The sequence below is a fragment of the Microbacterium halotolerans genome, from assembly GCF_003569805.1.
GTDB lineage: Bacteria > Actinomycetota > Actinomycetes > Actinomycetales > Microbacteriaceae > Microbacterium > Microbacterium halotolerans.
The window spans coordinates 1,842,706-1,897,688 of sequence record NZ_KZ984051.1; the positions used below are offsets into that span (position 1 = coordinate 1,842,706).

The 54,983-nt window shown below is 66.5% G+C and carries 57 protein-coding genes and 2 pseudogenes (1 of these 59 running past the window's edge); 34 read left to right on the forward strand and 25 right to left on the reverse strand.

The genetic code is table 11. The annotated features are described in order from the left end of the window. From DZG09_RS17080 to DZG09_RS08525, 3 genes and pseudogenes are all read left to right on the forward strand, one after another. Positions 1-164: pseudogene (locus DZG09_RS17080) on the forward strand (oxidoreductase); its annotated part reaches 55 nt to the left of the window's first position; the annotation flags it as partial. Between the two features lie 121 nt (positions 165-285). Beyond that, positions 286-810 (forward strand): annotated as a pseudogene (locus DZG09_RS16990) (SDR family NAD(P)-dependent oxidoreductase); the annotation flags it as partial. A gap of 146 nt (positions 811-956) precedes the next feature. After that, a complete protein-coding gene (locus DZG09_RS08525) occupies positions 957-1,451 on the forward strand; it encodes a hemerythrin domain-containing protein (protein ID WP_240423780.1) in 495 nt (164 codons plus the stop codon). A 72-nt stretch (positions 1,452-1,523) separates the two neighbouring features. Here DZG09_RS08525 and DZG09_RS08530 read toward each other — a convergent pair whose 3' ends face one another. Both DZG09_RS08530 and DZG09_RS08535 read right to left on the reverse strand, forming a co-directional pair. Next, complete coding sequence (locus tag DZG09_RS08530; RefSeq protein WP_119697159.1) at positions 1,524-2,282, reverse strand: SDR family NAD(P)-dependent oxidoreductase; 759 nt, start codon at positions 2,280-2,282, stop codon at positions 1,524-1,526. Beyond that, on the reverse strand, positions 2,279-2,704 hold the full coding sequence (locus DZG09_RS08535) for a nitroreductase/quinone reductase family protein (RefSeq protein WP_119697160.1): 426 nt from the start codon (positions 2,702-2,704) through the stop codon (positions 2,279-2,281). The genes DZG09_RS08530 and DZG09_RS08535 overlap by 4 nt, the downstream gene beginning before the upstream one ends. 93 nt (positions 2,705-2,797) lie before the next feature. Between DZG09_RS08535 and DZG09_RS08540 the strand changes: the two genes are divergently transcribed. Further along, entirely contained in the window at positions 2,798-3,379 is a 582-nt protein-coding gene (locus DZG09_RS08540; RefSeq protein WP_205529101.1) for a TetR/AcrR family transcriptional regulator, read from the forward strand. Positions 3,380-3,549: 170 nt separating this feature from the next. Further along, positions 3,550-3,723, forward strand: coding sequence for a FitA-like ribbon-helix-helix domain-containing protein (locus DZG09_RS17085; RefSeq protein ID WP_420845901.1), 174 nt, complete (start codon positions 3,550-3,552; stop codon positions 3,721-3,723). Here the strand turns inward: DZG09_RS17085 and DZG09_RS08545 are convergent. Further along, a complete protein-coding gene (locus DZG09_RS08545) occupies positions 3,711-4,745 on the reverse strand; it encodes an alpha/beta hydrolase family protein (protein WP_240423782.1) in 1,035 nt (344 codons plus the stop codon). The genes DZG09_RS17085 and DZG09_RS08545 overlap by 13 nt on opposite strands. A gap of 30 nt (positions 4,746-4,775) precedes the next feature. On the opposite strand from DZG09_RS08545, the gene DZG09_RS08550 reads away from it, so the two are divergent. Continuing rightward, the gene (locus tag DZG09_RS08550; protein WP_119697162.1) at positions 4,776-5,366 is read left to right on the forward strand and encodes a GNAT family N-acetyltransferase; all 591 of its coding nucleotides are present in this window, start codon (positions 4,776-4,778) and stop codon (positions 5,364-5,366) included. Next, positions 5,363-6,163 (forward strand): PaaX family transcriptional regulator, encoded by an 801-nt coding sequence (locus DZG09_RS08555; protein WP_119697163.1) that lies wholly within the window; start codon positions 5,363-5,365, stop codon positions 6,161-6,163. Before DZG09_RS08550 ends, DZG09_RS08555 begins: the two co-directional genes overlap by 4 nt. A 49-nt stretch (positions 6,164-6,212) precedes the next feature. On the opposite strand, the gene DZG09_RS16995 is transcribed toward DZG09_RS08555, so the two are convergent. After that, positions 6,213-6,344 (reverse strand): hypothetical protein, encoded by a 132-nt coding sequence (locus tag DZG09_RS16995; RefSeq protein WP_276116145.1) that lies wholly within the window; start codon positions 6,342-6,344, stop codon positions 6,213-6,215. A 100-nt stretch (positions 6,345-6,444) separates the two neighbouring features. On the opposite strand from DZG09_RS16995, the gene DZG09_RS08560 reads away from it, so the two are divergent. Next, positions 6,445-7,149 (forward strand): CPBP family intramembrane glutamic endopeptidase, encoded by a 705-nt coding sequence (locus DZG09_RS08560; protein WP_119697164.1) that lies wholly within the window; start codon positions 6,445-6,447, stop codon positions 7,147-7,149. Between the two features lie 103 nt (positions 7,150-7,252). Continuing rightward, positions 7,253-8,005: a helix-turn-helix domain-containing protein gene (locus tag DZG09_RS08565; RefSeq protein ID WP_119697165.1), complete on the forward strand. Its 753-nt coding sequence runs from the start codon at positions 7,253-7,255 to the stop codon at positions 8,003-8,005. 322 nt (positions 8,006-8,327) lie between these two features. On the opposite strand, the gene DZG09_RS17090 is transcribed toward DZG09_RS08565, so the two are convergent. The 4 genes from DZG09_RS17090 to DZG09_RS08585 all read right to left on the reverse strand — a co-directional run bounded on the left by DZG09_RS17090 (position 8,328) and on the right by DZG09_RS08585 (position 11,675). Further along, positions 8,328-8,924: a copper resistance CopC family protein gene (locus tag DZG09_RS17090; RefSeq protein WP_119697166.1), complete on the reverse strand. Its 597-nt coding sequence runs from the start codon at positions 8,922-8,924 to the stop codon at positions 8,328-8,330. Next, positions 8,812-9,780, reverse strand: coding sequence for a cytochrome c oxidase assembly protein (locus tag DZG09_RS08575; RefSeq protein WP_119697167.1), 969 nt, complete (start codon positions 9,778-9,780; stop codon positions 8,812-8,814). Before DZG09_RS08575 ends, DZG09_RS17090 begins: the two co-directional genes overlap by 113 nt. Positions 9,781-10,244: 464 nt before the next feature. Further along, on the reverse strand, positions 10,245-10,685 hold the full coding sequence (locus tag DZG09_RS16760; RefSeq protein WP_205529102.1) for a hypothetical protein: 441 nt from the start codon (positions 10,683-10,685) through the stop codon (positions 10,245-10,247). A 132-nt stretch (positions 10,686-10,817) separates the two neighbouring features. Next, positions 10,818-11,675, reverse strand: a complete 858-nt coding sequence (locus DZG09_RS08585; protein WP_119697169.1) for an alpha/beta fold hydrolase — start codon at positions 11,673-11,675, stop codon at positions 10,818-10,820. On the opposite strand from DZG09_RS08585, the gene DZG09_RS17095 reads away from it, so the two are divergent. From DZG09_RS17095 to DZG09_RS08605, 3 genes are all read left to right on the forward strand, one after another. Further along, positions 11,641-12,120 (forward strand): MerR family transcriptional regulator, encoded by a 480-nt coding sequence (locus DZG09_RS17095; RefSeq protein ID WP_420845902.1) that lies wholly within the window; start codon positions 11,641-11,643, stop codon positions 12,118-12,120. The genes DZG09_RS08585 and DZG09_RS17095 overlap by 35 nt on opposite strands. A 259-nt stretch (positions 12,121-12,379) precedes the next feature. Continuing rightward, positions 12,380-12,733, forward strand: a complete 354-nt coding sequence (locus tag DZG09_RS08595) for a DUF1801 domain-containing protein (protein ID WP_119697171.1) — start codon at positions 12,380-12,382, stop codon at positions 12,731-12,733. 335 nt (positions 12,734-13,068) lie between these two features. Continuing rightward, the gene (locus tag DZG09_RS08605; RefSeq protein ID WP_119697173.1) at positions 13,069-13,476 is read left to right on the forward strand and encodes a RidA family protein; all 408 of its coding nucleotides are present in this window, start codon (positions 13,069-13,071) and stop codon (positions 13,474-13,476) included. 353 nt (positions 13,477-13,829) lie between these two features. Here DZG09_RS08605 and DZG09_RS08610 read toward each other — a convergent pair whose 3' ends face one another. The 3 genes from DZG09_RS08610 to DZG09_RS08620 form a co-directional block, all read right to left on the reverse strand. Then, entirely contained in the window at positions 13,830-20,108 is a 6,279-nt protein-coding gene (locus DZG09_RS08610) for a DUF7507 domain-containing protein (protein ID WP_162893238.1), read from the reverse strand. Between the two features lie 252 nt (positions 20,109-20,360). After that, a complete protein-coding gene (locus DZG09_RS08615) occupies positions 20,361-21,623 on the reverse strand; it encodes a helix-turn-helix transcriptional regulator (protein ID WP_162893239.1) in 1,263 nt (420 codons plus the stop codon). Between the two features lie 363 nt (positions 21,624-21,986). Further along, on the reverse strand, positions 21,987-22,424 hold the full coding sequence (locus DZG09_RS08620; RefSeq protein ID WP_162893240.1) for a hypothetical protein: 438 nt from the start codon (positions 22,422-22,424) through the stop codon (positions 21,987-21,989). Between the two features lie 508 nt (positions 22,425-22,932). On the opposite strand from DZG09_RS08620, the gene DZG09_RS08625 reads away from it, so the two are divergent. Continuing rightward, complete coding sequence (locus DZG09_RS08625) at positions 22,933-23,637, forward strand: aspartate/glutamate racemase family protein (protein WP_119697177.1); 705 nt, start codon at positions 22,933-22,935, stop codon at positions 23,635-23,637. A 148-nt stretch (positions 23,638-23,785) separates the two neighbouring features. Further along, positions 23,786-24,112, forward strand: coding sequence for a YciI family protein (locus DZG09_RS08630; RefSeq protein ID WP_119697178.1), 327 nt, complete (start codon positions 23,786-23,788; stop codon positions 24,110-24,112). A 161-nt stretch (positions 24,113-24,273) separates the two neighbouring features. Here the strand turns inward: DZG09_RS08630 and DZG09_RS08635 are convergent, their stop codons facing one another. The 3 genes from DZG09_RS08635 to DZG09_RS08645 all read right to left on the reverse strand — a co-directional run bounded on the left by DZG09_RS08635 (position 24,274) and on the right by DZG09_RS08645 (position 26,270). Continuing rightward, on the reverse strand, positions 24,274-25,158 hold the full coding sequence (locus tag DZG09_RS08635; RefSeq protein ID WP_119697179.1) for an NmrA family NAD(P)-binding protein: 885 nt from the start codon (positions 25,156-25,158) through the stop codon (positions 24,274-24,276). Further along, a complete protein-coding gene (locus DZG09_RS08640) occupies positions 25,133-25,684 on the reverse strand; it encodes a TetR/AcrR family transcriptional regulator (RefSeq protein ID WP_119697180.1) in 552 nt (183 codons plus the stop codon). The genes DZG09_RS08635 and DZG09_RS08640 overlap by 26 nt, the downstream gene beginning before the upstream one ends. Positions 25,685-25,862: 178 nt before the next feature. Beyond that, on the reverse strand, positions 25,863-26,270 hold the full coding sequence (locus DZG09_RS08645) for a VOC family protein (RefSeq protein ID WP_119697181.1): 408 nt from the start codon (positions 26,268-26,270) through the stop codon (positions 25,863-25,865). A gap of 115 nt (positions 26,271-26,385) precedes the next feature. Here DZG09_RS08645 and DZG09_RS08650 point away from each other — a divergent pair, with 115 nt between their 5' ends. Then, entirely contained in the window at positions 26,386-27,348 is a 963-nt protein-coding gene (locus tag DZG09_RS08650) for a helix-turn-helix transcriptional regulator (RefSeq protein ID WP_119697182.1), read from the forward strand. A gap of 142 nt (positions 27,349-27,490) precedes the next feature. Here DZG09_RS08650 and DZG09_RS08655 read toward each other — a convergent pair whose 3' ends face one another. Beyond that, entirely contained in the window at positions 27,491-28,369 is an 879-nt protein-coding gene (locus DZG09_RS08655; RefSeq protein WP_119697183.1) for an alpha/beta fold hydrolase, read from the reverse strand. An 87-nt stretch (positions 28,370-28,456) separates the two neighbouring features. Here DZG09_RS08655 and DZG09_RS08660 point away from each other — a divergent pair, with 87 nt between their 5' ends. Then, the gene (locus tag DZG09_RS08660) at positions 28,457-30,298 is read left to right on the forward strand and encodes an AfsR/SARP family transcriptional regulator (protein ID WP_119697184.1); all 1,842 of its coding nucleotides are present in this window, start codon (positions 28,457-28,459) and stop codon (positions 30,296-30,298) included. 68 nt (positions 30,299-30,366) lie between these two features. On the opposite strand, the gene DZG09_RS08670 is transcribed toward DZG09_RS08660, so the two are convergent. The 4 genes from DZG09_RS08670 to DZG09_RS08685 form a co-directional block, all read right to left on the reverse strand. Continuing rightward, positions 30,367-30,876, reverse strand: a complete 510-nt coding sequence (locus DZG09_RS08670; protein ID WP_119697185.1) for an SRPBCC family protein — start codon at positions 30,874-30,876, stop codon at positions 30,367-30,369. Beyond that, positions 30,877-31,206, reverse strand: a complete 330-nt coding sequence (locus tag DZG09_RS08675) for an ArsR/SmtB family transcription factor (protein WP_119697186.1) — start codon at positions 31,204-31,206, stop codon at positions 30,877-30,879. A 210-nt stretch (positions 31,207-31,416) separates the two neighbouring features. Further along, a complete protein-coding gene (locus DZG09_RS08680; RefSeq protein WP_119697187.1) occupies positions 31,417-32,289 on the reverse strand; it encodes an SDR family oxidoreductase in 873 nt (290 codons plus the stop codon). Between the two features lie 43 nt (positions 32,290-32,332). Then, entirely contained in the window at positions 32,333-32,953 is a 621-nt protein-coding gene (locus tag DZG09_RS08685; protein ID WP_119697188.1) for a TetR/AcrR family transcriptional regulator, read from the reverse strand. A gap of 83 nt (positions 32,954-33,036) precedes the next feature. On the opposite strand from DZG09_RS08685, the gene DZG09_RS08690 reads away from it, so the two are divergent. The 3 genes from DZG09_RS08690 (at position 33,037) to DZG09_RS08700 (ending at position 35,453) form a co-directional block, all read left to right on the forward strand. Continuing rightward, positions 33,037-33,603, forward strand: a complete 567-nt coding sequence (locus DZG09_RS08690; RefSeq protein WP_119697189.1) for a putative immunity protein — start codon at positions 33,037-33,039, stop codon at positions 33,601-33,603. Positions 33,604-33,634: 31 nt separating this feature from the next. Continuing rightward, complete coding sequence (locus DZG09_RS08695; protein WP_119697190.1) at positions 33,635-34,063, forward strand: cupin domain-containing protein; 429 nt, start codon at positions 33,635-33,637, stop codon at positions 34,061-34,063. A gap of 163 nt (positions 34,064-34,226) precedes the next feature. Next, entirely contained in the window at positions 34,227-35,453 is a 1,227-nt protein-coding gene (locus DZG09_RS08700; protein WP_119697191.1) for an N-acetyltransferase DgcN family protein, read from the forward strand. Between the two features lie 15 nt (positions 35,454-35,468). On the opposite strand, the gene DZG09_RS08705 is transcribed toward DZG09_RS08700, so the two are convergent. The 4 genes from DZG09_RS08705 to aceA form a co-directional block, all read right to left on the reverse strand. Then, the gene (locus DZG09_RS08705) at positions 35,469-35,957 is read right to left on the reverse strand and encodes an FBP domain-containing protein (protein ID WP_119697192.1); all 489 of its coding nucleotides are present in this window, start codon (positions 35,955-35,957) and stop codon (positions 35,469-35,471) included. 192 nt (positions 35,958-36,149) lie between these two features. Next, on the reverse strand, positions 36,150-36,764 hold the full coding sequence (locus DZG09_RS08710; protein ID WP_240423787.1) for a rhomboid family intramembrane serine protease: 615 nt from the start codon (positions 36,762-36,764) through the stop codon (positions 36,150-36,152). A gap of 218 nt (positions 36,765-36,982) precedes the next feature. Then, positions 36,983-38,641, reverse strand: coding sequence for a malate synthase A (gene aceB / locus DZG09_RS08715; RefSeq protein WP_119697194.1), 1,659 nt, complete (start codon positions 38,639-38,641; stop codon positions 36,983-36,985). A 194-nt stretch (positions 38,642-38,835) separates the two neighbouring features. Beyond that, entirely contained in the window at positions 38,836-40,131 is a 1,296-nt protein-coding gene (gene aceA, locus DZG09_RS08720) for an isocitrate lyase (protein ID WP_119697195.1), read from the reverse strand. A gap of 143 nt (positions 40,132-40,274) precedes the next feature. Here aceA and DZG09_RS08725 point away from each other — a divergent pair, with 143 nt between their 5' ends. From DZG09_RS08725 to DZG09_RS08740, 4 genes are all read left to right on the forward strand, one after another. After that, positions 40,275-41,726, forward strand: coding sequence for a helix-turn-helix domain-containing protein (locus tag DZG09_RS08725; RefSeq protein WP_119697196.1), 1,452 nt, complete (start codon positions 40,275-40,277; stop codon positions 41,724-41,726). Positions 41,727-41,809: 83 nt separating this feature from the next. Beyond that, the gene (locus tag DZG09_RS08730) at positions 41,810-42,373 is read left to right on the forward strand and encodes a dihydrofolate reductase family protein (protein WP_119697197.1); all 564 of its coding nucleotides are present in this window, start codon (positions 41,810-41,812) and stop codon (positions 42,371-42,373) included. Positions 42,374-42,459: 86 nt separating this feature from the next. Next, positions 42,460-43,326, forward strand: a complete 867-nt coding sequence (locus DZG09_RS08735; protein WP_119697198.1) for an AraC family transcriptional regulator — start codon at positions 42,460-42,462, stop codon at positions 43,324-43,326. A gap of 71 nt (positions 43,327-43,397) precedes the next feature. Further along, positions 43,398-44,969: a BCCT family transporter gene (locus DZG09_RS08740; protein ID WP_119697199.1), complete on the forward strand. Its 1,572-nt coding sequence runs from the start codon at positions 43,398-43,400 to the stop codon at positions 44,967-44,969. Positions 44,970-45,002: 33 nt separating this feature from the next. Here the strand turns inward: DZG09_RS08740 and DZG09_RS08745 are convergent, their stop codons facing one another. Next, positions 45,003-45,710, reverse strand: coding sequence for an MBL fold metallo-hydrolase (locus DZG09_RS08745; protein ID WP_119697200.1), 708 nt, complete (start codon positions 45,708-45,710; stop codon positions 45,003-45,005). Positions 45,711-45,784: 74 nt separating this feature from the next. Between DZG09_RS08745 and DZG09_RS08750 the strand changes: the two genes are divergently transcribed. The 11 genes from DZG09_RS08750 (at position 45,785) to DZG09_RS08800 (ending at position 53,398) form a co-directional block, all read left to right on the forward strand. Next, a complete protein-coding gene (locus DZG09_RS08750) occupies positions 45,785-46,309 on the forward strand; it encodes a TetR/AcrR family transcriptional regulator (RefSeq protein ID WP_119697201.1) in 525 nt (174 codons plus the stop codon). Between the two features lie 96 nt (positions 46,310-46,405). After that, complete coding sequence (gene cmtR / locus DZG09_RS08755; protein WP_119697202.1) at positions 46,406-46,759, forward strand: Cd(II)/Pb(II)-sensing metalloregulatory transcriptional regulator CmtR; 354 nt, start codon at positions 46,406-46,408, stop codon at positions 46,757-46,759. Next, positions 46,738-47,439, forward strand: a complete 702-nt coding sequence (locus DZG09_RS08760) for a cation efflux transmembrane domain-containing protein (RefSeq protein ID WP_119697467.1) — start codon at positions 46,738-46,740, stop codon at positions 47,437-47,439. Before cmtR ends, DZG09_RS08760 begins: the two co-directional genes overlap by 22 nt. A 333-nt stretch (positions 47,440-47,772) precedes the next feature. Beyond that, the gene (locus DZG09_RS08765) at positions 47,773-49,167 is read left to right on the forward strand and encodes a hemolysin family protein (RefSeq protein ID WP_119697203.1); all 1,395 of its coding nucleotides are present in this window, start codon (positions 47,773-47,775) and stop codon (positions 49,165-49,167) included. Then, positions 49,164-50,180: a hemolysin family protein gene (locus DZG09_RS08770; RefSeq protein WP_205529103.1), complete on the forward strand. Its 1,017-nt coding sequence runs from the start codon at positions 49,164-49,166 to the stop codon at positions 50,178-50,180. The genes DZG09_RS08765 and DZG09_RS08770 overlap by 4 nt, the downstream gene beginning before the upstream one ends. A 169-nt stretch (positions 50,181-50,349) precedes the next feature. Further along, positions 50,350-50,913 carry an alpha/beta fold hydrolase gene (locus DZG09_RS08775; RefSeq protein ID WP_240423789.1) on the forward strand — a complete coding sequence of 188 codons (564 nt, stop codon included), beginning with the start codon at positions 50,350-50,352 and terminating at the stop codon, positions 50,911-50,913. An 88-nt stretch (positions 50,914-51,001) separates the two neighbouring features. Continuing rightward, entirely contained in the window at positions 51,002-51,730 is a 729-nt protein-coding gene (locus DZG09_RS08780; RefSeq protein ID WP_240423791.1) for an AzlC family ABC transporter permease, read from the forward strand. Then, entirely contained in the window at positions 51,727-52,056 is a 330-nt protein-coding gene (locus DZG09_RS08785) for a branched-chain amino acid transporter permease (protein ID WP_119697206.1), read from the forward strand. The genes DZG09_RS08780 and DZG09_RS08785 overlap by 4 nt, the downstream gene beginning before the upstream one ends. A 29-nt stretch (positions 52,057-52,085) precedes the next feature. Further along, positions 52,086-52,436, forward strand: coding sequence for a DUF2200 domain-containing protein (locus tag DZG09_RS08790; RefSeq protein WP_420845892.1), 351 nt, complete (start codon positions 52,086-52,088; stop codon positions 52,434-52,436). 42 nt (positions 52,437-52,478) lie between these two features. Next, positions 52,479-52,868, forward strand: coding sequence for an SRPBCC family protein (locus DZG09_RS08795; protein ID WP_205529104.1), 390 nt, complete (start codon positions 52,479-52,481; stop codon positions 52,866-52,868). A 44-nt stretch (positions 52,869-52,912) separates the two neighbouring features. Further along, the gene (locus tag DZG09_RS08800) at positions 52,913-53,398 is read left to right on the forward strand and encodes a hypothetical protein (RefSeq protein ID WP_119697208.1); all 486 of its coding nucleotides are present in this window, start codon (positions 52,913-52,915) and stop codon (positions 53,396-53,398) included. Positions 53,399-53,466: 68 nt separating this feature from the next. Here DZG09_RS08800 and DZG09_RS08805 read toward each other — a convergent pair whose 3' ends face one another. Further along, positions 53,467-54,966 carry an MDR family MFS transporter gene (locus DZG09_RS08805; protein ID WP_119697209.1) on the reverse strand — a complete coding sequence of 500 codons (1,500 nt, stop codon included), beginning with the start codon at positions 54,964-54,966 and terminating at the stop codon, positions 53,467-53,469. Positions 54,967-54,983: the final 17 nt, after the last annotated feature.

Genomic DNA, 54,983 nt, shown 5'->3' on the forward strand with positions numbered 1-54,983 from the left:
GGGCTGCCACGGCCCGTGAGCTCGCCTTTCGCGGTCACCACGTTCTCGCCGGCGTCCGACGAGACGGGGACGCCGATGCGATCCGTGCCGAGCGAATCGAACCTGTGATGCTGGACATTGCCGTTGGCGAACACGTCGACGCACTTGCATCGCGCGTCGCCGATGATCCGCAGGGACGACCGCTGCGTGCGGTGATCAACAACGCCGGGATCGAGATCAACGCACCCATCGAGGTCCCCCCCGCTCGATACGTGGAGGGAGCAGTTCGAGGTCAATCTCTTCGGACACATTCGGGTGATCCAGGCGTTGCTTCCGGCGCTGCAGGAAAGTCGGGGCAGGGTTGTGAACATGAGCTCCGTCGGTGCGGAGCTCACTCTCCCCATCTACGGCGCGTACACCGGCTCTAAGACCGCGTTCGAGTCCGCCAGCGACGCGCTGCGCCGGGAAGTGACCTCGCAGGGCATCCAGGTCGTGATCGTCCAGTCAGGCGGCGTGAAGACCCCGATGGCCGCGAAGAGCGGGCCGCTCTCCCTCGAACTCGCCCATGGCATGAACGCGGAGCACACCCGCCTCTATGGGGACCTGATCTCCTCGACCGTGAACTTTCAGTCCGCGTTCCTGCGGCGGGCGATCACGGCTGAGAAGGCCGCGGCAAAGATCGCGAAGATCACCATCACTAAGCGTCCTCGCAACCGATATGGCCTCGGTCCGGATGCCGCCTTCACGCTGCCACTACGTGTGGCGACGTGGTGGAGTTCCGCCTCAACGTCTAGCCGAGTTCCGGTTCCATATCGCGGGAGCTGCGGTTAGCACGCGACGCCGGATTGCTCTCCGCGGGGCTGCGGCCGATCGCTGGAGGATTGCGACGCGGCTCGCTATGCTGTTCTCAGCGTCGCGTGTCGGTGGCAGTCCGTGTCAGACATGGAGGCGTGGGATCCGAAGGAGACGGACGATGAATGCGTCTCTCCCTTCGCCCTCTCGTGACTGAGGGCGAGAAGACCAGGTTGGTGACCTGGAGCAAAGAGCTGCGCAGCGTGCACGCGCGACTGCGCGAAGCGTTGGCGATCGCCCAGGAGGCGGTCTCAGGCGGCGATCCGACGCAGGCGGCGAGCCGTGATCTGCTGCTGTTCTGCCATGGATTCTGTACCGCGCTCACCGGTCATCACGTAGGTGAGGACCGAGAGCTGTTCCCCGCCATCGCTGCGGAGCATCCGGAGCTGCGCGAGGCGCTGCGGAAGCTCGAGCAGGATCATTCGATGATCGCGCACTTGCTCGCCGCGTTGCAGGCTGCGATCGATTCGGGAACGTCGCCGGTAGAGCTCTCACGGCACCTCGAGGGCCTCTCGGCGATCATGGAGAGTCACTTCAGATACGAGGAGCGTCAGCTGCTCGTCGTGCTCGAGACCCTCGGGCACGACGCCGACCCGCGCCGTGTGCTCGGGCCGCTGTGAGACGTTGGTATGTACCGCAACTCGGTCGAGTTCCGCTTCAGCCTGTGATGAGGTCCGGAGTGAGCGTCTGCGTCACAGGAACGCGCCGCCGGATACTTCGAGTCGTTCGCCGGTCACCCAGCGCATCTGCGGGGACGCGAGGGCGGACACGGCGTCGCCGATCTCGACGGGGTCAGCGACTCGCCCGAGTGCGGTGTGCTTGGCGATCTCGGTCCGCATGTCGGCACTGTCGCGCATCGCACCGCCGTTGAAATCAGTCGCCGCGGGGCCGGGGGCGACGCTGTTCACGCGGATTCCCCGCGGTCCGAGTTCGCCGGCGAGGCTGCGCGACAGCGTCTCGACCGCGGCCTTCGATGCGGCGTAGAGCCCTGTTGCCGAGCTCACATGCCGGGTGAGCGAGGTGGAGACATTGATGATGTGACCATCGCCGTCGAGGAGCGGCAGGAGCGCCTGAGTCAGGAAGAAGGTGCCACGGAGGTTGGTGCCGATCTGCTCGTCGAATTCCTCCGGCGTGACGGCTTCGACACCGCCGAACACGCCGATACCGGCATTGTTGACGAGGACGTCGAGGTGAGAGGTGTTCCACTGCTGCGCGAGCAGGTCATCGAGCGAGGCAGCGGCCAGTCGGAGACGGGTGACATCGGAGAGGTCGAGCGTGATCGAGAGCGCATCGCCGCCCGTGTCGGTGATGCGGGTCAACGTCTCCGAGATGTCGCTCCCGGGGCGATGAGCCGCGATGACTCGGTGACCGCTCCGGGCGAGGGCGAGGGCGATGCTCTGCCCGAGTCCGCGGTTGGCTCCGGTGACCAGGGCTGTGGGCGTGCGGGTCATGCGGGATGTCCTTCCAAGAACGTGATGTGCATGAGCGGGCTGCCGGTCATCCAATCGTCAAGCGGCGGAACCGGTTGGGGAATGCCAGCGGGATTGCGCGGGTGGTTGAGATCGTCGATGACCGAGGTGAGGACTCGAGCCCGGTGTTCGCGGTCGCCGACCGGACGAGCGAACGCAGCGAGATCGGCGTGGGCACCGTGCTTCAGGTGGAACGTGAACTGGGGCTGATGCAGCAGGTTGGCGTACCAGCTGCGCCGCGCGGGGGTGGTTGTGAGGTAGATCTCCTCGTCTACCCGGTAGAACCAGATCTCGATCCGGCGCGGTCTCCCCGTGCGGGCTCCGATCGTGGTGATGTCGATGGTGCGCTCGTATGCCGATGACGTCGGCGTGATCGCGAGCGCACGAGAGATGTCAGGTCTCATACTGTCCGACCGTCCTAAGTAAATGGTTATTTACTTGTACTCTAGATCGGACCCTGCATCACGTCAACCAGACGAAAGAGGGGGGAGGGGAACGTGACGCCAATACGTGACGCGGACGCGACGCGGGCGCGGATTCTGGATTCGGCGCTCGCCGAGTTCGCGGCCGTCGGGCATGCGGGGGGACGCGTGGAGCGCATCGCCAGAAGCGCCGGCACGAACGTGCGGATGATCTACGCGTACTTCGGCAGCAAGGCCGGCCTGTTCGATTCGGCTGTGCGTTTCGCGGTCGAGCGCATGGCTGCCGAGGTGCCGCCTGAGCCTGAGGCGCTGGCGCACTGGGCGGGGCGGTTGTTCGATTACCATCAGGCGGACCCGACCGCGTTGCGGGTGAGCCTGTGGGCGCAACTGGAGCGGCCGGAGGTGGCTGCGGAGCCGATGGAGACCTACCTGGCCAAGACCGCCTCCTTCGCCGAGGGACGCGACGGCATGATCTCCGCGGTTGATCTTCTCGTCATCATCTACGCGATCGCTCAGGCATGGTCGCTCACGCCCGTCGGTCTGCTCCGTGCCGACGGATCCGATCCTTCATCCCCGGATCGGATCGTCCGACACAGGCGCGCGGTCATGGCCGCAGTCGCGGCGATCGCCGCGGCGCCCGAGGACTCTTCCGCGTGACGGTCGAGGGCGGCGAGGCTCTCCTTTGGCCGCGTGGGGTGCTTCGAGTGGTCCGCAGCCGTCTGGCTGACGTGACAGCCCTGCTTGCGGAAACGCAGTCGGATGGAGATCCAATCTGATGGCGCCACCATGGTCGATAGCAGAAGCGGCGGTCGTCGACGTCATCCCTCATCGTTCGCGGCCTCGACGACGCCGTGAGGCAGCAGCTCGCCACGCAGGCGAAGGAGCGCAGCCGTTCCTTGGAGGCAGAGGCCCGCGAAATCCTGACCAAGGCCGCGCGGCGACCTCGCGGCACGGGTGGCGTCTTCTGGGGAGCTGCAACCAGGGGCCGCTACGCCGCCTGATCGAGAAATGCCGTATACGCGTCGATGACTCCCGGAGCGAAGACGGCGCGAGGCCAGAAGACCGCGGTCAGGTAGCCGACGACGCCGTTGCCGTCGACGAGCGGCCTTGCCATGGAGTGCACCGCGTCGACGTGTTCGACGGTCAGATGCGTCCCGAAGATGCTCCGATAGACCGTCTCCGTCTCTCTCATGTCGACGTTGCGGTCGTGCTCGCCCGCCAGGAGCAGGACCGGGATCTCGCGCAGGGCAGCATCCTGCAGATCAGCCGTCGCATCGACCGTGAAGTTGCGAGCGGCGAACGCCCACCGGTCGGGTGTCATCGGCGTCTCCCCGGGGGACGCGGCGAGGTGCTCGTCAAGGTATTCCTCGTACGACGCATTCCGTGCGAGGAGTTCGCGAAGGGCATCGCTCCGGGCGATCGCCAGTGCGCGTTCAGCATCCGTCGCGTCCTCGTGTTCCAGATCGGCGAGCAGGTTGTAGCGCCCCTGCGAGAGCCAGTTGATCGCCGTTCCCACGGCCACGACGCCGTCGATGTCCTCTCGTGCGGCCACGATCTTCGGGACCACCCAGCCGGCTTGACTCGCTCCCCACAGCACGACCCGCTCCGTCGGGACACCGGGCTGGGTCAAGGACCAGTCGATCGCGGCAGAGACTTCTGCGGCACGATCATCCATCGTCTGATCCAGCCAGTTGCCCGTCGAGCCGCCCACGCCCGGTTTACTCCACGAGAGCGTCGCGTAGCCGGCAGCGGCGGCCCCCTCGAACCAAGGTGAGTACAGTCCGCCCTGCGTCGCATCGACCGCGCCGTCGCCGTGGACCATGACGACCAGTCCGAGAGCGCTGCGGTCCTGCGGGGTCGTGAGCACGCCCTCAAGATGTCCCTCGTCGACGGGAATCTGCACCGCTCTCTGAGCGAACCGGTAGTCGTTTCCTGCCGCGGCGACCCCGAACGCGGTCACGAGCAGCGTGCCGACGGCACCGGTGAGTATCAGCACCCACTTTGAAACTTTCTTTCTTTGCACGTTCGTAGAGTACATGATAGTTATGGATGCATGGAGAAACTCCAGATCTCTGTCGGGTTCACCGAACAGGAGCGAGATCGCGTCGGGTTGCTGTACTGGGAGGCCTTCCGCGACAAGCTGCGCCCGGCATTCACCGACGACGAGACGGGCCTCCGCGTGGTGCGCTCCTCGATGCGCGCGGATCGCATTCTCGTCGCGCGCATCGAAGGAGAAGTGGCGGGCGTCTGCGGGTTCCATGAGCGGGGGGTCGGCGCCGTCGACCTGTCGTGGTCGTCACTGCGCACGCATGTCTCGGCATGGCGCGCCGTCCGCGCCGTTGTCGTGCTCAGCATCCTCGAGCGAAGTGAGAAGAACGGGCGCCTAGTTCTCGACGGCATCTGCGTCGACGCGACCCGCAGGGGCGCGGGCATCGGGAGTGCGCTGTTGGATGCGGCCGCCGACTACGCGCAGGAGAGCGGCGCCACGGCCGTGCATCTCTCGGTCATCGACCGCAATCCGCGTGCCGCAGCGCTGTACCGCCGACGCGGCTTCGAACCCGTCGGCGGCGGATCTCTCGGCATACTCGGATACCTCTATGGATTCGACCGCTACATCGCTATGGAAAGACCTGTCTCTCGATGACTTCGCGCGTTTCGCCTCGCACCCTGATCGAGGCGCTCCTCCCCTCCGGCCGCGAGACGGGACTGAGTAGCATCTATGACACGGCGAATCGTCTCGGCATCCAAGACCAACCGCTTCGTCTTGCGCTGCGTCGCCTCATCGCCACCGGCGAGATCACGCAGCGCGGGCGTGGACGCGCCGGAACGATCCGCCTCACTGAGGCCGGACGAGAGCGGCTCGAGCGCGACCGTCTCGGCCTGCATCTCGCCTTCGCGCAGGATGCCGGCTACGCGCCGTGGAAGGGAACGTGGCATCTCCTCTCCGTCAGCGCACCCGAGAGCGAACGTTCGGTGAGAGACAGCTTCCGACGCGTCGTGCTCGAGCTCGGTGCAGTTCCTGTTTCCACGGGCCTCTACCTCACGCCGCACGATCTCTCGCAGTTCGTGCCCTCCGGCGCCGCCCCCTACCTCCTGACGGCCACTGCGAGCACTCTGAGCCTGCACGGGCTCAACGACCCGCGCGCCATCGCCGAGTCGCTCTGGCCAGCGGAGCCGACAGTCCTGGCCTACCGCGAGCTCGCGGCGGCGATGAGAGAAGAGAGCGGTCCCGCTGATCCCCTCCTGCGGCAGCTGTTCCTTGCCGAAGCGCTTGACCAGGCGCTGCGCGACGATCCGCTCCTCCCACCGGAACTGCGGCCCGCGCACTGGCCGCCCGCAGAGGTCCGGCGTGAATGGTTGAGGAGATGGCAGGAGGCTGCATCCTCCGCTCCGGAGCTTCAGGTGTACGAGGGATGGCTGACCGCGGCACCGGATGCCTGACTGCCCCGGTTCCGGCACGCGGAAGACGGGGCGCGCTCCGTCCGCGCCCTCATCGCTCGACCGTGTGAGATGCGCCAGTGGTTCGTCGATCCCCGGTCTCCTCATCGACTTCGTCGGTGTTGTCGCTGGTGTCGGCGACGGCGTGACCGACGTGCAGACTGTCACCGTTCAGTGTGGTCACCAGACGGCCACGAAGGAAGCAACGGGTCGACGCTTGACTGTGTTCTAGGAACAGGGTGTGTGCTGTCAGAAGAGAAGGTCGAACGAAGACGGGAGAAGCTATGACCGAGGAACTGATTGACCAGTCACCCACCAAACCCGCTGCTCCCGGCTGGCCAGAGATGCTGGCGGGGGGCGTCGCATACGGCGTATCGTTCCTGCTGGTGGCAGCGCTGCTGCCACTCGTGACGGACCCTGTCGTCGCTGGAAATGTGGGACTCCTCGTCTCGGGCGCCATGGGGCTGTTCGCTCTCGCGGTCGCCGTGCTGATCCGGATTCGGGGGCTTGCGGCGTTCGGCTTCCGGCGCGCCAGGCCTCGCCATCTGATCGTCGGCGCGGTGCTCGGCGTAGCTGCGTATCTGTTAGGCACGATCGTGGCGGTCATCTACGCGTTGACAACCGGCGAGATCGAGAACGTTCAGGGCAGCTATCAATCGGCTGCCGCTGGCGGGTGGTGGTCGCTCACGCTTTCACTCGTCGCCGGGGCGGTCCTCACCCCTCTGGGTGAGGAGAGCTTCTTCCGTGGCGTCATCGCGAACGGGCTCCTTGCCAAGTACGGCGCGTGGGTCGGGGTGCTCGTGAGTGCGGCCATCTTCGCCGTGGCTCACGGTATCAACCCGATCATGTCGGTCGCCTTCGTCGTCGGCATCTTCACGGCTTTGCTGTTCCGGTGGTCGGGCTCGGTCTGGCCGGGCATCGTGCTGCATGGGGTCAACAACGCGACCGCGTTGCTCGTCCCGCTCGTCATCGGTCTCAGCGCGGCGTGACAGCGACGCCGGGCGTCCAGTTCGGAAGCAAGGCTGCGTCCGCGGCGTTGAATTGAGAGCGGAGGAACCGTGCGCATCTCCCCGTGCGCGGGAAGGGAGCATCATGGCGTGGAGTACCCGTGAGCTTGCGGAGCTTGCGGACACGACGGTGAACACTATCCGCCACTACCACCGACTCGGCCTGCTGGAGCTGCCGAGGCGCCGCTACAACGGCTACAAGCAGTATGAGGTGCGGCACCTGGTGAGCCTCCTGCGCATTCGGCGTCTCGCCGATCTCGGTGTGCCGCTGGCGCAGATCGGCGCGGTGAGCGCCGGCGACGACAACACACCGGAGGCCCTGCGCAGAATCGATGAAGAGCTTCGAGCACGCGTCGAGCGACTGGAGCAGGCCCGGGCTGACATCGCCGCAATCCTTCGCGACGACGCCCCGGCGGACGCCCCGGCGGGGTTCGCTGCTGTGGCATCTCGGCTCTCGGAGGCTGACAGCTCTATCATCCACATCTACGCGCAGCTGTACGACAAGGACGCACTTGCAGACCTGCGGAAGATGGTGGAGACGGATTCGGACGCGGTCAGCGCTGAGTTCGACGCGCTCCCTGCCGACGCCGACGAGAACTCGAAGCAACATCTCGTCGAGAGACTGGCGCCCATACTGACTCAGAATTTCCTGGACTACCCATGGTTGGGCAATCCGGTTCCGCATCTGTCGAGGAGTGAACACGTGACGGAACAGACGTTCATCGATGCCGTCGTGGAGTTGTACACAGAGGCGCAGCTGGAGGTTCTCGCGCGTGCGAGCGTCCTCGCGAAAGAGCGAGCGCAAGCCATTCGGGAAGCGCAGACATCCGGGGAGTGACAACGTCGCTTGACCATGTTCTGAGAACACGGCCTGGGCTGGGGGAGTCGAATGAGGGTGTGTCTGAAGAAAAGGCTCTCAGCTTGAACCGGTGACGGCTGCGCTTCTGGCCCGGATCATCCTCGGTGAGTCTCTCGGTATTGCACAACCGATTGCGATCGGCCTGATCGTCGTCGCTTCGTTGGGTGTGGACTGGCGTCCCGAGACCGAGGGAGGTGCTGCGGTTGGCAGCGACACTGCCCCGCGCATCAGGAGCAGCCGCCCGAAGAAGACGATCAGGATGTGCCGACTCGCCAGGGGCAGCCGCAGCTTCCTCGGCGGCTCAGGAGCTGCGACGATCACTGTACGTTGCGGCGAGCCTCTCGTCATCGGTTCCCGGCTCTGCGTCGAAGGTCTTCCGCTCCCAGTGGCCATATTCTTCGGAGATCGGGTGGCCACCGCTCGAGTCGGACGACCATGCGACGGTGCACGTCCCGGGCTGCCCGAGCGCAACGGGAGTCGTCACGACGTCCCATTCGATCGTCGAGCATGAGGTCTCGTGGAAGAGCCCATCTGGTCCTTGAATCTGCGTGTGACTGCTGCGATCGAACTCGATGAGTTCGTCACCGCACGTCAGCGTGACTTCATTCACAGCTGGGCCGGTGCAACCCGTCGCGGGATCCGCTTCGACGAGATCATCGTGCGCCGCGGAAGCATGAGCCGGAATGATCGCCGACAGCGCGACTGCGACGAGAACGTTGAACGCCAGGGACTGTGTCGAGTCATAGGAACGGAGACTTTCACAGAGGCGGGAGCTGTCGAATCGGTCAGTTCCGGCCGTGGTCCTCGTTCCGGAGCGACTCAGGGCCGCGGCCGGGATGGGCGCGAGCCTGGAGCGCGGCGAGGTGAGCGTTGTACGCGTCGAGTTCGGGGTCGCCATGCGCGTCCGCTTGGCGATCCGCGGCCCGCGCAGCGGCCGTGTCGGCACGGAACCAGCGGTGCATGATGTAAAGAAGCATCAGCAGAGTGGGGCCTTCTCCGTATGACCAGGCCAAGCCGCCGGCGAGCCCCTGGTCGGACAGCGGATCCATGCCCAGCGCGCTGGTCGACGCGGAGAAATGCTCGACCATGAGCGATGGGCTCATCATCATGAACACGCCGAAGAAGGCGTGCAGCGCCGCTTCCGCGAACAAGTCGAGCGCGCGCATCCCGTATCCCATCCGGGCTGGGACGGGATCGTCGGTGAGGGCGGGGATGGTGAACAGCATCCCCGCGACGAGGAAGCCGGTCTGCAGGAGCAGCCTCCCGCCCGGGATCGCGAGGATCGGATCGAGAAAGTCGGCGAGATAGAGCCCGTAGAACGCCAACAGGTACAGCGGAAGCGCGACGACCGGCGAGAGGGTCCAGCGCGCCCATCTGGAACGGAGGGCTCCGAGCGCGATGCGGAGTGCAACACCTGGCATGCCCGAGTGGGGCGTGGCGCGCAGCAGGAGACGACCGGGGGAGCCCAGAACGAGGAGCGGCGGGACGATCATCATCAGCGTCAGCTGCTGAAACATGAACACCGACAGAATCTGACCGGCGTACCTCTCCACACCGAGGCCCGTCGCCCCTGCGAGGACAGTGCACCCCGCGACGAACGCCGCTGTTCTCCCGATCGGCCACGGCCTGCGCTGGCGCATCAACCGGATCACTCCCCATCCGTAGAGTGCGCAGAGCACCGCTGCGGCCAACGGGAGCGCCGAGAGCAGCTCGGGTCCGATCGAAAGGTACTCCGCGAGGCGCGGCGGCGTCATGCGGTCACCTGCGACTTCTTCGTCGGCACTGCGGGCGCTCGGCCTGGACGAGAATCTCCGTGAGGAGGAAGATCAGCGCCAGAATCGTGACGACTGACCGCACGATGAGGATCCCACCTTTGACGGATCAGTTCCAGAGCGACGACCAGAGCTGCGGTGGCGATCACCCCAGGAACGAACGCATTGTGTTGGAAGGCGGCGCTGTCGCCGAACATTGAGCTCTCCATTCTGAGAGGAACGCATCGTGGGCGTCGAACTACGGGCAGAAGGAGGGCGCCCCACCGAGAGTGAGGACGACATCGGCAGTATCACCGACGAGTAGGCCGTCGCCGTCGAGGAAGCCCATGTGGATCCGTCGTAGTCGTTGCTCGGGCACGATGGTCTTCTTCTCGCGGCCAACAGGGAAGCCATACATGGACGCAGCTCAGGACTCCTCACATCCTTCGAGGAACGCGTCAGCCGACTCAGATCCGCAGGATCGTCCCGTCGGACGGTGTCAGGGAGGTGACAGGTCTCTGTGCCGTCGAGGGGCCGCAGGCTGCGGCGAGATTGCGCAGGCTCGCGACCGGAGTGTCTCGAAACGCCGGAAGGGGTGTGTCGAGAGGAAGGAGATTCTCGGCAGCGGAGGTGAACGCTGGGCAGGTGTCCGCGACCTGGTCGCGAGGCGACGCCGGTGTCGAGTCCCCGGCCGCGATGACGTATGCGACGTCGGCCGTCTCCGAACTGCTCATCGACAGTGTCACCGGTGATGCCTCGGTGGCGGTCGATCCCACGCCTTCGAGGTGCGTAGACAGCGACACTCCCAAAAGGACGAGGAGCATCAGCATCATCGTGGAAATGATCGTTGTTCTCACTGCCACCCCAGTCGGCTGCGGCTCGAGTGGGCGAGTCGGCCGCAGCAGCATCTTCCTCAGACTACCGGCTACGTGGAGACCTCCTGTACGTCGTCGGCGTGGGGAGATGAGTGAGCACGAGGATCGGCATTTCGAAGGGCGGGTCAGTCTCTCGGTGATCATCGATGACCAGTTGCGAGCCATTCATCTCCCCGAATTGATCTCGAGCCAGCGCAGGACGTCCTGGCTGAGTGCATCGGTCGCTTCGATGGGTACCAGGTGTCCGGTTGCTGGGAACCGGACCACGTCAACGGGCGCGGGGAGGGCGGCGGCGAGTTCGGAGGCCTGACCGATAGGAATCCATGGGTCGGATTCGCCCCAGCCGATGCGCGTGGGGCAGCGCACTCCCGCAAGACGATCGACGATCGGTCGTGTGTCCCCCGAGCTCAACTGAGCGATCTGGCGGTAGAACGCGTGCTGGCCCTCTGGTGAGCACCAGGGGCGGGCGAGCTCGTCAACCGACGTGCTGTCGAGAAGACGATGGGCCGCCCCCACGATGTATTCGCGGACAAGAGCTGTGTGAAGGTTCGAAGGCAATGCGGCGAAGGCTTCTTCGTGTTCGGCCACGAGCCGGAAGAAAGGGGAGCCCCACGGATCAAGTGTGACGATGTCGAGGAGATAGAGGCACGCGAACTCACAGCCCTCGAGCAGGTGCGCGCCCAGAGCGACTGCGCCTCCGATGTCGTGAGCCACGACGCTCGGTCGGTCGAGCTGCCAGTGATCGATCACTGCCGCGAGACGCTTGCGCTGCTGAACGAGATCAACCGGTGGGTCTTCTTGAGCGATCGATGATCCGTAGCCGGGCATGTCCCACAGGAAGACTCGGTGCTGGCACGCAAGCATCTGAGCCACAGGCATCCACATTGCTGCGGACCATGGCGTCCCATGGCACAGCACGACGTTGTTCGCAGAGCTCTGGTCGTCGGGGCTGAGGCGGTAGGTGGCGATCTCGGACCCATCGACGTCGATGCGGGTGGGGCTCGGGAGGGAGGGAACGGTCACGCACCCGACGTTAGAACTTCAGGTCGACCTGAAGTCAACCTGCAATGATGGAAGCGTGCGAATCGGTGAGGCAGCGGCAAGGCTCGGTGTCGCGACCCACGTGTTGCGACATTGGGAGGACGAACGTGTCGTCATTCCGCTGCGGAGCTCTTCAGGACACCGCGATTACGCGGAGGAGCACCTTCAGCGACTGCGTATCGTCAAGTCCTGTCAGAGGCTGGGGCTGAGCCTGCCGGAGATTCGCCAGATTCTTCACCGTGATGAGCCGGGGCGCGTCGCCGTGATCGATCGCAGGGTGGGGGAGATACGGCGGCTGCGTGCAGAACTGGACATGGCCGAAAGGTTCCTCGGACATGTCCGCGAATGTCGGCACGACTTCATCACACGATGCACAGAATGCTCAGCCTATGCAGGGACGAGAGGCGAAATCGGCTCTGACGCCTGAACGACTTCAGCGACGTCTTCGAGCTCGCCCCTGGCAGTCTGGGCGGTGCGCATGAGCCCCGTCATATGGACGCAATCCATGAGCAACAGGTACTCTGTGTGCGGTGGTTTGCGCCACCTATAGCACTTCCACGTGAGGACCACGTGAATCATTGCGGAGAGACCCGAGCAGCTCAGGACATGTCCGGATGGGGTGCGGCGCACAGGTGCGCCGACTTCAGAATGCCGATGCTCGACATCGGCTGACGAAAGGACATGACATGTCGAGTAAGGACGAGAAGAACCTCACCCAGGTGATCGACAAGATCGCGAAGATGGACGAGCCGCGACGTTCGGTGGTGAGGCGTGTGCACGACGTCATCGTGGCTGCGGCACCTACGCTGAAGCCGCGGATCTGGTACGGCATGCCCGCGTACGCGGTCTCGGCGAGCACGCCGGCGCTGGTGACGCTGCGCAATGATGAGCGTTTGAACCTCGCGCTCACCGAGAAGGTCGATTTTCGGCCCGCTGGCGGTGCGGATGGTGCTCTGATGCCGGCGGCGTGGTACTTCGAGACCGTGGATGAGGTCACAGAGAAACGCATCGTCGAGATCATCCGCTCGGTCGCTTCCTAGGCACCGGGCACCACGGCTCTCCCCGACGGCGACGGATCGCAACCTTGTCATCGGGGAGAGTCGGGTGGTGTTTCGTGAGTGGAAAGTTGACCCGTGTCAGGTCGGAAAGTGAGAAATACAGTTTCCAGTATGGAAACTGGCAATGAAGGTGTCCCGCCGACGCCGGAACAGGCGCTCGCCGCTCTCGCCGACACAGAGCATGTCCGAGCATCCGTGCGCTGTGGTCCTCTCGCACAGCCGAGGGCGAAAAGAAGGTTGTTCCGTGCCAGAACATCGTGGAGCTCCGGCTCAACGTGCGGAGCCGGGCAGCCGCGCTGATTTCATATACTGACGACATGCCGAGTTCAGTGCAGCTGATCCGTTCCGACAAGCTCTCCGATGTCGCTGAGTATGCCTATGCGGCTACCGCACCGAAGGACGCCCGGATGATCTTCCTGGCAGGGTCCTGCCCGTTGGACGAGAACGGTGCGACGCTCGCGGTCGGTGACTATGCCGGGCAGGCGGCGGCGTGCGTGGAGACCATGAAGGAAGCGCTCGCCGCTGCGGGTGCGCGGATCGATGACGTCATCAGTACGCGCGTGCTCGTGGCGTCGTCGACACAGGCGGATCTCGTGGCGGCATGGGAGATCGTGCGTGACGCGTTCGGATCCCACGACGTGCCGAGCACGCTGATGGGTGTGACTGTCCTCGGGTATGACGACCAACTGGTGGAGATCGAGGCCGTCGCCGCGGTGGTGGACTGAAGCAGCAGACGAGGCTGCTCGGTGCCGGAACGGGGTCGAGTACCGTGTCGGCGTATCGCAGGGCTCCGGGCACGGCTCGGCAGGGGGCGGGGCGTGAGCGGCAATCAGCTCCGCGTGAGTCGTGTGCGGGGTGAGATGCTTGATAGTTGTGCCTGAACGCCAGCGACATCAGGTCTCGGATGCCCGGCGATCAGGCTGGAGCCCGAGAAGTCGCGGCCGACGGCTCCTGAGACTGGCTGCTGAGGGCTGCTCGTAGGGGACTGGAGCAGCCCTCAGGGTCTGTTCTCCCGGAGGCGAGCACCTCCAAGGAACCAGGGCCCGCTCCGACGAATCGAAGCGGGCCCTGGTCCTACTCAGCCGAGAAGCGCGACATCGGCGGTCTCTGTCGCCCGTCTGCGGCGGAGGTGGAGGAATGTGCCTCCGGCAACCAGGAGCAGAAGACCCGTCCCCAGCACCCCGAGGCCGATCATTCCACCGGTGATCGCGAGCGGCGGGGGAACTTCCTCCGGCCACTCCGGGACAGCGCAGGCAGCCGACTCGTCGGTCAGATCGTTGTGATCGAGACCGGCGGTGTTCGCGAACCCGCCGCGGTTGCCGCTGCCTGGCTCCGGGCACACGAGGGTGGTCGCATCGGCGGCGTCGGTGTCGAGGCGAGTCTCGACGACCACGCGGTACGTGTGCACCGCTCCGGCAGAGAGGGCGACGTCCGTGGCGACGACATTCTCGTCCTCACCCTGTTCGCCGAGCCCGGTCCACGTCGCCGCGGGAGTGATGCCGGTCGGAGCCGTGGTCACCTCTGCGGAGAGCACCTCGATGCCTGCGCCGTAGCGGAGCTGGTCGGTGAGTGTGTACTCGCCGGCTGCTGCTCCGTCGTTGTCCACCGTGATCGTGTAGTTGACGGTCCAGCGTCCGTTGGAGCCCTTGACCGGGTCGCCGTCCATGGTCTTCACGATGTCGATGGACGGGACGTTCGCGCAGTCGGTGTCGACGATGGTGCCGCCGGTCTCGTCGGTCAGGGTGGCCGCGTTGTTCAGCCCCTGCTCGATGAGGTTGCCGCCCGCGGGAACTGTGCAGGCCGGCGATGCCGTCCCGTCGTCCCCGATGTCGCCGGAGTCGAACGACAACGGAACATCCGCGATCACCGTCACCCGGTAGACGTGCGGCATGTAGCCCTCGTCGTCCAGACCGATGATGTTCACGTCGGTCGCGATGCGCTGGTCGACGTCTCCGTCGAACCCGTCGTTCGTCACGATCCCCTCGGGGCCGACGACGGCCACCGCGTCCACTCCAATCTGCGGCGCGAACAGGAGTTCGTCGTCCAGGTCGTAGGCGGTCGCCTCGTCACCGGTGTTGCCGACGGTGAGATCGTAGACGACCTCCCACTGACCGTCGCCGACCGGCATGGCCGAGACGATGGCCTTGTCGAGCGTGGGCTCGCCGGGGACCACGCACTCATTGTCCGTATCCTCCAGACCGTTCCAGTCGACGGTCGCCGTGTTGTTCAACGTACCCGGCCGCGCGTCACCACCGGGAGTGGTGCAGACGTCACGGTCCGGAACATCGATTCCGGCCAGGTTCACCGCGTACCGCACGGTCACCGTGTAGGTGTGCACCACCGGCGCACCCTCTGCACCCGCGATCGCTTGCCCGGTGACGATCCGGACGTCCTGGAGACCGTCGAAGTCGGCGTTGAGCTCCTCTGCGTCCGGTGCGTCGGACGTGACGTCCTCGATACCGACGACCGTCACACCCTCACCCGGTGCGAGCTCGTCGTCGAGGTCGTAGTCCCCGGCGCCGGCACCACTGTTCGTGACCGTGATCTCGTAGGTCGCGTCGTAGAAACCGTCCTCACCATCGACCGGAGTCACCGCGCCCGAGAGAGACTTGGTGGTCTTGATCAGCGGCGTCGTCACGCACGCGATGTCCGTCTGGTCCTCGCCGTTGTGGACGAGGCCGGCCGTGTTCGCGAAGCCGCCTGGTTCGTTCGAACCGGGCTCCGGGCAGACCAGGTCGGCCGGGGTGACGACATCCTGATCCATAGAGGCGACGACCACCACCCGGAAGACATGCGTCTCATCCGCGTCGAGAGGCTGATCCGTGACGATGACGTTCTCTGCGGCACCCGCAGCGCCCTGGCCGGTCCAGTCGGAGCTCGGCTCCACACCGTCCGGCGCGTCGATGATCTCTGCCGACTCGACGTCGATTCCGGCGCCGTACCGAAGCCGGTCGCTGAGGTCGTAGTCGCCGGTCGACTGCCCGATGTTGCTCGCCGTCACGTCGTACTCGATCGTCCACGTGCCGTCACCGTTGGCGATGGGGCTGCCATCGGAGAGCACCTTGTCGAACTCGATCAGCGGCAGAGTCGGACATGCCCTGTCCTGGCCGACGATGCCATTGCTGGTCAGCGTGGTCGAGTTGCTCAGGCCACCAGGCTCGCCGCTGCCGGGAGACGCGCACTGCAGCTCGCCCGGATCGATCGTGGCCTCGTCCATCTGGACCGTGACCTCGACCTGGTACGTGTGCGACTCACCGATCTCAACGGTGACGCCCGCGGCGATCAGGTTCTCCGGGTCGGAGTCCGCAGCCCCGCGCCCAGTCCAGTCCGCGTTGACGTCGATGCCGTCCAGCGACCGGACCTCATGATCGACGATCTCGATCCCCTCGCCGAAGCTCAGACGATCGGTCACGTCGTAGTCAGCGGCCGCGCCGCCGGCGTGCGTGGCGACGATATCGTAGACGACCGTCCAGGTGCCGTCCCCGTTCGGGGTCGGACCGGCCGAGACGCTCTTGTCCACGCTGACCACACCGACCGTGACACAGGCCTCATCGTCGGCCGTGAGGTCGTTGTGCCGGATCTCCGCCGTGTTCGACAGTCCCTGGCCCTCGGCCGGAATCTCGGAGCACTCGGTGATCACCGGGGCACCCTCCGTGCCTTCGGCGAGACCGATCACGACCTCGACCTGATAGGTGTGCGTGGCGCCCGCGTCGAGCGTCACACCGGTCGCGATCACATTCTCAGGCGCATCGACGGCACCGCGACCCGTCCAGGTGGCGGACGGGGTCACGCCCGCCGGCGCTGTCGTGATGGCACCGGACACGACCTCCAGGTCGCCAGAGGCGGTCATCCGGTCCACGATGTCGTAGTCACCCTGCACGCCACCGGTGTTGGTCGCGATCAGGTCATACGTCACGGTCCAGGTGCCGTCGCCGTTGGCGGTCGGACCGGACGCGACGGACTTGTCGATGTCGATCTCCGGCGGAGTGGCACATGCCTGGTCCGGCTCGACCTCCCCGTCCGACTTCGTCAGCTCGGAGGTGTTGTTGAACGCAGTGTCGGTGTCCTCCCCCTCGCCAACGCACTCGGTCGCCGGCAGGTCGCCTGCACCGTCTTCGAACTGCAGCGGCACATCGGCCACCACCGTCAGCAGATACGTGTGCGGGGCGTAGCCGTCATCGTCGTTGCCGAGCAGTGCGACGTCGGTTGCGACATCCAGGTTCCCCTGGCCGTCCCATGCGGGGTCGGCGAGCGTCACGCCGTCGGGCGCGTCGGTCACCTCAGCGGAGACGATGTCGACCTGGTCTGTGAAGTGCAGCTCGTCCGCCAGCGAGTACGACGTCGACGCCGTCGACGTGTTCGTCACCTCGAGTGCGTACACGATCTCCCACTGACCGCCGCCGATCGGCGACGCCGAGACGATCTCCTTGGTGTGCGTCGCGTCGCCGTCGATCTCGACGCCCGCCGGGTCGCAGTTGATCGTCGGCGCGACACCGGAATCCTCCGGGATGTCGGCAGCCGCGCAGGCGGTGTTCACGACACCGTCCCCGATGCTGTCGTCAGCGATGATCTCGTATTCATGCACCTCGCTGTCGCCCGGAGCAAGCTCGTCGATCTCGAAAGCGCCCAGTTCGGGCTGCTGATCATCCGAGATCTCGATGCCCGTGAGTGCGCCCTGTCCGGTGTTCTCCACGACGACTCGGTAGCGGATCGTGTCGTCGACCGCGAACGTCGGATAGTCCTCGACCGTGTTCGCGTCGCGCCACTCACCATCCGCGTCCTGTACGTACTTCTTCAACGACGCGGAGTAGAAGTTCGCGATCGTGATCGGCGCAGACGTCCGCATCACAAGCTCCGTGTGACCATCGCGCGCCTGTGCTCGGTTGACGAGTGTGTCGCCACCCTCGACGCCATCGGTCGCGACGTTCACGGTGAACTGCTGCGTGGCGCCCGGGGCGAGCTCGCCACCGATCACCCGCACAGCCGTGGCGTCCGGCGTGAACGTGGTCGACCAGCCGACGGTGTTCCCGTCAACCGTTCCGGCCTCACCGTTGGACGCGTCGGCCGGGTCATCCGAAAGTGTGGCCGGATCTGCCGTCGTGTAGTACACCGTCGCGCCCGCAGCCGCATCGATGCCCGTCAGCGTGTAGTCACCCGAGAACTCAGTACCACGCTCATCCCCGATGAAGGGAAGGATGTCGATCGTGTCCGTGTACGCCTGCGCAAGCGGATCGAACGAGCGCAACGTCACCGTCCAGGCCCCTTCACCCACGCCGTCGCCAGTGAGGTTCGGGATGAACGGGGTGTCCGCGGACTTCCCGATCGTGGTGTAGCCCGCCGAGGAGACGGTCACCTGCGCAGTGGCCGATCGGCTCTGCCCGGCGTACGTTGCGGTTGCTGTGTTCGTGAGCACCTCCCCAGGCGTCACGGAGTCATCAGCGACAGCCTGATAGCTCAGCGGGACCTGCGTGTTCGTCGGAACGTCATCCAACGTCCACGTGAGCACCTGCCGGCCCTCATCGTCCGTCGTGACGACCGGCGCCGGCGTTGCGGAACCCGCGACATACGTCATGCCTGCGGGGAGCGTGTCCACGAGCGTGTATCCATCGACAGTCTCGGGTACGCCACCCTCACCGTTTGCGGAGTAGAGCAGCGTGAAGGTCGCCGGCTCACCCGGCCGAAGTGCCGCTCGGTCCGAACTCTTCGACACGTTCGGCGTCGCAGACACGACGCGCAGAACATCACGGTACGCCGAGGTGTAGGGATAGCGCGCGTCCGGAATATCTGTCACCCGAGAGGAGCCGTACAGAGGCTGCAGCGAGTCGACGATTGCGGCGCCGAACGTCCAGACGTCCGTCCCGGGAGGCACATCTTCGTTGATCGTGAAGTACGGAGTGAGTCGTTCTCGAGCAACCGAGACCTGGGTTTCCGAGAAAGGGTACACGGTACGAACGGCGCGAACCGTCGAGAGGTCAGCGGGCGGAGTGCTGACCCATCCGTTGCCACCCGTGAGGGATACACCACCGGTCGTGCAGCGGAAGGTGTTGGGGTCGTAGGCGTCCGACGCCGGATCCACCAGTGCATCGTCGCCGACATAGTACTGAAGTGAGCTCGCGGGAACGGAATCGTGCAGTTCGGCGCGTGTAAAGGTCACATATCGCGTGTCGAGCACCTGGCAGAATCCGAAAAGCGAGTCGGGGTCGTATCCCGCGTAGCGGGGACCCTGGGTGTCGATGCTCCCCACAGCACGGACCTCCGTGCCAGGGGAAACCCGGTAGCTGTCGTCCCATACCGTTCCGCCGTCACCGGTATAGGCGCGCTGATAGCCGTTGCTGTGTCCTCCGGGAAAGGTGATCGCCTTGCTCGACGTGTTGTTCTCGTCGTCGTCCACAGAGATCGCGCCCGATCCCGGGGCGGTGTACGTCGGAGCATCGGTCGTCAGAGTCGTCCCCGTGTTGGTCGTCGTCTCGACGCGGAAACTCACCTGTCCGCTGGCGATCGCGCTCGCATCGACGCGCAGGGGGCGGCCAGCTGAATCCAGGCTGGGCACCTGTGCCAACGAGTAGTCGATCCCCGTGAGCGTCAGCGTGAACTGGCCAGGAGTCCCTGTCGGGGTGAGGGTGCACGAGCCGACGAACGGCGCCACCTGGTCAGCCGGGTTGTCGCCGCCGGACCACGGGTGCGCCGCGGCCGCGTACTGCGTGAACTGACCGCAGCCGGCCCCGGGAGTCACGGATACAGCTGACCCGTTCGTGGCGCTGAAATCCACCGTGTAGCTGACGGTGTCCGGACCAGCCTCGGAGCCGTCCCGGAGGAAGAGCGTCCACTGGAAGTCGACGTCGACATACCCTTCGGAGAACTGCAGAGCGCCCGTGGGCGTCCCCCACAGCATGTCCATGCCGAACTCGTTCTCGATCACGAGTGCGGGGAGATCGGCGGTCTGACCGTCGATCGTTCCGGAAGCCGTGAGTTCCGACCTCGTCTCGCCGTCCGCGCGTACGGCGGTCTGAATGACGTGAGCGGATCCTTGATCCTGGGTGCCGATGTTGCAGACCAGAGTGCGTCCATCGTCGGAGATCGAAGACTCCGGGGTGCCACCGGTGATACACGAGTCCGGAAGCGAGGCGAAGACTCCGTTCTCCAGAGTGAGGGTGAAGTTCACGTCGTCGACGGGTTCGTTCGAGGGCGCCTCGGCATCGTCGTTGACGTTTACACGCCATTCCGCGGTGACGACGTCACCGCTCGCGAGAGTGGTCGGAGTGTCATCCGCCCAGCGCGCCGTGATCTCGTACACAGGTGCGGCCATCGCGGGCGTGGCGACGAAGACGGTGGCGAACGCAACGAAGAGCGCTGTCACCCCCGACAGTATGCTGCGGAATCCCCGACGCGATCGCGTCGGTGAAAGTGAGCGGCTCATAGAACTCCCCGAGTCTGTGAAGTAGTGCGCTGCATAAACCACTGGCATCGACCGCGAGTTCGATCGGAGCTCCGTGCGGCGACTCCATTTTGGAGACAGCCGAGACTTAGTAAATTGCCAGGAACACTCACACGCCACTCATAGGGAAGGAAACTACCCCTCATCCCACCCCTGAGCGCGCGGGAAGCGCTGCTAAGCGTCGGTGGTCTGGAGGAGCCGAAGGTGATGAGCCCGTGCTAGCGCGTCCTCGCGAGAATCGGCGCCGAGCTTCCGGTAGAGGTTGCGCACGTGGAACTTCACGGTGTTCTCAGATACGAACAGCAGCTGGGCCATTCTGGGTCGGGGTTCACCGGCGGCGAGGAGGGCGAGGACCTTCTCTTCCGTGGCGGTGAGTTCCACCAGATCGATCGTCAGCGGTAGCGGCTCTGGTGCCATCGACAGGAACTTCTCGGCCCTTGCGCGATCTGAGGTATCCATCGCGTTGACGACATCGACGAGCGACGAGCGTCGTGCGAGTGCGAAGGAAGAGTAGGAATGGCCCTGGGCGGCGGCAGTGATCGCCTGCTGGAGGTGTCGACGCCCTGTCGCGGGTGAATCCTCCGCGAGAGCAGATGTGATGAGGAGATCGACCTGTGAGCGAAGATCGACCTCGTCCGCGGCAAGGCCTGCGGCGATGTGTTCCCGCGCAGCCGGTTTCTTGTCTGCGAGCAGTGCGAGGCGCGCGGCGACTGGAGCGAGATGTGGGCTGTCCTGCCGTTCGGCCAGAAGCTCCTGAGCTTCACTGGTGCGTCCTACGGCGAGGAGCAGGTCCGCTCGCACGGCATCCAGTCGCGGTTCGATGCCGGCGGTCCGATGGTAGACGCCGGTGAACGCGCGGGTGCGGTCGATCCTGTTCAGTGCCGTCCTGGGGTCGCCCCAGAGCAGGTCGTACCGTGAGCGGGCGTAGGTGACGAACGGCGCCCACGAACGCTCCCGGTTCACCTGAATCTCGAGTTCGCGGAGTGCTGTTTCGGAGGCAGCCTGGTCGAGGCGGTCAACCGCGATCAGTACCGCAGCCACTTTGGCGGACAGTTGCACAAGGGGGACCATCCACCCCAGGGAACCAGCCCCGTGGTCGTGGCGGGACAACCATCGCTCGGCTTCGACCGTGTGCCCGCGGATCGCGAACAGAAGCGCGAGCTTTCCGGCGGCATCTCCTCCGACCCGGCCATCCCACGTCTCATCTCGTAGCTCGTACGCTTCCCGTAAGAGCAGTGACGCACGGTGGTATTCGCCGGCAAGGAGGCGGGTGATCCCCACTTGCAGGATCGCGCTCGGAACACGGATCGCGATCCTTCCCGGCTGGGCTACACACGCATGCCGGGTGAGTTCCTCGGTGATGGTCGCGAAATGCAGAGCCTTCCGATACTGACCGTGGAGCCGGTACGCGAGCATGAACGCGGCTGCGGTGCTCATCGCTTTTCGCGCAGACCCGCTCCGCCCCACCTTCCGAAGATCGGGCGGTTGCGATGGGAGGCGGGTGTTCATCGCCAGTCGGTCGAGGTCGCTCGTGTCTCCGCGCACGTTGAGCCGACACTCACGCACGGCCGCCGCCGTCGGGTGCGCCACCCACAACTCCCGAGGAAGCGCATGCAACGCGGCGTCAAGCGCCGGGACAGCCACCGCCATCAGGACAGGCCACTCTTCCTCGACGAGGCGGACGACACTCGCGGAGTCCCCGTCATCGACGGCTCGTCGAAGCTTCTGCTCCAACGCTTCAGCTTCGGCCGCGCCCAGCAGCGTCGACGAGGACCGGTCGCTTTGAGAAGTCATCAATGCCTAACGATATGCCGATACGCCAGTACGATCGTCGCCCACCCCTGCGCGCCGCAGTCCTCGAGCCCACACACCCGTCAGTGCCACACCGATCACCTCACCGGCAACGCGCGCGGCTAGAGTGCCCAGAACGAGGACGGGTGTGAGGTGCTCAAGGGAGAAGACGCTGAGCGACACCGTGAACAACAAGATCCCGAGAGTGATGCCGGCGAGGTAGTAGCGGATCTCGACGCGAGCGCCTATCACGGTCTCTCGGTCCGCGCGCCATACGACAGCGTCGATCACCGCACCGGTGAGAAGCAGCGGCACGAGCAGGATGATGCCGGACGGGCTCGACACGGCGACCATCACACCCGCAACGGCAGCGGTGACCGTGGCGGTTCCTGGGGTTCTCGTCAGCCGGCGGGCCAGGAACGGCATCGCGCCGTGCACGCTTGCCACCACTGCATAGAGGGGTGGCGAAATCGATGCAAGGACGGTGAGGAGCCCGACGGTGGAGAGATGCAACATGAGATGAACTGCTGCCAGGGCACCGCATACGAGCAGCACTCGCGTCGAGAATCCGGAGCGTGAACGGCCCGTGCTCCGCACGTGAAACCTTCCTGATCAACGAGACGATATCAACCCTGAGCGTACTGGCCGCGACCGTGACCCTGGCCGCTCCATCCGTCTCAGACCACATCGCGAGCATGGTCGCCGCCGTCAGCCAGTGAAAGAAACGCAGGGAGACAGTGACCGATCGTCGGCCCCCAACGGGCGCCCCGCGGTATCAGGCCGACGGGTACGTTGAGACTGCTTCGGCGGGGCCTGCGCGCTGCGGGTCGGTTGACGATGCTCTCGGCGATACGTCGAGATCGATCGTGCGCTCGACCCGGGTGCCGCCGCGCTGTTCGCCCCACGGATCGCGTCCTGCTGCGCCAGCTTCGTCCCGCGCGGTAGCGTCGTCCGCATGAAGAAGATCGGCCTCATCGGCGGAATGAGCTGGGAGAGTTCTGCTCTCTACTACCGACTCATCAACGAGAGGGTGCGCGATCGTCTCGGTGGGCTGCATTCGGCGCGCTGCGTCATGGGCTCCGTGGACTTCGCCGAGGTCGAGCGCATGCAAACAGCGGGGGAGTGGGCGGCGGCCGGCGGGCTGCTCGCGGAGGAAGCGCGCTCGCTGGAGGCCGCCGGAGCCGAGGCCATCGTGCTCTGCACGAACACCATGCACAAGGTGGCGAGCGATATCGAGAGCGCGGTAGGCGTGCCGCTCCTGCATCTCGTCGACGTGACCGGTGAGGCGGTCAATGACGCTGGGCTGTCGAAAGTCGTGCTGCTCGGCACACGCTTCACCATGGAGGAGCAGTTCTATCGCGAGCGCATGGAAGCGAACGGCGTGCAGACGGTCGTCCCGGATGCGGGCGGGCGAGCGACAGTCGACCGAGTGATCTATGAGGAACTCGTGCTCGGCATCGTGAGCGACGAGTCCCGACGCGAGTTCCAGCGCATCATCGAGGGTCTCATCACCGCCGGTGCCGAAGGCGTCATCCTCGGATGCACCGAGATCGAGCTGCTCGTCGGCGAAAGCGACGTCACCGTACCGGTCTTCGCCTCGACTGCCCTGCACGCCGCTGCCGCAGTCGACTTCGCACTCGCGGAAGGACATCCGGTGTGATGTCGGTGCTGTGGCGTCGCCGGAATCGTTGACCCGAATGCGGCCGCCGATACGCTGAGGGAACAGGTCGGTGTGCGGTCGGGTCGGCTTCGGAGCGGAACGGCTTCGCGTGCTCGGTAGCCGCGGATCCCCGACGCACGGAGAGCTCATGCCCACGTTCATCGCCATCGGCTACGGAGATGCCGCCGGATACGAGAAGACGGATCCCGCGGTCCGCGATCGTGCTCATGCACACGACGCGGACCTGCGTGCAAGCGGCGCCCGGATGTGGACGTCCGGAGCGCCCGTGCAGGTTCGGAACCCGGAGGAAGCGGGAACTCGCCACGAGAGCAGTGCGTTCATGACGTCCCCGCTGCCTGTTGCAGGATTCACTCTCCTCGAAGCGGACGACCTCGAACATGCGATCGCGCTGGTCTCGACGACACCGTGCGCGGTCGCGCACGGTGTCGTCGAGGTCTGGCCGATGAATGAGTAGGGCCGGAGCCCGAGCGGTCGACGCGCGAGCGGGGGCGGACAGGGCTCTTCGCAGCGACCTTTGTCAGAGAAGGGAACGCACGGTACGCGCGTTCCCGCGGTCGCGAACGCGGGATGCGTTGCCATGTCGGTTGCGCGTGCTGCGCAGTGCCGACGATTCAGTCACTCGCTCCGGAATGCCGTCGCGCTCTCTCCTGCGAAGTCTGCGAAGGTACGCGCCGGGCGACCCAGAAGCTCAGGCACGGCTGGTGAGACCTCTGCGGCCTCGCCACGGGCGTAGTGGGCGTAGTCCTCGAGCAGGCCATCGACCTGCCAGGGCGGGAGGACGCCCGCGAGCATTTCACCGAAGCGTTCAGGCGCGATGTCTTCGAAGCGTATCTCTCTCCCCGTGGCGGAGGAGAGATGCGCGGTGATCTCGGCGTGGGTGAGCGCTTCCGGTCCTGTGAGCGTCTGGGTTCCCAGTGGGGAGGGGGATGTCAGAGCGTGAGCGGCGACCTCTCCGATATCGCGCACATCGATGAGGCTCACGCGCGCATCGCCGATCGGCGCGGGAAGAGTGCCGCTCGCGCGCACGATCGCCGCGACGGCGAACAGTCCCTGCATGAAAAGGTTCGGCCGCAGGGCGGTGACGTCGAGCCCGGATGCGAAAGCGTGCTGTTCGACGGCGGCGTGGTAGCGCAGGAATCGGACCGGAGAATCAGTGACGGAGCCGAGCTGCGACAGTAGGACGAGGTGGCGTACTCCCGCTTCCGCGGCCAGATCGATGAACAGCCGCTGCTGCGCCTCTGCGCGCTCCGTCGACGGCGTCACCAGATAGGCCGCGCGCACCCCGTCGAGTGCTGTGCGCACGCTGTCGGGGTCGTCGAGGTCGGCCTGCACCGCGAACTCCGCAGAGGACGCGCTGCGAGACATCGATCGGAATGTCACGCCCCGCGCGGCAAGCGCGTGGGCGGTGGCGCCGCCGGTGGAGCCGGTTGCGCCGGTGATGAGGATGTCGGGTGAGATCGTGATGATGGCTCCTTCAGATATCAGGGTGGCGCAGGCCATCGGAGAGGATGTGGGACCAGTCCTCATCGATGTCCGCGATTCCGGATGTCACAACGAGGTGGCAGAGCTGCCCGTACGCGATGAACCGCTGCACGTCGCGGTCGTCGGCGCCGGAGCGCTGCTTTGCGAACCGCGTGATCTGTGCGAGTCCGGCACGCAGGGCGTCGCCGATAGCCGGGACCGTCGCGACCGACTGTGCGTGCACCTGGATGAGCAGCAGTGTGCGGTCTGCAATGAGCTCGGCATACGCGTCGCCCATCGCCTCGAGCGTCGCGGCGGGGGAGTCGACAACGGGCGCCGCGTCGAGGGCGAGCTCGATGCGGTCGAAGCATTCGTGGATGGCGGTGACGAAGAGAGCCTCTTTGCCTCCGAACAGTTTGAGCACATACGCGCTCGAGATACCCGCTTCGCGCGCGATGTCGGTGACCGTGGTGCCTGCGTATCCGCCGCGGGAGAATGCGACGAGAGCCGCGTTCACGATGACGGGACGTCGAGCATCGGCTGAGGAGAGACGTCGTTGCGACATGTGAGTGACTGTACACTCACTCATTGTGATGTGCAACGCATGCGTGGTGTCGGCCGCAGGTCCAGGGCGTTCGCGCAGTTCCGGCGCGCATGCAGTGCCCGCCCTCGACTGGTCCCGAGGGCGGGCACTCGTCGTGCGCCCGGGGCGGAGGCCGCCGATCCCGCGCACGGGCAGGGTGCTACGAAGTCTGCTGCGCGAACCGCTCGCGGGCATCGGGACGGGTCGGGGTGAAGAAGTTGATCAGCGTGCCGTCCGGATCCCGGAGGAGGAGCGATCGGTTGCCCCACGGCATGTCCGTGGGTTCGTTGACGAACGTGTCGACGACATCGCGGAGTGCGCGATGCGTTTCGTCGACATCGTCGACGAGGAAGTCGAGCGCGACACTGCGATTGGACCGCGCTTCGGCGGCGTTCTCGCCGAGCAGAGGCACTGTCTGCGTGCTGGCGATCGCCAGCGTGCCGGTCGGGGTGCGAAGCTCGGCGAACAGCGGGTGCGGGCGCACGGCGGTGATTCCGGTCGCGGTCTCGTAGAACTCGACCAATGCGTCGACGTCGTCGGTGAAGATCCGCGTGGCGGCAAGATTCATCAGGAACTCTCCTCGCGGGTATCGGATGGGAAGCGACCAGCAGGCCCGGCCGCCGTCAACGACGCTACGACCAATACCGGGCGAAACTCGTCCGGTATTGGGAGATGATGGGAGCATGTCTGATCCGACCGCTCGTGCGCTGCAACTGCTGGAGCTGCTTCAGTCCGCCCACCAGCGCGGCGTGAGGGAGCTGTCGGAGCGTCTCGGTGTCGACGAACGCACTGTGCGCCGTGATGTGGCACGACTGGCTGACCTCGGGGTGCGCATCGAGTCCGTGCGCGGCCGGTACGGCGGGTATCGCCTGGCGCCCGGTCAGCATGCCGTCCCCATCGCCTTCAGTGCCGAAGAGCTGGTGGCGCTGCACACCGGACTCGCCCATGCTCTGGCGGACCCGAGCACACCGGACGTCTCCCTGCACACGGCGTTGGCCAAGATCAGACGCAGCGTCCGGCGGGAGGACGAACAGAGCATCGACTCCGTACTCAGGCTGATACCGGACCACGTCGATCGGCCGCTGAACATCCCCGAACCGGCTGTGATCCTCGCAGTCGCGGAGTCCATCCGGCGCCGAAACGTCCTCGACCTGCGCTATCGCAATCGCGAGGGGACTCCGTCGCGCCGGAAAGTGCACCCGTACCGGATCGATCGGCACGCGGGGAGGTGGTACCTCGTCGCGTTCGACACTGCGGTCGGCGAGGAGCGGATCTTCCGACTCGACCGGATCGACTCGGCCCGCGTAGTCTCGCAGGCGTTCCAGCCGTCACACAGCGTGTCGGACGTCTCGCTTGCGGACCGCTTTGCCGCCGCCGGCTACCGATGGACCGCGGTGCTGCGTATTCGTGCCGCTGAGGCGAATATCCGGTCCCACTTGCCCGCGAGCATCGCGCGCCTGGAGGTGCTGGATCAGACGAGCGATGAGTCGGGTGCGCCGTGGCATCGCGCCGAGATCCACGCCGAGCGCCTCGACTGGCTTCCTCCGATCATCGCCGCACTCGACGGCGACGTGATCGTCGACAGCCCAGAAGAACTCCACGACCTCGTCCGCGCGACAGCGAAGAAGATGCTCGACTCGATATGAGTGTGTCGGAGCGAGGACGATCCCGATGGCTGCGGTTGGGATGCTGCGTCTCCTACTTTCGCCCTTGAGCCGTCAACAGGATCGTTATGTGACCTGCCGCGGCTTCTTGCCGATGAGCGAGCAGCCGCGGCAGGTCGGATCGTCAACGGCGCAGCAGGGCGCGCAGCTGCGCGATGATCTCCGTCGGCGCTTCCTCGGGCATGAAATGGCCGGCGCTCAGTGTGCGGTGCTCGAGGTCGGGAGCCCATGCGCCCCACAATGAGGCGGCGTCGTAGCCGAGGGAAGCGCCCCAGTCCTGCTGGATGACCGTGACCGGCATCGTCAGAGTCCTCCCCGCCGCACGGTCCTCCTGGTCGTGGACCACATCGATGCCTGCAGATGCCCGATAGTCGGCCACGATCGACGTGACGGCCGCAGCCGAGGCTCGCAGATACTCCGTTCGGTACTCCTCAGGGATCGCCGCTGGGTCGGACACCCAGCCGTCGATGAATGACGCGAAGAAAGCGTCGGCGGTGGCTCGGATCATGGGCTCCGGAACGCCCGCCGGCTGCGCCATCAGGTAGAGGTGCCACGCCACTTTGGCGTCGGCGCCGCGCAGGATGCTCCACATGTCCAGCGTCGGCAGCACGTCCAGCGAGAGCAGGTGCGTCACCGCCGCCGGGTGATCGAGAGCCGCGCGGAAGGCGACGAGTGCGCCACGATCGTGTCCGGCGAGCGCGAAAGCGTCGTGGCCGAGCCGGCGCGCCAGTGCGACGATGTCGGCTGCCATCGTGCGCTTCGAGTACGTGTTCTCGTCCGACTCATCCGGATGGTCGCTCGCGCCGTAGCCGCGCAGGTCGGGGCAGATGACCGTGTGATCGGTGGCGAGGTCGGCAGCCACCGAGCGCCACATCAGATGCGTCTCGGGGAAGCCGTGCAGGAGGACCACGGCCGGGCCGGTTCCTGCGACGGCCACATTGAGCGATACACCGGGTGCGGTCTCGATGCGCTGGTAGGTGAAGCCGGGGATGGTGAGGGTCATTGTCCTGATGCTCCGATTCGGTTGGGGTGCTGCCAGCATCCGCGGCAGCGATCAGCGGAAGATCAGCGGGCGTTCTAGGCTGAGACGGTGAATGCTGTGGGCGTACGCGTGCTCGGTTCTCTTCAGGTCACATCGGGTGCAGACGAGATCGTCATCAGCAAGCCTCGGCTTCGTGAGCTCCTCGCGCTCCTGATCATCGGGCGTTCGCAGCCGGTGCCGAGCTGGCAGCTCATCGACGATCTCTGGGACGGTTCGCCGCCGAACAACCCGCTGGGCGCCCTGCGCACGTTCGTCGGGGAACTGCGGCGCCTCCTCGAACCCGACCGCCGACCGCATGAGAAGACGGCGCTTCTCGTCACGGAGGCAGCGGGATACTCGCTGCGTCTGCCGGACGACTCCGTCGACGTGTGGCGAGTGACGCGTCTCGTGAGTCAGGCGCATGGTGCCTCTCCCGACGCAGTCGCGTCGAAGCTGGGGGCGGCGGCCGCCGAGTGGCGCGGCGACGCGTTCGAAGAGTTCGCCGACCGCGCCTGGGCGCTGCGGCAGCGGTCACGATTCACAGCTCTGCGCGCCGATGTCAGGGAGCGACTCGCGGAGGCACAGATCTCGTGCGGCCGCGCGCAGGAGGCCGTCGCTCTCCTCGACTCCCACGTCATCGAGCATCCGTGGCGCGAAGACGGCTGGCGTCTGCTGGCCGACGCGCTTCATCATGCGAACCGTCAGGCGGAAGCGCTCGAGGTGCTGCGTCGTGCTCGCACCGTTCTGGTCGACGATCTCGGACTCGACCCCGGCCCAGCGCTCGCCGCGGCCGAGCGGGACATTCTGAGACAGCGCGGCCCGCGTCGTTGGAGTGATGATGCGCTCACCGCGCTCGAGAAGAGCAGATCCCGTACGCGTCTGGAGGCATCGGGCGCGATTCTGTCCAGTCTCGCCGTCGCGGGCGATCTCGAGACCGTGCGATCCCAGCGTCTCGCCGCGATTCTCGCAGCGGAGCGGATCGGCGATCCGAAGCTCACCGCGCGCGTCATCGGCGGTCTCGAAGCCCCGGGAGTATGGACGCGATCGGATGATGCGGCGCTGGCCGACGAGGTCGTCGCGGCGGCAGAGCGTACGCTGCCGCACCTGGGGCACGGTTCTCATGCGCGCGCACGACTTCTGTCGGTGATAGCGCTTGAGGATCGGGGTGCCGCCGCCCGGGTTCGAGAGGCCGGGGAAGCCGTGCAGATCGCGCGGTCATCGGGCGATGCACTCCTGCTCTGCCTAGCGCTCAGCGGGCGGTTCATGCAGACGTTCGCCCGCGCGGGCCTCGCAGCGGAGCGCGCCGAGATCGGAGCGGAGATCATCGACGCCGCACTGCGGTCGGAGTCCGTCACCTTCGAGATCAGCGGGCGCATCATCCGTATGCAGGCGCTGTGTGCGCTCGACCGCGTCGAAGAGGCCGCGGTCGAGGCCGATGCCATCGACGACCTGGCCCGTGACGTCGAGCGCCCGCTCGCGCGCGTCTTCACCGATTGGTTCCGGCATGCCTTCCGCGGCGCGCCCGAACCCGAGTCGACCGATCAGATGCCCGGATTCTCTCGGGGCATTGGCGCCCTCAGCAGACTCATTCGCACAAGGCGGGTCGATGGCATCGATGAGGGCAGCCTCGGCCCCCACGCACCGTGGGCGATGCCGCTCGTGCATCTGCTGCAGGGCCGTCCCGATGACGCCCGCACGGCACTGCGGGACGCACCCGCCCCGCCGGCGGACCTTCTGCTCGAGACGTACTGGGTTCTCCTGGCCTCCGCAGCGCACGAACTCGACGACGAGCACACGCTCGCCCGCGCGCGTCGAGCGCTCGAGCCTGCTCTCGGCGAACGCGCCGCAGGAAGCGGCGTGATCGATGCTGGGGACATCCGTCAGTCCTTCGCGGCATGCTCAACCGCGTAGGTCAGGGGAATCGGGCGCGATGAACCCGTCCAGCGACATCGACACGCTGAAGAGCACCTTGCCGGCCGTCAGCGCGCCGCCTCTGTCCCTGTGATAGTCGCAACGTAGGCGGCCAAGTTGCCCAGCGTCTGCCGGCCTCCTTCGATCGCGCCGAACTTCTCGATGGCTTCGTCGCGCAGTTCCTTCGTGGGGAACACCGTGCGCATCTCGATCAGCGTCGCCTCTCCGTCAGTCTCGAAGGTGAGAACCGACTCGAAGGCGTTGGGGTCGCCGCGGTACTCTCCGTGCAGCATGGCGATCCGCATGGGCGGGGTGAGCTCGGTCCAGGTGATCCACTCCGGATAGTCCGTCCCGTCCGGCCCGTGCATCACGAAGTCCCATACTCCGTCGACGCGGAACTCGAAGGACCGGGTTGTCGTGGTGAAGCCTTCCGGCCCCCACCACTGTGAGAGGTGCCGCACCTTTGTGAATGCTTCGAACACGAGGTCGCGCGGGGCATCGATTGATCTTGAGATCACGATCTCCTGATCTGACGTCGCGGACTGCGATGGCGCTTCCCATCCGGATGAATCCTTCATCTAATCCTCCTTGAGTTCCTGCACGTAGGCGTCCAAGCGGTCGAAGCTCTCGCTCCAGAACCGCTCGAACCCACCGGTCCATTCATGAACTGCCCGCAGCCCATGGGCATCGAGGCAGTAGAGGCGCTGCTTGCCCGCTCTGCGGTCACGCACCAGCCCGACCTCCCGAAGCACACGCAGGTGCTTGGACACCCCCGGTTGCGGCATCCCCAGTTCGTGGGACAGCTCGGTCACCGGCAGCTCGCGCGCCCGCAGCAGCATCAGCATCTCTCGGCGCCGCGGTTCGGCGATGGCGTTGAAGACATCCGATGTCGTCGCTGCTCGTGCCATGCTAACGATCATATTCCCATATGGATATGTGTCAAGCGGATTCGCCGTCAGGCGCGTCGAATGCGAGTGGCTCTTCAGGGCGTGCGCGGTTCATGGTGCCCTCCAGCGGCAGCGGCAGGCGACCAACCAGCTCCTGCGTCTGATTCGGTGAGTGGGTGGGTCAGCTCACCCAGTCGCTGCTTGTCGATCGAGTCGGGGCGGTCGCGCCGGTCAGTGCGCGAGTGCGGCGTAGTAGTCGGCGAGGGTGTGCGTGCCGTGGGGCTCACCGACGGAATCGGTCTGCATCCCGTCGAGGAAGAACCGCGTCAGCGATCCGGCACGGGGGCTGATCCGGTCGGCTGTCCACACCGCCGCGGACGCCAGCGGGGCTGGAACACGCGTGTATCGCGGCTTCTTGCCCGCTGCCTCGAATGCGATCCGCACGATGTCTCGATAGGTGAGCGCCTCAGGGCCGCCGACGTCCCAGGAGCCTGCGCCGCTGCCGAGGCGGGTCGCGCAGAAATCGGCGAGGTCGGCTCCGTGAATGGGGGAGAGGCGCACGCTGCCGTCGCCCAGGCCGAACGCCACTCCGCGTCGCGCGAGATCGTAGATCTCAGTGAGGTCGGAGAAGTATCCAGACGGGTTGACGATCTGCGCCGCGACGCGCGATCGGCTCAGCGCTTCGATGAAGGCGTGCTTGGCGCGACTGACGGCGGATGAGCCGGTGGCCGCGTTCATGACGCCGACATAGAGGAACGAAGCGACATCCATCTGCTCCGCGAGCTCCAGGTAGCGCAGGTTCAGCAGAAAATCGATCGCCCAGGGGTCTGCTTTCTGCCGCGTCACTCCGAGCGCGGAGACCACGTGATCCACGCCGGCCATGATGTCGGGGCGGAGATCGGCCGCGCCATCGGGCGCGATCACCCATTCGTCGACGAGCTCGGTCAGCGCAGGAGCCCCGTAGGCGCCCGGCGCTGACGCGCGGGCCTTGTCTCGCACGACCGCGCGCACAATGAAGCCCTCGTCGTGCAGACGGGCGATGATGTGGCGACCGACATAGCCGGTTGCTCCAGCGACGAGAACGCGTTTGCCGACATCGTTCATGGTGTGCTCCTTCTGTGAGTCGGGCGCCCATCGGCGCGACCTCTTATGCGGCGGGGGAACTCAGGGTCCCTCGATCATCTGCGCTGACCCATGCGCGCAATGCGGTGACGGCCTCAGCCAGCGGTGCGCTCTCGTCCAACGCCCGATGAAGCAGGAACCCGTCGAGCAGGGCCGCGGCGAGTGCGGCGACTCCCTTGCGTCGCTCCTGCGACCACTGCGGCCGCTGTGCTCCGACCCAGCCTGTGATGGCGTCGCGCGCACCGGACAGGTTCTTCTGGAAGGCGGCTCCCAACTGCGAGTCGTGGCCCGCCCCGGCGACGAGCTCCGCTGCGAGCCTGACGCGCTGATCGTCTGAGGCCAGCTCTGTGATGCCGACGTGCACCGCGCTGATCGCCTCGTCGAAGTCGGCGGAGTTCAGAAGCATGCCGACGAGCGGCCCGACCGCTCTCTCGGCGGCACGTTCCGCGAGAGCCATGCGCAGTCCGGACAGACCACCGAAGTGATAGTGGACGAGCCCCGCGTTCGACGCGCTGCGAGCAGCCACGGCACGCGTCGTCACGGCACTCCAGCCGCCTTCGACGAGCAATTCGATGCCGGCGTCGATGAGACTCTCTCGCGTGCGTTGTCCACGAGGCGATTTTGCTCGATCGCCTAAATTAGTCATACGACTAACTTAGCGCATGTCGCGACCGCGTGGGACCTGCTTTCGCCGACCTCCGGAACGGCCTCGCATGACATGATCTGACAGTGGCTTCGAGTCAGACCCTCAGCGATGCGGATCGGCGGACCATCGCGCGGTGGGCGGCTGATTGCGCCGAACGCGTGCTCGTGCTGTTCGAGGCCGAGCCGATAGCCGAGGAGCAGGTGCGCGATGCGGTCGCACGTGCGCGCGCATACGGCAATGGGCAGAGCACAGCCGCGGATGAGATCGGCAAGCGTCTCGTCGCGGTAAAGGCTGCGAGTGCAGCGACGACGCCTGCGGGGGCTGCGGCAGCCAGGGCGGTCGGGCAGGCATCCGCCGTCGCTCACATGGGGGCGCACGCACTCGGGGCCGCGGCGTATGCAGCCAAGGCGGTATCGCTCGCGAACCCTGCCCGGCCCGATGCGGTGCAGGACGAACTCCGCTGGCAGCTGGCGCGCTTGACCGATGGTGAGAAGGCGGTGCTCCGGCTGCTGCCGCCGCTGGGCGCCGACGAGTCCGGCCCGCTCGGAAACGGCCTTCTGTCGCGGGGATTCCTCGGATCGGTGATCCGCGAGATTCAGGACCGCATCTGTCAGGAATGTTCCCAGCCGGATGCGGTCGTAGGCAGTTGACCCGCGCCGCCGCGTGCGGGAGCATCGCGACATGGGCGAATATCAGGTGACGGAACTCGGCGGGCTCGACGAATGGCGCGACGTCGTCGGAGGCTTCAGGCCCGAGACCACCAAGACCGGGCGGCGCGTCGTCGATCATGAGCTGCCGTTGGAATGGATCGGGATGACGGCGAATGCGATGGCGCCGGGGGAGGAAGCCGGGTACTGGCACGCGCATTCCCGTGACGAGGAGCTGTATGTGTTCCTCGCGGGGCGCGGTCAGATGGCTCTCGATGACGACGTCGTCGATGTCGGGCCGGGCACGACGATCCGAGTGGGGACGGGCGTCCGCCGCACGTGGCGCTGTGCTCCGGACGGCGCCGAAATGCTGCGCTGGTTGTGCATCCGCGCCGGCCCGAACAAGCTGACGCACGTACCGGATGACGCGAGCCCGGATCGCGAGTCTCCGATGCCGTGGTGAGGAGCACCCGATCAGCCCGAAAGGCACGGCTCCCGCACATCCCGCACTGCTAGGTTGAGAGCGTCGGCATCTTGCCGACAGCCAGAGAAGACTTCTTGTCTGCTGATCCGCCTTCGGGCTCTTCGTGATCCGTCGCCTCCTCTGTGCGACTGCGAGGAGTCCGATGAACACGCACGCACCAGCACAGTCCACCGCCGTCGTCTACTGCGAGGGCCAGTTCGGCGCTCAGGACGGAAAGACGGCCAACGGCCTCGTCCGGCACTCGGAGAAGTACGCCATCCTCAGCGTCATCGACAGCCAGCACGCGGGCCGGGACGCTGGAGAGCTCCTCGACGGCACCCCGAACGGGATCCCCGTGCTCTCGAGTCTCGACGAGGCGATCTCGCTTGCGGGGCAGGTTCCCGACTATCTGATCTGCGGAGTCGCACCCGCTGATGGACTGCTCTCCGATGCACAGCGCGTCGTGCTGCTCGACGGCATCGCCCGCGGGATGCACATCATCAACGGATTGCACGAGTTCCTCGCCGACGACGTGGAGTTCGCCGCGGCCAGCCTTTTCGCGGGCGTCACGATCACGGACATCCGGCGACCGCGTGAGAAGAAGGATCTGCACCTCTTCTCCGGACGGATCGACTCAGTCACCTGTCCGCGCATCGCCGTCCTCGGCACGGACGGCGCGATCGGTAAGCGCACAACGGCGACCCTCGTCGTGCAGGCCCTCGTGGAGCGGGGAATCCGTGCCGTGATGGTCGGCACGGGACAGACGACGATCATCCAGGGCGGGCGGTACGGGGTGGCGCTCGACGCGCTCGTGCCCCAGTTCTGCTCCGGCGAAGTCGAGAACCAGGTCGTCGCCGCTTTCGAGGGCGAAGACCCTGATGTCATCATCGTGGAGGGTCAGGGTGCGCTGAGCCATCCGGCGTATCTGACGTCTGCCCACATCCTTCGAGGCAGCCGTCCCGAGGGAGTGATCGTTCAGCACGCGCCTCGACGGCGGGTGCTGGGGGACTTCCCGATGGTGGCGATGCCGACGCTCGGAAGCGAGATCGACTTGATCGAGGCGTTCGCCGCCACACGGGTGATCGGTGTCACCGTCAACCACGAGGGCATGACGGATGCGGAGATCGGCGATGCGATCGACGACATCGAACTCGAGCACGGTGTGCCCGCGACGGATCCGCTGACGCGGCCTCTCGACCGACTCGTCGACATGGTTCTGCAGGCGATGCCTGCCGTGGGTGAGCGTGTGCGCAGCGCGTCGACCAGCCTGCCCGTGGAACCGCGGGAACTCGATGGTGAGAAGCGGCGTGCCCCGGGGCTCTCGCATCCCCGGGGCACGTCGGTTGAGCGGCGGCACACCCAGCGCGGGCTTCGACACCGATTGAACTGACCCGTCTCAGGCAGGTCAGCGCGACGCGGTCACATCGCGTACGAAGCGATCGACGTTCGCGCGGAAGGCTGCGATCCGTGACTGGCGGGCCGCCTCGACGTCGAATCCGACGTACGCGGTGCGCGGCGTCCTGCGTGCGTTGCGATTGCACTCGAACCGTGCACACACGTAGGTGCCGACCGTGTCGCCTCGGCGTCCGGGGGCGCCTGCGCGCTTCGTGCTGAACATGACGACGTCGTTCGGCAGATGCACGTCTGCGCACCACACGCACTGGGTGCGGCTGCGCGGGGTCTGCTCGGCCTGACGCATGAGCAGACCCAGCGGCTCGTCGTCGACGATCGCGACGATGTAGCCGACGAGCGGCTGCTTCGGGTCGCGCCAACCGAGGAAGTCGATGGAATCCCAGGCAACTGCGTCGAGGTCTGGCATGGGCAGGTTCTTGCGTTCGCGAACGGAGACGTTGACGAACGACGCCCGGATGCGGGCAGCGTCGATGACGCGCATGATGAGATGAGCTTTCTGTTCAGGAGTCGTCGTGAGGGCGCGGCTCGGGAAGAGCACGCGAAAAGGAGAGCCGGGTCAGGCTCTGTCCGCCGCCGACGCAGAGCGCGTCGACGACCTCCTCACTCCCCGAAGGGTCACTCGCTGGAACACGCCTCCGATGCTACACGCCGAATCCGAGCGTCGCGCGACCGCCTACGGCGCGGGTTCCTGTCGGCGTCGGCGGGGCCTCAGCACGATCGCAGCGGCGCCGCCGCCGAGCGCCCCGAACAGATGCGCCTGCCAGGAGATCCCGCTGGCGGCGCCGAAGATGCCCGTGAACATGGTGCCGCCGTACAAGACGGCCACCGCAGCTGCGACAACGGCGTACAGGATCCCGTGCCCGAGCGACGGCGCGACGAAGGACCGCACCAGCAGGTATCCGAAGTAGCCGAAGACGAGACCCGACGCGCCGACGGTGAGCGTGCCGGGAGAGTTCACCAACCATGTGCCGAGGCCGCCGATGACCGCGGCGATCGCGGTGACGGCCCAGAACCGGCGGATGCCGTCGAACGACACGAGCAGGCCGAGAACTGCGAAAGGCACGGAGTTCGCGATGAGGTGCGACCAGCCCGAATGCAGCAGCGGCGATGCGATCACACCATCGAGGCCGCCGAAATGCCACGAAACGATGCCCAGTGCACGATTCCAGCTGCCCGGAAGAATCGCGTCAAGGGCACGCACCATCCACATCACCGCCAGGAGGACCACCGGCTGCATGGCGCCTTGGAGGAATCGGACACCGGGGCGCGCCTCGGGCGATGAGCTCATGCGTCCAGTCTTGCGCATGCGCAGGCACGGATGAGTCGCTCGCGTGCGACGGATCGCGGTTCCGCCGCGCCTGATCCGCACTTAGGCGCACCCGAGGCAACCGTGGTCGGGGTGCGGTGCACGTCGGCAGACCGGAAGCGGCCGGCGCGGGGCGCGGGCACGGCGAATGCCCCGGAGCCTGTCGCCGGGACCGGGGCACTCGTCGAATCCGAATGGGCTCAGGGGCGTTCCACGAGGTACTCGGCGTACGCCTTCGTCGTCAGGAACGGCGAGAACGTGTTCGACAGGGCGACCTCGCGGAAGACCCCGGCCGCCTCATCGAATCTGTCGCCGTCTGAGCGCTCGACGGAGGCGAGCACCTCGTCGACCAGCCCGGAGACGAACTCATGGGTGATCGGCGTCCCCTCCTCGGTCGTGCGGTCCTGGCGGATCCACTGCCAGATCTGCGAGCGGGAGATCTCGGCGGTCGCCGCGTCCTCCATCAGCCCGTTGATCGCGACCGCACCCTGCCCGCGCAGCCATGCCTCGATGTATCGGATCGCGACGTCGACGTTGCCCCGCACCCCCGCATCGGTGATTCCGCGCCCGATCGTGAGATCGAGCAGATGACGCTCGCGCACATGCACGTCGTCGCGCTGGCGGTCGAGCTGGTGCGGTCGGTCGCCGAGCACCGCATCGAACTCCGCCTGTGCGATCGGGATGAGATCCGGATGCGCCACCCATGTGCCGTCGAAGCCGTCGCCCGCCTCGCGCTTCTTGTCCGAGGCGACCTTCTCCATGGCGTTGTCGTTTGCGACGGCGTCGTGCCGCGACGGGATGAATGCGCTCATGCCGCCGATCGCGTAGGCGCCGCGCTTGTGACAGGTCTTCACAAGCAGCTCCGTGTAAGCCCTCATGAAGCCGACCGTCATGGTCACCTCGTTGCGATCGGGCAGCACGAATCGCGAACCGCGGCCCCGGTACGTCTTGATGATCGAGAAGATGTAGTCCCATCGCCCGGCATTGAGACCGGCGCAGTGGTCGCGCAGCTCGTACAGGATCTCCTCCATCTGGAACGCAGCGGGCAGCGTCTCGATGAGCACAGTCGCGCGGATGGTGCCGTGAGACATCGCGAGGTACTGCTCCGTGAAGGTGAACACCTGGTCCCACAGGCGGGCCTCTTCGGCCTGCTCGATCTTCGGCAGATAGAAGTACGGCCCGCGCCCGCGCCGGATCAGCTCGTGCGCGTTATGGAATGCGTACAGACCGAAGTCGACGAGCGAGCCCGACGCGGCCATGGTGCGACCGTGCACGTCGGTGAAGTGGAGATGGTGCTCCTCGAGGTGCCAGCCGCGTGGGCGCATCACGATCGTCGGCGTCTGTTCGTTCGTCACCACGTAGCGCTTGCCGTTCGGCGCCGTGTGTTCGAGGTCTCCCCGGATCGCGTCGAACAGCGACAGCTGACCGCCGATGACGTTCTGCCACGTGGGGCTCGTCGCATCCTCCTGATCTGCGAGCCACACTTTCGCGTCCGAGTTGAGCGCATTGATCGTCATGCGCGGATCCGTCGGCCCCGTGATCTCGACGCGTCGGTCCTCGAGCCCGGGCCCGGTGCCTGCGACGCGCCAATCAGCGCGTTCGCGGATGTGCTGCGTGTCCTCGCGGAATCTCGGGTCGATTCCGTTGCCGATCTCGTACCCGTGCCGCATACGCGCGGCGAGGCGGTCATAGCGCGGGCCGGCGAACAGCTGGTGCAGCTGCGCCAGGAAGGCGAGCGCGTCGGACGTGAGGATCTGCTCGTAGCGCTCGCGCATCGGGCCCGCCACACTGATCGCGGGGAGGATGCGCTCGCGCTCCCGGTCGTCGGTGCGTTCGGCGGTGGTGTTGATGAGAGTCATGATGTGCCTCCTGAGACAAGAGAGAAAGGAAGAGAGGGAGTGGGTGCCGGAATCCGTCAGCGGACAATGAAGCCGGATCTGCCAGTGGGAGGTGAGTGTTGGCGTCCCTTTCGGGGGCCAAGGTTTCTCAGCGGACGGCGAAGCCGGATCCGCCATTGGGATCTGAATATCGGCGTCCCCTTCGGGGCCAATATTCAGAACTGCTGGGCCTCGGTGGAGGCCGCCAGGGCGAGGGTCGAGGCATCCGGGTTGAGCGCCTGCGACACGTGATCGAAGTATCCGGTTCCGACTTCCCGCTGGTGCTTGGTGGCGGTGTAGCCGTCGGACTCAGCCGCGAACTCGGCGTTCTGCAGCTCGACGTACGCGCTCATCGCGCTCTCGGCGTAGCCGCGGGCGAGCTGGAACATCGAGTGGTTGAGGGCGTGGAAACCGGCGAGGGTGATGAACTGGAACCGGTAGCCGAGTTCGGCCAGCTCCTCTTGGAAGCTCGCGATCTGGCGGTCGTCGAGGGCGGCCGACCAGTTGAAGCTCGGCGAGCAGTTGTAGGCGAGCATCTTGCCCGGATGCTCGGCATGCACTGCGGCCGCGAACTCACGGGCGAGTTCGATGTCGGGCGTTCCCGTCTCGACCCACAGCAGGTCGGCGTACGGGGCGTAAGCGAGGCCGCGTGAGACGACGGGGTCGATGCCGTTGCGCACCCGGTAGAAGCCTTCACTCGAGCGCTCGCCGGTGAGGAAGGCGCGATCGCGCTCGTCGACATCGCTGGTGAGCAGATCGGCCGCGAGGGCATCGGTACGAGCGATCTGGATCGTCGGCACACCGGCGACGTCGGCCGCCAGCCGTGCGGCGTTGAGGGTCCGGATGTGCTGACTGGTCGGCACCAGAACCTTGCCGCCGAGATGACCGCACTTCTTCTCGCTGGCGAGCTGGTCCTCCCAGTGGATTCCGGCGGCACCCGCCTGGATCATCCCGTGCGCGAGTTCGTACGCGTTGAGGGGGCCGCCGAAACCGGCCTCCGCATCGGCGACGATCGGCGCCAGCCAATCGCGGGAGAGGGAGCCGTCGGCCGACTCAAGCTGGTCCTGCCGCATCAGGGCGTTGTTGATCCGGCGCACGACCGCCGGCACGGAGTTGGCGGGGTACAGCGACTGGTCGGGGTAGGTCTGTCCCGAGAGATTGGCGTCTGCGGCGACCTGCCATCCGGACAGATAGATGGCTTCGAGCCCGGCGCGCACCTGCTGCACCGCCTGATTGCCGGTGAGGGCGCCGAGCGCCCTGACATAGTCACCTGTCGTGAGGCGGTCCCACAGCCGCTCGGCACCACGGCGTGCGAGGGTGGGGTCTTCGCGGACGCTTCCGCGGATCCGGATGACGTCCGCCGCCGTATAGTCGCGGGCGACGCCGGTCCAACGGGGGTCGGCGTCCCACTCGAGCTGCAGCTCCTCTGCGGTCTGCGTCTGCGATCCCGGTCGGTTCGAGGTGGTGGTCATCGTCGATCTCCTCACTGTGGGCGGCGGTGCCGCGGCGGCTAGTAGGACCACACTGAGTGAAGAACACCCTCGATGCAGTGAACCGGTGAGTAGAAAATGCTCAGAAGTTCTGCAGAACGGATCGATGTGGCATGATCTGTGACATGGCCACTCTCGATGACGAGACGGAAGACAGCGCCGACGCGATCGCGGTCGGTCGGCGGATCCGCGCGCTGCGCACGCGGCGCGGCATGCGCCTCGCACAGCTCGCCGAGAAAGTCGGTCGCGCGCCGAGCCAGCTGTCGATGATCGAGAACGGGCGCAGGGAGCCGCGGCTGTCGATGCTGCGGGCGATCGCGCAGGCGCTCGACGTCTCGCCGGAACAGCTGCTCGCCGCCGATGAACTCGATCCGCGCAGCGAGCTCGAGATGGCGCTCGAACGTGAGATGCGCTCGCCGCGATTCCGAGAGCTTGGCGTCGAGCCGTTCCGGATTCCGAAGGGCATGCCGGATGAGGCGCTCACCACGATTCTGCGGCTGACGGGCGAGATCGATCGTCTCCGCGATGAGCGCCAGGCGACACCGGAGGAGGCGCGCCGGGCGAATCTCGAGCTGCGCCACCTGATGCGTGCGCAGGACAACTACTTCCCCGAGCTCGAGAAGACCGCGCAGGAGATGCTCGCCGCGATCGATCATCCGGGTGGGCCTCTCACGCAGCGCGCCGCGGGTGATATCGCCGCGCACGTCGGCGTCACGCTGCACTACGTGCCCGACCTGCCGCAGTCCACGCGCAGCGTGCTCGATCTGCGCAACGGCCGCCTCTATCTGCCGAACCGCGCCTCGACGGATCCTCGTGGGCCCATGCTGCAGGCCCTTGCCAGCCGCATCCTGCGCCACACCGAACCCACCTCGTACGCCGAGTTCCTGCGGCAGCGGGTCGAGCAGAACTATCTCGCGGGGGCGCTGCTGATTCCGGAGCAGCGCGCGGTCGCCGCGCTGCGTGATGCGAAGCAGCGCCGGGCGATCTCGATCGAAGACCTGCGCGATGCGTACTCCGTGTCCTACGAGACGGCGGCGCATCGGTTCACGAATCTCGCGACCCGGCACCTCGGCATCCGGGTGCACTTCCTGAAGGTGCACGAATCGGGAACGATCACGAAGGCGTACGAGAACGACGACGTGAACTTTCCGACGGATCGGCTCGGGTCGATCGAGGGGCAGATGTGCTGCCGGCGCTGGACGAGCCGCGTCGTGTTCGACGTCGACGACCGCTTCAACCCGTACTTCCAGTACACGGACACGGGCAACGGTACGTTCTGGTGCACGGCGCGCGTCGAGCAGTCGAGTCAGGGCGCCCACTCGGTGAGCGTGGGCGTGCGGTTCGACGATACGAAGTGGTTCGTGGGCCGCGACACGCTCAGCCGCGGCGTCTCCCGTCACGCGGACGAGGTGTGCTGCCGACGTCCTCCCGAAGCGCTCGCCGAGCGCTGGCGCGAAGGGGCCTGGCCGAATGTCGCCACACCGCGCACCCTGCTCGCAACGCTGCCGACCGGGTCGTTCCCCGGGGTCGATGCGACCGACGTATACGAGTTCCTAGAGCAGCACGCCCCGTCGTGAGCGCCGAGATCACCGGAGGGGTGGAGGCGAGCGGGGAATCGGAGGATCCTGTGCGGTAACGATCTCGCAGAGGAGGCAGCGGAATGGGCAGGTTGAACTACACCGTGACGATGTCGATCGATGGGTACGCCGCTGACGCAGAAGGTGACTTCCAATGGAGTGCACCGACCGACGAGGTCTTCCAAGCACACCTCGATCGCATGACCGAGGTGTCGACGGAGATCCTCGGGCGCAGAACCTACCAGCTGATGAGGTACTGGGAAACGCCGCCGGTCGACGAGGAATGGTCGGCGGACGAAGTCGAGTTCGCCAGACGCTGGCAGAGGGCCGACAGGTTCGTGGCGTCGTCGACTCTGACCGCCGCCGACGTCGCGGCCAGTCGGGCGGAGCTCGTTCCTCGGCTCACGCTGAGGGAGACTGCGCGAATCGTGGAAGATGCACCAGGACTGGTCGAGATCTTCGGTCCGACCGTTGCAGCCGAGGCGATCCTCGCCGGCATGGTCGAGGAGTTCCGGTTCTTCGTCGTTCCGAAGGTGGTGGGCGGCGGGCTCAGGGCACTGCCCGACGGCATCCGGATGGACATGAGCCTCGCCGAACAGAGGGTGTTCAGAGACGGCACGGTTCTGCTGCGGTACGTACACGGGTGAGCAGGCGGCGTCCGATCGAATCGGACCGGAGGAATCGGGCGGCGGGCTCGCCGTTTCGGGAGAGTGGTCGATGAAAGGGGTCGCTCATGATCGAGATTCTGAACCGGCTCGTCGACGAGATCGACGCGCACCTCGGTGACGAGATCGACATCGACGCGCTCGCCGGTGAGATGGGTACGACGGGCTATCACGCGCGCCGGATGTTCTCATCGCTCGCAGGGATGCCCGTCTCGGAGTATGTGCGGCGCAGACGGATGACCGTCGCGGCGTCGGACGTGATCGGAGACGAGGATCTTCTGACGATCGCCGTGCGGTACGGATACGGGTCGACCGAGGCATTCGGCCGTGCGTTCCGTGCCGTGCACGGTACAAGTCACGGCGACGTGCGTCGCGGCGGCGGCCCCCTTCGCAGCCAACCGCAACTCAGGTTCCGCCTGACCGTCGAAGGGAGTTCCCCCATGGACGCACGAATCATCGAGCATCCCGCATTCCGACTGATCGGCCACTCCGCGCGTGTGCCGTTGATCCACGAGGGCGTCAATCCGCACATCCAGGCCCACATCGCTTCGCTGCAGATGACGGAGCACGAACGGCTCAAGCGGCTCAGCAGCACGGAGCCGGCTGGCCTGCTGCAGGTGAGTGCCGATGTCGATCCCGATTACACGGAGGGCAGCGAGCTGACCTACCTGCACGGCGTGGCCGTCGATGCCGAGACCGCGGTTCCGGATGACCTCGATGCCATCGAGGCGCCTGCCGGTGAATGGGCCGTGTTCCGCACGTCCGGAGAGCACCCCGCCGCGCTGCAGTCGGCGATGGCCGCCACCGCGACGGACTGGTTCCCGTCCAACCCGTGGCGGCTTCGTCCCGCCCCGTCCATCGTCGCCGTGCTCGACCGCGCGCCGGACTTCAGCACGGCCACGTGCGAGCTGTGGCTCCCCGTCGAGCGCGGCTGAGCGCTGCGCGCGATCATCCTCGCCGAGCGGCGCCTGTCATAGGCGGGCCGGTGCTCATATACTCGGCGGGGATGACCGCGCCAGCGTCCGATTCCGGTGCCCGAGGACGTCTCGGGGCCGTCTTCTACGTCTCGCTCGTGCTGTCGATCGCGTTCGTCGCGGTCGGTCTCGCATTCCCCAGCGTGCTCTCGGACGCGTTGGTCGATGTCCGAGACGTCGTGGTCGGATCGTTCGGCCCCGCGTATCCGATCACGGTGTCAGTCCTTCTCGTGTTCGTCGTCGTGCTGGCCATCACACCGATCGGCCGCATCAGGCTCGGCGGTGCCGACGCGGTTCCTGAGTTCGGCGCGGTGTCTTGGATCGCGATGCTCATCAGCGCGGGCGTCGGGCTGAGCTTCCTGTTCTGGGGCGCCGCCGAACCGCTCATCCACCTCGCCGAGCCTCCGAACGGTTCAGCTGCACCCGGCTCCGTCGAGGCAGCGCGCGACGGCATGCGGTACTCCTTTCTGTTCTGGGGGCCGCATGCGTGGGGGATCTACGCCGTCGTCGCGATCGCCATCGGATATGCCGCCTTCAACCGCGGCCGGGGGATGCTCGTCAGCGCGGCGCTGCGGCCTCTGCTCGGAAGATTGGCCGATGGATGGGCCGGGAAATGTGTGGACGTTCTCGCCGTGTTCGCGATCCTCTTCGGCGTTGCGACCTCGCTCGGGCTCGGCACGGGCGAACTGAATGCCGGTCTCACCGACCGATTCGGCGTCGCCGATTCCTACATCGTCAAGATCGCGATCATCGTCGCGCTGATGACCTTCGCGACGTTCTCCGCCATGACCGGCCTGGGGCGCGGCATCCGGATGCTCAGCCTCGCCAACGCCGCCCTGTGCGTCGCCCTGCTTGTGCTGGTGTTCGTATGGGGACCGACCGCATCCATCCTCGGCACGCTCGGACAGGGCATCGGGGATCTCGCGGCGAACTTCGTGCCGATGAGCCTGGCGACGGAGGGAGCGACGGGGGAGCCGTGGACGGGGGCGTGGGTCTACTTCTTCTGGGCGTGGTGGATCGGGTGGGCGCCGTTCGTCGGCACGTTCGTCGCGCGGATCTCTCGCGGCCGCACGATCCGCGGAGTCGTCGCCGGCGTCGTGCTGCTGCCGAGCCTGGTCAGCATCGTGTGGTTCTCGGTCTTCGGCGGCACCTCGCTCGAGCGTGAGCTGTCCGGCGCCGTATCGGTGGCGGGGATCGCCGGGGAGGCGAAGTCGGTTGCGACCTTCGCGGTGTTCGACACGCTCCCGCTCACGGAGATCGCCTTCGTGCTGCTCATTCCCGTGCTTGCGCTGCTGTTCATCACCTCGGCCGACTCCGCGTCGTTCATGCTCGGCAGCACGACGACCGGCGGCAGCATGAAGCCCCCGAAGCCGGTGCGACTGATGTGGTCCTTCGCCGCGGCGTTCGCGGCCGTGCTGCTGCTCAGCGGCGGTCAGGAAGACCTCCGCGGGGCAGCGGTCATCGCAGCCGCCCCGTTCACGGTGATCCTCGTCGCGCTCGTGGTCTCGCTCATCATCATGCTGTGGCGGGATCGGCCGACATCGAGGAAGCGTCACGGCGGCAGCAGCGAAGGGTCTGCCGCCTCCGCACCGAACCGCGAATGACGGGTGGCGCGGGCGGCGAGCATCGGTACGGTATCAGACGGCCCGCACGGCGGCTGCGATGTCGGCAGGGGAGCCGTGCCACGGTGCACCGTGGCCGGGAAGCACCCACGAGGCGTCGACCGCGGCGAGCCGATCGAGTGAGCCCATCGCCCGATCGGGCTCATCTGTGAAGGGGGCGGGCTGGGCACCCGTGCGCCCGGTGAGCACGTGGCCGGTGGTGAGCGCGTCGCCGACGAACACCGCGTCGACTGCAGCGACGTGCACGGCGATGCTCCCGGGGGAGTGACCCGGCATCCCGATCACAATCGGTTCGCCGGGGAGGTCGAGCGTCTCGCCATCGGCGACCTCGACGACCTCCTGTACGTACCGGGTGCGGAATGCGCTCTTGCGGGCCCCATAGGCGAGAAATCGGAGCATGGGGCCGAGCCTGGCCGGTCCCATCGGGGTCTTGGGCTTCTCTCCGGTGCGGGCCCGTTCAGCGTCGGCGGAATGGATGAAGACCGGTGCGCCGGTTTCCGCGCGCATGCGCTCCGCGAATCCGATGTGATCGCTGTCGCCATGGGTGAGGACGAGACCCCGGATGTCGCTGAGCGGTCGGCCGATGGCGTCCAGTTCCCGTCGCAGATCGTTCCAGTGGCCAGGCAGTCCCGCATCGATCAGCGTGATCCCGTCGGGGAGGTCGATGAGGTACGCGGCGACGATGTCGTTGCCGAGGCGGTGCAGGTGCGGTGCGAGCTTCATGGGGGTGCCTTTCGATCAGCATGGCTACGATATGTAGCTATCATAGCTAAGATCAATAGCCATAGGAGGTCAGGATGCCGACGCCCAGCCGAACGACGAACGACCAGGTCATCGCCGCCGCAAGCGAGATCCTCGAATCCAACGGGGCCGCAGGGCTCACGATGCAGGCCGTGGCCGTGCGGGTAGGTGTGCGCGCTCCCTCGCTGTACAAGCGGTTCCGAGATCGTGATGCACTGCTCGCCGAGGTGATCGCCGCGACCATCGATTCGCTCGGCGACCGTCTCGTCGCAGCGGAGCCCGACCTGGCGCGCTTGGCCGCGACCTACCGTGACTTCGCACACGAGCGCCCCGAAGCGTTCCGGCTGATGTTCACCGCTTCCGCGCCGTACGAGTCGCTTCTTGCTGCGGCCGAGCCGCTGATCCGGTCAGCCTCCGCGCTCGTCGGCGAGGAGCGCGCGCTTGACGCCGCCCGCCTGTTCACCGCGTGGGCCACGGGTTTCCTGCAGATGGAGCTCTCGGGCGCGTTCCGTCTCGGCGGCGACGTCGACCGCGCCTTCGACTACGGGTTGGAGCGATTGGTCGCCGGACTGCGCGCCTGATCGATGCGAGCTCTCCGGGCGTCGTGACGCTCGACGGCGTGGCCGCGCCATGGTGCGAGGTTTCGAATAGGTCAGTGAAGACTGTATAGTCAGCGTATGCTGACCTTGACGACCCGAGTGGACGCGATGAACCGTCTCGGTCGCGCGATGGCCGATCCGACGCGCTCCCGCATCCTGCTCGAACTCCTCTCCGGGCCGGGCTACCCGGCGCGGCTTGCGCGGGAGCTCGGTCTGACGCGCACGAACGTGTCGAATCACCTCGCGTGCCTGCGCGGATGCGGCATCGTCGTCGCCGAACCCGAAGGACGGCAGACCCGCTACGAGATCGCGGACCCGCACCTCACGGCCGCGCTCACGGCACTTGTGGACGTCACCCTCGCCGTCGACGAGCACGTGCCGTGCATCGACCCGGCGTGCGCGGTTCCCGGATGCTGCGAGGTCGAGCGGTGACGCAGACAGCAGCCGATGAGCGCACCGCGGTTCTGCGCAGGCGGATCCGGATCGTCGTGGCGATCACGATCACCTGGAACGTCGTCGAGGCGGCCGTCGCGCTCATTGCGGGAGGCATCGCATCGTCGGCCGCGCTGATCGGCTTCGGCCTGGATTCGGTCGTGGAGGTGGTCTCGGCCGTCGCCGTGGCATGGCAGTTCGCCGCTCCGGATCCGGAGTGCAGAGAGCGGACAGCGCTGCGCATCATCGCCGTGTCGTTCTTCGCGCTGGCGACGTACGTCAGCGTCGAGGCCGTGCTGTCACTGGGGGGTCTGCGCGAGCCCGAGCATTCGCCGGTCGGCATCGCGATCGCGGCGCTGAGCCTGGTGGTGATGCCCTTCCTGAGCTGGTTCGAACGCCGCACCGGCCGGGAGCTGGGATCGGCGTCTGCGGTGGCCGACTCGAAGCAGACCCTGATCTGCACCTACCTCTCCGCCGCGCTCCTGGTCGGTCTGCTCCTGAACAGCCTGCTCGGCTGGGCATGGGCCGACGCGGTCGCCGCCCTGGTGATCGCGGCATTCGCCGTGCGTGAGGGCATCGAAGCATGGCGGGGCGACGCGTGCGGCGCGACACCGGTCTCGGTGCTCACAGGGGAACAGGAGGCCGGCGGGTGCGACGACGACTGCTGCGCGGACGACTGACCGCGCCGCGGTCCGCGCGTATCCGAACAGATCGCGCGCTCCCGCACACGGCATCGGCACGATCGTGTTCACGAATGCGCGAACTGTGCGGGAGCGCGCGGTCCGGGTACGAGTGCGTCGGCAGCGTACCCGGAGAGCCTCGGGCGAGCGGCTCGGCCGACGGTGATTCGATAGGCTGAGTGCACGGCACCACTAGTTTCGGGAGGCGCAGACCACAATCGTGGCCACGACATCCGGAGTCTCGTCCCACGACGGGCCCAGTCACAGACCTGGGCCGCTGTATGCGGCCATCCCAACGAGAGCACGCTGCGGCGTGCGAAGCGAACGGCGCCCATGCTGAGCGCAGTTCTCCTCCTCCTGCTCGGCCTCGTGCTGATCGCCCTGATCATCGTGGCGAACGGCTACTTCGTCGCCCAGGAGTTCGCCTACATGTCGGTGGACCGTCTGACGCTGCGCGCCAGGGCCGAGAAGGGCGACGCATCCGCGCGCAGGGCGCTGCGGGTGACCGATCGCACGTCGTTCATGCTCTCCGGCGCGCAACTCGGCATCACCGTCACGGGCCTGCTCATCGGCTACGTGGCCGAACCCTTCGTAGGTGAATCGCTCGGCATTCTGCTGGGAGGCACAGGGATCCCAACGGGGGCAGGGATCGCCGTCGGCACCGGTGCCGCCCTCGTGCTGGCGACTGTGGCGCAGATGGTCTTCGGTGAGCTGTTCCCGAAGAACCTCGCGATCGCGAACCCGACACCCCTTGCACGAGCGCTGGCGCGGTCCACGCTCATCTATCTCGCGATCTTCGGATGGCTCATCACGGTGTTCGACCGGGCATCGAACGCGCTGCTGCGCCTGATCAGGGTCGAGCCGGTGCACGATCTCGACAGCAGCGCCACCGCAGAGGATCTCGAGCGCATCGTGGACGACTCCCGGATCAGTGGAGACCTGCCGGAGGAGCTCTCCATGCTGATCGAGCGCATCCTCGACTTCCCTGAACGCGACGTGGAGCACGCCATGATCCCGCGGGCTCGGGCCGACGTGCTCGCCCCCGAGACCACGATTCGCCAGGCGCGCGAGGAGATGTCGCGCGCCCACACGCGCTATCCCGTGGTCGAAGACGAACAGCCCCTGGGCGTGCTGCACCTCGCCGACGTTCTCAGGTGCGATCCGGATGATGAGCGACCTGTCTCCGAGGTCATGCGCGAGCCGCTCGTGCTGCCGGGGCTGATGACGCTGCCCGACGCGCTGCGGCAGCTGGTGGAGACGCGGAACGAACTGGCCTGTGTGATCGACGAGTTTGGCGGGTTCGAGGGCGTGCTCACGATCGAGGACCTGGCGGAGGAGCTGGTCGGGGAGATCACCGATGAGCACGACCCGGATGACGTCGCCACGGTCGAGATGCTCTCGGACAGCCGGTGGCGCATCGACGGCTCGGTGCACGTCGACGAATTGGAGCGCATGCTGGGACGCAGTGTGCCGGATGGCGACTTCGAGACCGTCGCCGGCCTGCTGATCGCCGTCAACGGCGGACTGCCCGAGAGCGGTGCCGTTGTCGAGGTGCCTCTGCCGGAGACCGGCTCCGACGTCGTCGAGGACGCGGCGCTGGTGCGGATTCTGCGCGCCGAAGTCGTCGAGCTGGAACGGCATGTGCCGTCGTCGATCGTGATCGAACTGTGCGAGTCCGGGCGTGAACCGGCCCCGGATGATGCCGATGAGACGGAGGCAGGATCGTGAGCGGGTGGCTCGTGCTGGTGATCACGACCGCGCTCATCGTGCTGAGCGGCTTCTTCGTGGTGATCGAGTTCGCTCTGATGGGGGCCAGGCGCCATCGCCTGGAGGCGGAGGCACCGTCACGAGCGTCGGCGCGCGCCGCGCTGCGGGGCATGAACCAGCTCACGATGATGCTCGCGGCGGCGCAGCTCGGCATCACCGCCTGCACCTTCGCGCTCGGTGCGGTGACGAAACCGGCCATCGATCACTGGCTCCATCCGGTGCTTCTCTCCTGGGGTCTTCCGGCGTGGCTGTCCGGAGGAGCGGCGTTCGCCGCCTCCCTGCTGCTGGTCACGTTCCTGCACCTGGTCGTGGGGGAGATGGCGCCCAAGTCGTGGGCGATCGCGCATCCGGAGCTTGCCGCGCGCATCATCGGCATCCCGTCTCGGGTGTTCGTCTGGCCGCTGCGCCCATTCCTCGGCTGGGTGAACGCCATTGCGAACGCTCTGGTGGCGCGCACCGGTGTCGCACCGGTCGACCGCGCCGCCGTGGGCGGTCGCGACGCCGATACCATCAGGCAGCTGGTCGAGCACTCGGCAGCGACCGGCGCGTTGGAGCCGGATCTGCAGGCGCAGATATCCGAGGCCATCCGACTGAAGGATCTCACCGCCGGAGACATCCGGACCGGTGCGAAGGCGCCGACGTCCGCTCCCGCGGATGCGACCGTTTCCGATGTGCAGCGGGCCGCGAGGGAAAGCGGCCATCTCCGGGTGCTGCTGCGGGACAGCAGCGGTGAGTACTCCCGTGTGGTGCATGTGCGCGACACGCTCACCTCGCCGCCCGACGCGCCGACTGATCGGTTCGCCAGGCCCGTGCTGCGGGTACCCGAGGGCGAGCCGGTGTACGAGCTGCTGAGACGGATGCGCGACAGTCGGGTGCAGCTGGCGCTCGTGACGGGCGAGCGCGGTTCCGGTGTCGTGACGATGAAGGACGTGATCCAGCGCGTCCTTCCCGCAGGGAGGCGCCATCTGAACTGACCTCGGGTTCGGAGACCGACTCCTGAGGCATCGACCGCCGAGCCCGAGAGCGCAGGCTGACAGGAGATTTCCGTCTTCGTGCGGGCTCGGTCTGTTTGGATGTTCTTGTACCGAATGCGACCGGAGTGCACGCAGACCGGTCGCGCCGACGACAGCAGAACGGATCACAGTGACCCAGAACAGCATCTTCGAGCCGGATGGCCGCGCCGTGCCGTACTTCGATGAGGGAGACGGGCCGACGCTCGTGCTGATCCCGGGTCGCGGGCACGACGCCGAAGCGCTCGGCACCGTCTCGGCGATCCTCGAGGAGGAGGGGTTCCGGATCATCCGGATCGGCTATCGCGGTCAGGCCGACGGCGTCGACGTGCGCGAGTTCGCCTCCGACGCGCTCGATGTGATCGACCACCTCGGCCTCGGCGACACCTGGGTGGGCGGCCACGGCTTCGGCGGTACGGTCGCGCGTGAGATCGCACTTCGCAACCACGAGCGCATCAACGGGCTGCTGCTGCTCGGCGTCGAGGACGTCCCCGTCGCACTCGCCCCCGATGTCCCGGTGCTGATCTTCCAGGGCGAGGATGACGACGTCACGCCGCAGGCCAATGCAGAGAAGCTGCGCGACACGGCACCGGATCGCGCCAGCATCACGACTATCGCGGGGGCAGGGCACCTCTTCCCTGCGACGCACCCGCTCGAGACGGCCGAAGACATCGCCGAGTACCTCGACTGGGACTGACGGCACAGCGCGACGAGCCGGCCTCGACGTGCATAGGCATCCTCTGTGCAGGTTCGGAACCGACACATGTCGGTGAGAGAATCGTGCGGTGCGCACGGACAGTCATCTCGCGTCGACGGCTCGGAGCCCCGGATGGCGCAGGCAGGAGGTCGCGGCAGGCATCAGGGCATCGCTTCCCGCGGGGCTCGGGATGTTCCCGCTCGGCATCGCCTTCGGCCTGCTCGTCGTCCAGTCCGGTCTGCCGAGTTGGGTCGCGCCCGCGCTGTCGATCTTCGGGTACGCAGGTTCGCTCGAACTGCTCCTGATCGGTCTGATGACGGCGGGTACGCCGTTGCCCACGATCGCGCTCACCACCCTGCTGGTCAACTTCCGCCACGTGTTCTACGCGTTCTCCTTCCCGCTGAAGGCGGTGCGGAACCCGTTCGCCAAGGCGTACTCGGTGTACGCGCTGACGGACGAGGCCTACGCGGTCACGGCCGCGCGTCCGGAGACATGGACGTCGTGGAGTCTGCTCACGACGCAGATCTCGTTCCAGATCTACTGGGTCGGAGGAGGCCTCGTCGGCGTAGCGATTGCTTCGCTCATCCCGTTCCGGATCGAGGGGCTCGAGTTCGCGCTGTGCGCCCTGTTCGTCACGCTCGTGCTCGACGCGTGCCGTTCGTTCGCCGAGGTGCCGTCGCTGCTGCTCGCCGCGGTGAGCTTCACCGCGGCCGTCGCCCTCGTCCCCGAGCAGACGCTGTTCGCCGCGATGGTGATCTTCCTGGCGCTGCTGGCCGTCCGGTTCGTGGTCGCACGACGGCGGGGGAGCGTCGCATGAGCGTCTGGTACATCGTGGGCGTGCTCGCCGTCATCTTCGTCATCACGCTGTCGCTGCGAGCCGTGCCGTTCGTCATCCTGAAGCCGTTGCGCGAGTCGAGGATCGTGCGGGCACTCAGTGTATGGATGCCCATCGGCATCCTCGCGATCCTGGCCGCGGCGACGTTTCGCTCCACAATCGCCGAGCATGTCGAGTATCTGGTCCCCGGGCTCATCGCGGTGGCGGTCACGATCGCCGCTCACCTGCTCGGCGGGCGCCGCACGCTGCTGAGCGTCGGGCTCGGCACGGTGACCTTCGTCGTGCTGGTGAACCTGCCGATGTTCTGATGTCGGTGCGGCGGAGTAGTCTCGACAGCATGAGCCGGATGGAACGCGTCTACCGGATGACCGTGGCATCCGTGTACGTGCACTATGTCACGAAGGTCGAGCGCAAGGGGCGCACGAAAGCGGAGCTCGACCGTGTGATCGAGTGGCTGACGGGTTTCGACGATGCTGCGCTCAAGGCGCATCTGGATCGCGGGACCACGTTCGAGGACTTCTTCGCGCAGGCAGAGCTCAACCCTGACGCGTCGCTGATCACGGGCGTCGTGTGCGGTGTGCGTGTGGAGGAGATCGACGAGCCGCTGACGCAGAAGATCCGCTACCTCGACAAGCTCGTCGACGAGCTCGCCCGCGGCAAGCCCATTGAGAAGGTGCTGCGTTCATAGTCGTCACGCCCATTGCGGCAACGGGCGTGCCATGCTGAGCGCATGGAATCACGACACATCAGCCGGGTCATCCGGGCCGATGTTCAGCGGGTGTACGCCTTCGCGCACGACCCGGAGAATCTGGTCCGCTGGGCAGCGGGTCTCGCGCAGGCGGAGGTGGACGTGCGCGAGGGCGATCTCGTCGCGCAGTCGCCGATGGGGGAGGTCACGGTGCGATTCGTACCGAGGAACGAGCTCGGAGTGCTCGATCACGATGTGACGCTCCCGACAGGTGAGACCGTCAGCAACCCGCTGCGAGTCGTGGCGCATCCGGAAGGTGCGGAGGTCGTGTTCACGGTGCGACGGCTCGGCGCCACGGATGAGGCGTTCGACGCGGACTGCGCGGCAGTGGCCGCAGATCTGGAACGGCTGCGGGCGATTCTCGAAGCCTGACGCACGCCGGGTAGCGTGACGGGAACCGAACCGAAAGGACCGCGATGGCTTCGAAGCCCGTTGAGCACCGATGGCATGTGACTTCGAAGGGCGAAGTGCTCGAAACGTATCGCCTCCAGGCGGGGCAACCGATGCGGTACGTCGGATATGAGACCGTGCGAACAGTCGAGCTGGAGGAGCTCGTGGCGCTGAGCGTCGCGGCCGGGCGTCTGATGCGGCGCGCCAGCGCCGTCATGATCCTGCTCCTCGTGGCGGGAGCGGCCGCGATCGCCGGGATCATTGTGGGCTTCTTCGCGATGCCCGCAACAGGCGCTTCCGAGGAGCAGTCGACCACGGTCGGGATCGCCGCCTTGATCCTGCTGCTCGTTGTGGTGTTCAGCATGGTGCTGTTCAGCCGAGTGTTCGGGCATCGGACAAAGCGACATCACGAGAAGGCCGGGCTGGTACCGGGCAGCGAACACCGCGTCGAGGAGTTGAACGCGCTTGCGATGATCGATGAGCCCGGCACGAAATCGTCCGATCCGGACTGATCCGTCGGCTCCTCTCCTCTTGCTGAGAGCCGGTGCCCAGCGGGACACCGGCTCTCAGCACATCCGGATCAGTGCGCGGCGACGGGAGCCTGGGCGCCTTCGACCGGCTTGCGGACGAAGAACGACAGCACGATCGGCACGACGGCGACGCATCCGGCGACGAAGAACGCCGCGTGGGTACCAGGCTCGCCCGCTGCCGCCTCGGACAGGCCATCGGCCTGGCCCGCGTGCAGGATCGACGAGTAGATCGAGATCAGCAGAGCAGTCCCCGCAGCCCCTGCGACCTGCTGCATCGTGTTCAGCGCGGCTGAGCCGTGCGAGTACAGGTGGCGCTTGAGCGAGCCGAGCGATGCCGAGAACAGCGGTGTGAACGCCCCGGCCAGCCCCAGCGACATCATGACCTGTACTGAGACGAGCACGAAGAAGGGCGTGCTCTCGCCGACGGTCGAGTAGAAGAACATCGCCGCGGCGATAAGGATGGTGCCGGGAATGAGCAGCGTCTTCGGCCCGCGGGCGTCGTACAAGCGGCCCATCACAGGGCCGAGCAGGCCCATCAGCAACGCGCCCGGCAGCAGCACCAGTCCCGACTGGAGCGAGTTCAGACCGGCGACCGTCTGCAGGTAGAGCGGCAGCAGCGAGAACGTGCCGAGCATGGCGAACGCGACGACCGCCATGATCACGACCGAGACCGTGAAGTTGCCCGAGCGGAAGATGCGCAGATCGAGCAGAGCGTCGTCCTTGCGCTGCAGCGCGAACTGACGCAGCACGAACAGCACCAGGCCGATCGCGCCGACTGCCAACATGATCCACGGCAGCGCTCCGCTGCCGTCATCGGAGGCTCCCTCACCGCCGTGGCCGCCGCCGAACTCGCTGAGGCCGAACACGAGGCCTCCGAAGCCGAGCGCCGACAGGATGATGGACAGCACATCGATCGGAGCACGAGTGGTCTCGCCGAGGTTTGTCATCCACTTGGCGCCGATGATCATCGCGATGATTGCGATCGGCAGGATGATCCCGAACAGCCAGCGCCAGCTCAGTGTCTCGAGCACAGCACCGGAGAGCGTCGGGCCCAGCGCGGGCGCGAACGCGATGACGAGGGTGACGCGCCCCATGATCCGACCTCGTGAATGCGCGGGAACGACATTCATGACGGTCGTCATCAGCAGCGGCAGCATGACGCCCGTGCCCGCGGCCTGCACGATGCGGCCGAGGAGCAGCAGCGGGAAGCCGGGAGCGACGAGGCAAAGCAGGGTGCCGAGCGAGAAGGAGATGATCGCTGCGAGGAAGACCTGGCGGGTCGTGAATCTCAGCAGCAGGAAGCCGGTGGTCGGGATGACGACGGCCATGGTGAGCATGAAGGCGCTCGTGAGCCACTGCCCGATCTCGGGCGGAAGGCCGAGATCGGCATTGAGATGGGGAATGGCGATCGCCATCGTCGTCTCATTCAGGATGGCGACGAACGCAGCGATGAGCAGCAGCCAGATCACCCGCATTCCGCGCGGGTCGATGCCCGACGCGGGCTCGGGCGTCGACACCGTGACGGATCCGGTGGTGTCAGGGGCGGCCATAGATTGGCTCCTTGCGG

What these genes read in the sequence shown, in the direction of transcription:
- DZG09_RS08525 (WP_240423780.1), top strand. Translation starts at nt 957, where the DNA reads ATGCGTCTCTCCCTTCGCCCTCTCGTGACTGAGGGCGAGAAGACCAGG.
- DZG09_RS08530 (WP_119697159.1), bottom strand. Translation starts at nt 2,282, where the DNA reads ATGACCCGCACGCCCACAGCCCTGGTCACCGGAGCCAACCGCGGACTC.
- DZG09_RS08535 (WP_119697160.1), bottom strand. Translation starts at nt 2,704, where the DNA reads ATGAGACCTGACATCTCTCGTGCGCTCGCGATCACGCCGACGTCATCG.
- DZG09_RS08550 (WP_119697162.1), top strand. Translation starts at nt 4,776, where the DNA reads ATGGAGAAACTCCAGATCTCTGTCGGGTTCACCGAACAGGAGCGAGAT.
- DZG09_RS08555 (WP_119697163.1), top strand. Translation starts at nt 5,363, where the DNA reads ATGACTTCGCGCGTTTCGCCTCGCACCCTGATCGAGGCGCTCCTCCCC.
- DZG09_RS08560 (WP_119697164.1), top strand. Translation starts at nt 6,445, where the DNA reads ATGACCGAGGAACTGATTGACCAGTCACCCACCAAACCCGCTGCTCCC.
- DZG09_RS08565 (WP_119697165.1), top strand. Translation starts at nt 7,253, where the DNA reads ATGGCGTGGAGTACCCGTGAGCTTGCGGAGCTTGCGGACACGACGGTG.
- DZG09_RS17090 (WP_119697166.1), bottom strand. Translation starts at nt 8,924, where the DNA reads ATGGCGACCCCGAACTCGACGCGTACAACGCTCACCTCGCCGCGCTCC.
- DZG09_RS08575 (WP_119697167.1), bottom strand. Translation starts at nt 9,780, where the DNA reads ATGACGCCGCCGCGCCTCGCGGAGTACCTTTCGATCGGACCCGAGCTG.
- DZG09_RS16760 (WP_205529102.1), bottom strand. Translation starts at nt 10,685, where the DNA reads ATGCTGCTGCGGCCGACTCGCCCACTCGAGCCGCAGCCGACTGGGGTG.
- DZG09_RS17095 (WP_420845902.1), top strand. Translation starts at nt 11,641, where the DNA reads ATGCGGGTGGGGCTCGGGAGGGAGGGAACGGTCACGCACCCGACGTTA.
- DZG09_RS08595 (WP_119697171.1), top strand. Translation starts at nt 12,380, where the DNA reads ATGTCGAGTAAGGACGAGAAGAACCTCACCCAGGTGATCGACAAGATC.
- DZG09_RS08605 (WP_119697173.1), top strand. Translation starts at nt 13,069, where the DNA reads ATGCCGAGTTCAGTGCAGCTGATCCGTTCCGACAAGCTCTCCGATGTC.
- DZG09_RS08615 (WP_162893239.1), bottom strand. Translation starts at nt 21,623, where the DNA reads ATGAGCACCGCAGCCGCGTTCATGCTCGCGTACCGGCTCCACGGTCAG.
- DZG09_RS08625 (WP_119697177.1), top strand. Translation starts at nt 22,933, where the DNA reads ATGAAGAAGATCGGCCTCATCGGCGGAATGAGCTGGGAGAGTTCTGCT.
- DZG09_RS08630 (WP_119697178.1), top strand. Translation starts at nt 23,786, where the DNA reads ATGCCCACGTTCATCGCCATCGGCTACGGAGATGCCGCCGGATACGAG.
- DZG09_RS08635 (WP_119697179.1), bottom strand. Translation starts at nt 25,158, where the DNA reads ATGGCCTGCGCCACCCTGATATCTGAAGGAGCCATCATCACGATCTCA.
- DZG09_RS08640 (WP_119697180.1), bottom strand. Translation starts at nt 25,684, where the DNA reads ATGTCGCAACGACGTCTCTCCTCAGCCGATGCTCGACGTCCCGTCATC.
- DZG09_RS08645 (WP_119697181.1), bottom strand. Translation starts at nt 26,270, where the DNA reads ATGAATCTTGCCGCCACGCGGATCTTCACCGACGACGTCGACGCATTG.
- DZG09_RS08650 (WP_119697182.1), top strand. Translation starts at nt 26,386, where the DNA reads ATGTCTGATCCGACCGCTCGTGCGCTGCAACTGCTGGAGCTGCTTCAG.
- DZG09_RS08655 (WP_119697183.1), bottom strand. Translation starts at nt 28,369, where the DNA reads ATGACCCTCACCATCCCCGGCTTCACCTACCAGCGCATCGAGACCGCA.
- DZG09_RS08670 (WP_119697185.1), bottom strand. Translation starts at nt 30,876, where the DNA reads ATGAAGGATTCATCCGGATGGGAAGCGCCATCGCAGTCCGCGACGTCA.
- DZG09_RS08675 (WP_119697186.1), bottom strand. Translation starts at nt 31,206, where the DNA reads ATGGCACGAGCAGCGACGACATCGGATGTCTTCAACGCCATCGCCGAA.
- DZG09_RS08680 (WP_119697187.1), bottom strand. Translation starts at nt 32,289, where the DNA reads ATGAACGATGTCGGCAAACGCGTTCTCGTCGCTGGAGCAACCGGCTAT.
- DZG09_RS08685 (WP_119697188.1), bottom strand. Translation starts at nt 32,953, where the DNA reads ATGACTAATTTAGGCGATCGAGCAAAATCGCCTCGTGGACAACGCACG.
- DZG09_RS08695 (WP_119697190.1), top strand. Translation starts at nt 33,635, where the DNA reads ATGGGCGAATATCAGGTGACGGAACTCGGCGGGCTCGACGAATGGCGC.
- DZG09_RS08700 (WP_119697191.1), top strand. Translation starts at nt 34,227, where the DNA reads ATGAACACGCACGCACCAGCACAGTCCACCGCCGTCGTCTACTGCGAG.
- DZG09_RS08705 (WP_119697192.1), bottom strand. Translation starts at nt 35,957, where the DNA reads ATGCGCGTCATCGACGCTGCCCGCATCCGGGCGTCGTTCGTCAACGTC.
- DZG09_RS08710 (WP_240423787.1), bottom strand. Translation starts at nt 36,764, where the DNA reads ATGAGCTCATCGCCCGAGGCGCGCCCCGGTGTCCGATTCCTCCAAGGC.
- aceB (WP_119697194.1), bottom strand. Translation starts at nt 38,641, where the DNA reads ATGACTCTCATCAACACCACCGCCGAACGCACCGACGACCGGGAGCGC.
- aceA (WP_119697195.1), bottom strand. Translation starts at nt 40,131, where the DNA reads ATGACCACCACCTCGAACCGACCGGGATCGCAGACGCAGACCGCAGAG.
- DZG09_RS08725 (WP_119697196.1), top strand. Translation starts at nt 40,275, where the DNA reads ATGGCCACTCTCGATGACGAGACGGAAGACAGCGCCGACGCGATCGCG.
- DZG09_RS08730 (WP_119697197.1), top strand. Translation starts at nt 41,810, where the DNA reads ATGGGCAGGTTGAACTACACCGTGACGATGTCGATCGATGGGTACGCC.
- DZG09_RS08735 (WP_119697198.1), top strand. Translation starts at nt 42,460, where the DNA reads ATGATCGAGATTCTGAACCGGCTCGTCGACGAGATCGACGCGCACCTC.
- DZG09_RS08740 (WP_119697199.1), top strand. Translation starts at nt 43,398, where the DNA reads ATGACCGCGCCAGCGTCCGATTCCGGTGCCCGAGGACGTCTCGGGGCC.
- DZG09_RS08745 (WP_119697200.1), bottom strand. Translation starts at nt 45,710, where the DNA reads ATGAAGCTCGCACCGCACCTGCACCGCCTCGGCAACGACATCGTCGCC.
- DZG09_RS08750 (WP_119697201.1), top strand. Translation starts at nt 45,785, where the DNA reads ATGCCGACGCCCAGCCGAACGACGAACGACCAGGTCATCGCCGCCGCA.
- cmtR (WP_119697202.1), top strand. Translation starts at nt 46,406, where the DNA reads ATGCTGACCTTGACGACCCGAGTGGACGCGATGAACCGTCTCGGTCGC.
- DZG09_RS08760 (WP_119697467.1), top strand. Translation starts at nt 46,738, where the DNA reads ATGCTGCGAGGTCGAGCGGTGACGCAGACAGCAGCCGATGAGCGCACC.
- DZG09_RS08765 (WP_119697203.1), top strand. Translation starts at nt 47,773, where the DNA reads ATGCTGAGCGCAGTTCTCCTCCTCCTGCTCGGCCTCGTGCTGATCGCC.
- DZG09_RS08785 (WP_119697206.1), top strand. Translation starts at nt 51,727, where the DNA reads ATGAGCGTCTGGTACATCGTGGGCGTGCTCGCCGTCATCTTCGTCATC.
- DZG09_RS08790 (WP_420845892.1), top strand. Translation starts at nt 52,086, where the DNA reads ATGAGCCGGATGGAACGCGTCTACCGGATGACCGTGGCATCCGTGTAC.
- DZG09_RS08795 (WP_205529104.1), top strand. Translation starts at nt 52,479, where the DNA reads ATGGAATCACGACACATCAGCCGGGTCATCCGGGCCGATGTTCAGCGG.
- DZG09_RS08800 (WP_119697208.1), top strand. Translation starts at nt 52,913, where the DNA reads ATGGCTTCGAAGCCCGTTGAGCACCGATGGCATGTGACTTCGAAGGGC.
- DZG09_RS08805 (WP_119697209.1), bottom strand. Translation starts at nt 54,966, where the DNA reads ATGGCCGCCCCTGACACCACCGGATCCGTCACGGTGTCGACGCCCGAG.